This is a genomic window from Evansella sp. AB-rgal1, assembly GCF_041820985.1.
Taxonomy (GTDB): Bacteria; Bacillota; Bacilli; order Bacillales; family Salisediminibacteriaceae; genus Evansella.
This window is the reverse complement of the sequence record NZ_JBGUAU010000020.1, coordinates 1-57,671: the sequence shown is the minus strand read 5'-3', so window position 1 is coordinate 57,671 and position 57,671 is coordinate 1. Positions and strand designations below refer to the sequence as shown.

General features: G+C 37.7%; 53 protein-coding genes, 1 pseudogene and 1 other annotated feature (1 of these 55 running past the window's edge). Of the genes and pseudogenes, 22 read left to right on the top strand and 32 right to left on the bottom strand.

Going from position 1 to position 57,671, the window contains the following annotated elements; all coding sequences use genetic code 11:
* Window positions 1–391 carry the beginning of a CAP domain-containing protein gene (locus tag ACERII_RS17005; protein WP_373643933.1) on the bottom strand. The gene continues 746 nt to the left of window position 1, outside the view, so the window shows 391 of its 1,137 coding nt (coding positions 1–391); the start codon lies at window positions 389–391; its stop codon lies beyond the left edge, outside the window.
* Between the two features lie 256 nt (window positions 392–647).
* On the opposite strand from ACERII_RS17005, the gene ACERII_RS17000 reads away from it, so the two are divergent.
* The gene (locus tag ACERII_RS17000; protein ID WP_373643932.1) at window positions 648–1,631 is read left to right on the top strand and encodes an HD-GYP domain-containing protein; all 984 of its coding nucleotides are present in this window, start codon (window positions 648–650) and stop codon (window positions 1,629–1,631) included.
* A gap of 39 nt (window positions 1,632–1,670) precedes the next feature.
* On the opposite strand, the gene ACERII_RS16995 is transcribed toward ACERII_RS17000, so the two are convergent.
* Entirely contained in the window at window positions 1,671–2,438 is a 768-nt protein-coding gene (locus tag ACERII_RS16995; RefSeq protein WP_373643931.1) for a MerR family transcriptional regulator, read from the bottom strand.
* 385 nt (window positions 2,439–2,823) lie between these two features.
* Between ACERII_RS16995 and ACERII_RS16990 the strand changes: the two genes are divergently transcribed.
* Window positions 2,824–2,940: a YjcZ family sporulation protein gene (locus ACERII_RS16990; RefSeq protein WP_373643930.1), complete on the top strand. Its 117-nt coding sequence runs from the start codon at window positions 2,824–2,826 to the stop codon at window positions 2,938–2,940.
* 129 nt (window positions 2,941–3,069) lie between these two features.
* Here the strand turns inward: ACERII_RS16990 and ACERII_RS16985 are convergent, their stop codons facing one another.
* From ACERII_RS16985 to ACERII_RS16970, 4 genes are all read right to left on the bottom strand, one after another.
* On the bottom strand, window positions 3,070–4,449 hold the full coding sequence (locus ACERII_RS16985; RefSeq protein WP_373643928.1) for a sensor histidine kinase: 1,380 nt from the start codon (window positions 4,447–4,449) through the stop codon (window positions 3,070–3,072).
* Window positions 4,449–5,156 carry a response regulator transcription factor gene (locus ACERII_RS16980; RefSeq protein ID WP_373643927.1) on the bottom strand — a complete coding sequence of 236 codons (708 nt, stop codon included), beginning with the start codon at window positions 5,154–5,156 and terminating at the stop codon, window positions 4,449–4,451. Before ACERII_RS16980 ends, ACERII_RS16985 begins: the two co-directional genes overlap by 1 nt.
* A 121-nt stretch (window positions 5,157–5,277) precedes the next feature.
* Window positions 5,278–6,240 (bottom strand): ABC transporter permease, encoded by a 963-nt coding sequence (locus ACERII_RS16975; RefSeq protein WP_373643926.1) that lies wholly within the window; start codon window positions 6,238–6,240, stop codon window positions 5,278–5,280.
* Entirely contained in the window at window positions 6,209–7,183 is a 975-nt protein-coding gene (locus tag ACERII_RS16970) for an ABC transporter ATP-binding protein (RefSeq protein WP_373643925.1), read from the bottom strand. The genes ACERII_RS16975 and ACERII_RS16970 overlap by 32 nt, the downstream gene beginning before the upstream one ends.
* A gap of 249 nt (window positions 7,184–7,432) precedes the next feature.
* Window positions 7,433–7,644: a binding site (T-box leader), on the top strand.
* Window positions 7,645–7,697: 53 nt separating this feature from the next.
* Here ACERII_RS16970 and argS point away from each other — a divergent pair.
* Complete coding sequence (gene argS / locus ACERII_RS16965; RefSeq protein ID WP_373643924.1) at window positions 7,698–9,389, top strand: arginine--tRNA ligase; 1,692 nt, start codon at window positions 7,698–7,700, stop codon at window positions 9,387–9,389.
* Window positions 9,390–9,868: 479 nt separating this feature from the next.
* Here argS and ACERII_RS16960 read toward each other — a convergent pair whose 3' ends face one another.
* Complete coding sequence (locus ACERII_RS16960) at window positions 9,869–10,438, bottom strand: hypothetical protein (protein WP_373643923.1); 570 nt, start codon at window positions 10,436–10,438, stop codon at window positions 9,869–9,871.
* A 535-nt stretch (window positions 10,439–10,973) separates the two neighbouring features.
* On the opposite strand from ACERII_RS16960, the gene ACERII_RS16955 reads away from it, so the two are divergent.
* Window positions 10,974–11,819 (top strand): aldo/keto reductase, encoded by an 846-nt coding sequence (locus tag ACERII_RS16955; protein WP_373643921.1) that lies wholly within the window; start codon window positions 10,974–10,976, stop codon window positions 11,817–11,819.
* A 163-nt stretch (window positions 11,820–11,982) separates the two neighbouring features.
* Here the strand turns inward: ACERII_RS16955 and ACERII_RS16950 are convergent, their stop codons facing one another.
* Both ACERII_RS16950 and ACERII_RS16945 read right to left on the bottom strand, forming a co-directional pair.
* A complete protein-coding gene (locus ACERII_RS16950) occupies window positions 11,983–12,732 on the bottom strand; it encodes a hypothetical protein (RefSeq protein WP_373643920.1) in 750 nt (249 codons plus the stop codon).
* Between the two features lie 169 nt (window positions 12,733–12,901).
* The gene (locus ACERII_RS16945; RefSeq protein ID WP_373643919.1) at window positions 12,902–13,459 is read right to left on the bottom strand and encodes a CBO0543 family protein; all 558 of its coding nucleotides are present in this window, start codon (window positions 13,457–13,459) and stop codon (window positions 12,902–12,904) included.
* Window positions 13,460–13,986: 527 nt separating this feature from the next.
* Between ACERII_RS16945 and ACERII_RS16940 the strand changes: the two genes are divergently transcribed.
* From ACERII_RS16940 to ACERII_RS16930, 3 genes are all read left to right on the top strand, one after another.
* Complete coding sequence (locus ACERII_RS16940; RefSeq protein ID WP_373643917.1) at window positions 13,987–14,274, top strand: immunoglobulin domain-containing protein; 288 nt, start codon at window positions 13,987–13,989, stop codon at window positions 14,272–14,274.
* 562 nt (window positions 14,275–14,836) lie between these two features.
* Window positions 14,837–16,204 carry a GGDEF domain-containing protein gene (locus ACERII_RS16935; protein WP_373643916.1) on the top strand — a complete coding sequence of 456 codons (1,368 nt, stop codon included), beginning with the start codon at window positions 14,837–14,839 and terminating at the stop codon, window positions 16,202–16,204.
* Window positions 16,201–16,707 (top strand): hypothetical protein, encoded by a 507-nt coding sequence (locus ACERII_RS16930; RefSeq protein WP_373643914.1) that lies wholly within the window; start codon window positions 16,201–16,203, stop codon window positions 16,705–16,707. Before ACERII_RS16935 ends, ACERII_RS16930 begins: the two co-directional genes overlap by 4 nt.
* A 186-nt stretch (window positions 16,708–16,893) precedes the next feature.
* On the opposite strand, the gene ACERII_RS16925 is transcribed toward ACERII_RS16930, so the two are convergent.
* Together ACERII_RS16925 and ACERII_RS16920 are read right to left on the bottom strand one after the other, a co-directional pair.
* Window positions 16,894–21,063 (bottom strand): Ig-like domain-containing protein, encoded by a 4,170-nt coding sequence (locus ACERII_RS16925; RefSeq protein WP_373643913.1) that lies wholly within the window; start codon window positions 21,061–21,063, stop codon window positions 16,894–16,896.
* Window positions 21,064–21,435: 372 nt separating this feature from the next.
* A complete protein-coding gene (locus tag ACERII_RS16920; RefSeq protein WP_373643912.1) occupies window positions 21,436–22,290 on the bottom strand; it encodes an AraC family transcriptional regulator in 855 nt (284 codons plus the stop codon).
* Window positions 22,291–23,050: 760 nt separating this feature from the next.
* On the opposite strand from ACERII_RS16920, the gene ACERII_RS16915 reads away from it, so the two are divergent.
* The 3 genes from ACERII_RS16915 to ACERII_RS16905 all read left to right on the top strand — a co-directional run bounded on the left by ACERII_RS16915 (window position 23,051) and on the right by ACERII_RS16905 (window position 25,652).
* Window positions 23,051–23,863, top strand: coding sequence for an alpha/beta fold hydrolase (locus ACERII_RS16915; RefSeq protein WP_373643911.1), 813 nt, complete (start codon window positions 23,051–23,053; stop codon window positions 23,861–23,863).
* A 110-nt stretch (window positions 23,864–23,973) separates the two neighbouring features.
* A complete protein-coding gene (locus ACERII_RS16910; protein ID WP_373643910.1) occupies window positions 23,974–24,399 on the top strand; it encodes a YciI family protein in 426 nt (141 codons plus the stop codon).
* Window positions 24,396–25,652: an RNA polymerase sigma factor gene (locus ACERII_RS16905; RefSeq protein ID WP_373643909.1), complete on the top strand. Its 1,257-nt coding sequence runs from the start codon at window positions 24,396–24,398 to the stop codon at window positions 25,650–25,652. Before ACERII_RS16910 ends, ACERII_RS16905 begins: the two co-directional genes overlap by 4 nt.
* 22 nt (window positions 25,653–25,674) lie before the next feature.
* On the opposite strand, the pseudogene ACERII_RS16900 reads toward ACERII_RS16905, so the two are convergent.
* The 3 genes and pseudogenes from ACERII_RS16900 to ACERII_RS16890 form a co-directional block, all read right to left on the bottom strand.
* Window positions 25,675–25,992: pseudogene (locus tag ACERII_RS16900) on the bottom strand (MFS transporter); the annotation flags it as partial.
* Window positions 25,993–26,617: 625 nt separating this feature from the next.
* Window positions 26,618–27,376, bottom strand: coding sequence for an MBL fold metallo-hydrolase (locus ACERII_RS16895; protein ID WP_373643908.1), 759 nt, complete (start codon window positions 27,374–27,376; stop codon window positions 26,618–26,620).
* 55 nt (window positions 27,377–27,431) lie between these two features.
* Window positions 27,432–28,271, bottom strand: coding sequence for an alpha/beta fold hydrolase (locus ACERII_RS16890; protein WP_373643906.1), 840 nt, complete (start codon window positions 28,269–28,271; stop codon window positions 27,432–27,434).
* A 166-nt stretch (window positions 28,272–28,437) separates the two neighbouring features.
* Between ACERII_RS16890 and ACERII_RS16885 the strand changes: the two genes are divergently transcribed.
* Entirely contained in the window at window positions 28,438–29,034 is a 597-nt protein-coding gene (locus ACERII_RS16885; protein ID WP_373643905.1) for a TetR/AcrR family transcriptional regulator, read from the top strand.
* 140 nt (window positions 29,035–29,174) lie between these two features.
* Window positions 29,175–29,390 (top strand): DUF4362 domain-containing protein, encoded by a 216-nt coding sequence (locus ACERII_RS16880; protein ID WP_373643904.1) that lies wholly within the window; start codon window positions 29,175–29,177, stop codon window positions 29,388–29,390.
* A 398-nt stretch (window positions 29,391–29,788) separates the two neighbouring features.
* Here ACERII_RS16880 and ACERII_RS16875 read toward each other — a convergent pair whose 3' ends face one another.
* Window positions 29,789–30,823 (bottom strand): aminoglycoside phosphotransferase family protein, encoded by a 1,035-nt coding sequence (locus ACERII_RS16875; RefSeq protein ID WP_373643903.1) that lies wholly within the window; start codon window positions 30,821–30,823, stop codon window positions 29,789–29,791.
* A gap of 191 nt (window positions 30,824–31,014) precedes the next feature.
* Between ACERII_RS16875 and ACERII_RS16870 the strand changes: the two genes are divergently transcribed.
* A complete protein-coding gene (locus tag ACERII_RS16870; RefSeq protein WP_373643902.1) occupies window positions 31,015–31,197 on the top strand; it encodes a hypothetical protein in 183 nt (60 codons plus the stop codon).
* A 208-nt stretch (window positions 31,198–31,405) separates the two neighbouring features.
* On the opposite strand, the gene ACERII_RS16865 is transcribed toward ACERII_RS16870, so the two are convergent.
* Window positions 31,406–31,939 carry a DUF2812 domain-containing protein gene (locus ACERII_RS16865; protein WP_373643901.1) on the bottom strand — a complete coding sequence of 178 codons (534 nt, stop codon included), beginning with the start codon at window positions 31,937–31,939 and terminating at the stop codon, window positions 31,406–31,408.
* A gap of 2 nt (window positions 31,940–31,941) precedes the next feature.
* Complete coding sequence (locus ACERII_RS16860) at window positions 31,942–32,259, bottom strand: PadR family transcriptional regulator (protein WP_373643964.1); 318 nt, start codon at window positions 32,257–32,259, stop codon at window positions 31,942–31,944.
* A 491-nt stretch (window positions 32,260–32,750) separates the two neighbouring features.
* Between ACERII_RS16860 and ACERII_RS16855 the strand changes: the two genes are divergently transcribed.
* Window positions 32,751–33,485, top strand: a complete 735-nt coding sequence (locus ACERII_RS16855; RefSeq protein WP_373643900.1) for a hypothetical protein — start codon at window positions 32,751–32,753, stop codon at window positions 33,483–33,485.
* Window positions 33,486–33,830: 345 nt separating this feature from the next.
* On the opposite strand, the gene ACERII_RS16850 is transcribed toward ACERII_RS16855, so the two are convergent.
* Window positions 33,831–34,271 carry a MarR family winged helix-turn-helix transcriptional regulator gene (locus ACERII_RS16850; protein WP_373643899.1) on the bottom strand — a complete coding sequence of 147 codons (441 nt, stop codon included), beginning with the start codon at window positions 34,269–34,271 and terminating at the stop codon, window positions 33,831–33,833.
* A 132-nt stretch (window positions 34,272–34,403) separates the two neighbouring features.
* On the opposite strand from ACERII_RS16850, the gene ACERII_RS16845 reads away from it, so the two are divergent.
* The 3 genes from ACERII_RS16845 to ACERII_RS16835 all read left to right on the top strand — a co-directional run bounded on the left by ACERII_RS16845 (window position 34,404) and on the right by ACERII_RS16835 (window position 36,855).
* Window positions 34,404–35,369: an ATP-binding cassette domain-containing protein gene (locus tag ACERII_RS16845; RefSeq protein WP_373643898.1), complete on the top strand. Its 966-nt coding sequence runs from the start codon at window positions 34,404–34,406 to the stop codon at window positions 35,367–35,369.
* A 13-nt stretch (window positions 35,370–35,382) separates the two neighbouring features.
* Window positions 35,383–36,204, top strand: a complete 822-nt coding sequence (locus ACERII_RS16840; protein WP_373643897.1) for an ABC transporter permease — start codon at window positions 35,383–35,385, stop codon at window positions 36,202–36,204.
* 186 nt (window positions 36,205–36,390) lie between these two features.
* Window positions 36,391–36,855: a glycine zipper domain-containing protein gene (locus tag ACERII_RS16835; protein ID WP_373643896.1), complete on the top strand. Its 465-nt coding sequence runs from the start codon at window positions 36,391–36,393 to the stop codon at window positions 36,853–36,855.
* Between the two features lie 66 nt (window positions 36,856–36,921).
* Here ACERII_RS16835 and ACERII_RS16830 read toward each other — a convergent pair whose 3' ends face one another.
* The 8 genes from ACERII_RS16830 to ACERII_RS16795 all read right to left on the bottom strand — a co-directional run bounded on the left by ACERII_RS16830 (window position 36,922) and on the right by ACERII_RS16795 (window position 47,448).
* Window positions 36,922–37,833, bottom strand: a complete 912-nt coding sequence (locus tag ACERII_RS16830; protein WP_373643895.1) for an NAD(P)-dependent alcohol dehydrogenase — start codon at window positions 37,831–37,833, stop codon at window positions 36,922–36,924.
* The gene (locus ACERII_RS16825) at window positions 37,830–38,579 is read right to left on the bottom strand and encodes an NAD(P)-dependent oxidoreductase (RefSeq protein ID WP_373643894.1); all 750 of its coding nucleotides are present in this window, start codon (window positions 38,577–38,579) and stop codon (window positions 37,830–37,832) included. Before ACERII_RS16825 ends, ACERII_RS16830 begins: the two co-directional genes overlap by 4 nt.
* Before the next feature lie 185 nt (window positions 38,580–38,764).
* Window positions 38,765–41,470 carry a winged helix-turn-helix domain-containing protein gene (locus tag ACERII_RS16820; RefSeq protein WP_373643893.1) on the bottom strand — a complete coding sequence of 902 codons (2,706 nt, stop codon included), beginning with the start codon at window positions 41,468–41,470 and terminating at the stop codon, window positions 38,765–38,767.
* Between the two features lie 256 nt (window positions 41,471–41,726).
* Entirely contained in the window at window positions 41,727–43,424 is a 1,698-nt protein-coding gene (locus ACERII_RS16815) for a GMC family oxidoreductase N-terminal domain-containing protein (protein WP_373643892.1), read from the bottom strand.
* Window positions 43,425–44,051 carry a hypothetical protein gene (locus ACERII_RS16810; protein ID WP_373643890.1) on the bottom strand — a complete coding sequence of 209 codons (627 nt, stop codon included), beginning with the start codon at window positions 44,049–44,051 and terminating at the stop codon, window positions 43,425–43,427.
* A 358-nt stretch (window positions 44,052–44,409) separates the two neighbouring features.
* Window positions 44,410–44,925: a ClbS/DfsB family four-helix bundle protein gene (locus tag ACERII_RS16805; RefSeq protein ID WP_373643889.1), complete on the bottom strand. Its 516-nt coding sequence runs from the start codon at window positions 44,923–44,925 to the stop codon at window positions 44,410–44,412.
* 186 nt (window positions 44,926–45,111) lie between these two features.
* The gene (locus ACERII_RS16800) at window positions 45,112–46,146 is read right to left on the bottom strand and encodes an aminoglycoside phosphotransferase family protein (RefSeq protein WP_373643888.1); all 1,035 of its coding nucleotides are present in this window, start codon (window positions 46,144–46,146) and stop codon (window positions 45,112–45,114) included.
* A gap of 57 nt (window positions 46,147–46,203) precedes the next feature.
* Window positions 46,204–47,448 (bottom strand): DUF418 domain-containing protein, encoded by a 1,245-nt coding sequence (locus ACERII_RS16795; RefSeq protein WP_373643887.1) that lies wholly within the window; start codon window positions 47,446–47,448, stop codon window positions 46,204–46,206.
* Window positions 47,449–47,737: 289 nt separating this feature from the next.
* Between ACERII_RS16795 and ACERII_RS16790 the strand changes: the two genes are divergently transcribed.
* Window positions 47,738–48,358, top strand: coding sequence for an NAD(P)-dependent oxidoreductase (locus tag ACERII_RS16790; RefSeq protein ID WP_373643886.1), 621 nt, complete (start codon window positions 47,738–47,740; stop codon window positions 48,356–48,358).
* A gap of 279 nt (window positions 48,359–48,637) precedes the next feature.
* Here the strand turns inward: ACERII_RS16790 and ACERII_RS16785 are convergent, their stop codons facing one another.
* On the bottom strand, window positions 48,638–48,919 hold the full coding sequence (locus tag ACERII_RS16785; RefSeq protein WP_373643885.1) for a hypothetical protein: 282 nt from the start codon (window positions 48,917–48,919) through the stop codon (window positions 48,638–48,640).
* A gap of 519 nt (window positions 48,920–49,438) precedes the next feature.
* Here ACERII_RS16785 and ACERII_RS16780 point away from each other — a divergent pair.
* A complete protein-coding gene (locus ACERII_RS16780; RefSeq protein WP_373643884.1) occupies window positions 49,439–51,136 on the top strand; it encodes a M3 family oligoendopeptidase in 1,698 nt (565 codons plus the stop codon).
* A gap of 184 nt (window positions 51,137–51,320) precedes the next feature.
* Window positions 51,321–51,677 carry a hypothetical protein gene (locus ACERII_RS16775; RefSeq protein ID WP_373643883.1) on the top strand — a complete coding sequence of 119 codons (357 nt, stop codon included), beginning with the start codon at window positions 51,321–51,323 and terminating at the stop codon, window positions 51,675–51,677.
* A 232-nt stretch (window positions 51,678–51,909) separates the two neighbouring features.
* Here the strand turns inward: ACERII_RS16775 and ACERII_RS16770 are convergent, their stop codons facing one another.
* The 4 genes from ACERII_RS16770 to ACERII_RS16755 all read right to left on the bottom strand — a co-directional run bounded on the left by ACERII_RS16770 (window position 51,910) and on the right by ACERII_RS16755 (window position 54,666).
* Window positions 51,910–52,203: a phosphoheptose isomerase family protein gene (locus ACERII_RS16770; RefSeq protein WP_373643882.1), complete on the bottom strand. Its 294-nt coding sequence runs from the start codon at window positions 52,201–52,203 to the stop codon at window positions 51,910–51,912.
* Between the two features lie 201 nt (window positions 52,204–52,404).
* The gene (locus tag ACERII_RS16765) at window positions 52,405–52,584 is read right to left on the bottom strand and encodes a hypothetical protein (RefSeq protein WP_013487767.1); all 180 of its coding nucleotides are present in this window, start codon (window positions 52,582–52,584) and stop codon (window positions 52,405–52,407) included.
* A gap of 39 nt (window positions 52,585–52,623) precedes the next feature.
* Entirely contained in the window at window positions 52,624–54,069 is a 1,446-nt protein-coding gene (locus ACERII_RS16760) for a DEAD/DEAH box helicase (protein WP_373643881.1), read from the bottom strand.
* A gap of 150 nt (window positions 54,070–54,219) precedes the next feature.
* Window positions 54,220–54,666 carry a HEAT repeat domain-containing protein gene (locus tag ACERII_RS16755; protein ID WP_373643880.1) on the bottom strand — a complete coding sequence of 149 codons (447 nt, stop codon included), beginning with the start codon at window positions 54,664–54,666 and terminating at the stop codon, window positions 54,220–54,222.
* A gap of 370 nt (window positions 54,667–55,036) precedes the next feature.
* Between ACERII_RS16755 and ACERII_RS16750 the strand changes: the two genes are divergently transcribed.
* A complete protein-coding gene (locus tag ACERII_RS16750) occupies window positions 55,037–55,183 on the top strand; it encodes a hypothetical protein (protein ID WP_373643879.1) in 147 nt (48 codons plus the stop codon).
* Between the two features lie 175 nt (window positions 55,184–55,358).
* Here ACERII_RS16750 and ACERII_RS16745 read toward each other — a convergent pair whose 3' ends face one another.
* Window positions 55,359–56,594 (bottom strand): DUF438 domain-containing protein, encoded by a 1,236-nt coding sequence (locus ACERII_RS16745; protein WP_373643878.1) that lies wholly within the window; start codon window positions 56,592–56,594, stop codon window positions 55,359–55,361.
* Between the two features lie 274 nt (window positions 56,595–56,868).
* Here ACERII_RS16745 and ACERII_RS16740 point away from each other — a divergent pair, with 274 nt between their 5' ends.
* Entirely contained in the window at window positions 56,869–57,525 is a 657-nt protein-coding gene (locus tag ACERII_RS16740) for a vitamin K epoxide reductase family protein (protein WP_373643877.1), read from the top strand.
* Window positions 57,526–57,671: the final 146 nt, after the last annotated feature.

Sequence of the window (57,671 nt, the reverse complement as noted above, 5' to 3'; positions counted from 1 at the left end):
TATCCCAGCTAACACCATATTCATTTACCGTGCTTCGCTTCGGACCTCTGCCAGTAATCTGCTCCACATCCGCTCTTGAACTCCCAAGTTCTATATTATGGATGGAAAACAATTGTTCACTAGGCTCCGCCAATTCGGGTGCTACGATCTCTTCTTCTGTATCATCTGATTCTATCCCTGGACTGTCGGAAGGATCAAGTAAAGTAGAGAGTTTCTGAACTATCTCATCCATCATTGCATGAAACGCTGGATCTTCTTTCACCTGATCCACCTTAGAACGAACCGAATCTATGATAGCCGCAGGATCAAGTTCCTGAACCGGCTCTTCCCAGATCGGCTTTGAAACATAACCAACAAACACAATTAGAATTAATAAAAGAAACCGTTTCACAACCACACCCTCCTTTTTACAATACATATTCTATTTATTGACGGAAATCTACCAATTTAACCATACGTGGGAAGCAGTGGGGACGGTTCTCACTGCTTCCTTCTCTTTTCAAGTTAATGCTTAAATATACATAGTACCAAGACTACAAAAATAACTAAAGAAATCCATCCTCTTTCTCCTATCTATCAACTTTATAATTCTATAAAATTTGCGTTTATGGTACAATTTCACTAAAAAATACTATTAGGAGTACATTATGGAAATTTACCATGAACAATCAGAGTTTAATACAGTACTTAAATTTATTAAAAAGTACAGGTATCTGCTTTTTATTTTTGCTGTCTTTTTTATCATGCTAGAAAGATATGTAAATGAAGGCAGAAATCTAATAATTATTTATACCGTTGTTATAATTATACTTGGTGTTATTTATCAAAGTAAGCTAGTTTTACTTCTTCAAAGCGGTCTTATAACGTTAACCGGTTATTTAATATCGCCATTGAGCATTCCATTTGACATGTTTTTTTTCATCTTATGGTTTGCCTATTTTATGATAGGATTAGCGATATCTCTACTGATATCTAATTACACCATAAAATATAATTCATCCATTGAATTAACGAAAACGCTAGCTAATTTGCTTGATTCACGCGATCCTTATACTGCAACTCATTCAGAAAATGTAGCAAACTATTCAAGAATAATTGCAAAAAAAATGAAGTTAACAAAGAACTTACAAGAAGCTATTTATGTTGGTGGGTTATTACATGACATTGGCAAAATAGTTATTCCCGAGCAAGTGCTAAACAAACCTGATAGACTAACAGATGAGGAATTTTCTATTATTAAACAGCATCCCCAGATTGGTTATAGTACTTTAAAACATATCAAACCATTTCAGCAAAGCGGAATCTTGGATATGGTTTTATACCATCACGAAAGATACGATGGAAAAGGGTATCCTAAAGGGTTAAATGGATCAGAAATTCCTTTAGTAGCAAGAATAATGGCCGTTGCCGATGCGTTTGATGCGATGACGTCCAAACGAGTGTATAGAGAAGCACGAGATATCGAAAAGGTGATTACTGAAATGGAAGAAAAGAAAGGAAGCCAATTTGATCCAGAAATTATTACTATTTTCCTAGAATATATTAATAAAAACAAAGAGATATTTTTAAATAATACACAAGAGAAGTCAATAGCACAGTATGCTGTTACAGAACAGAAAGATACAGTATAAGAAGCAGTGGGAACGGTTCAAACCGCCCCCACTGCTTGCCTAGTTATTCTTCGCAAAGCCTGTATAAATGAAAATCGCATCTCTTAGAAATTCTGTCATCCCGGGCTTCTTCTCATAATATTTCTTAAACCGTTCATCATCTACATACATTTGCGCAAGACCTGCATGGGCATCCTTGTTGTACTCATCCCAGTAATACATAAGCCACACCTTATGCAGTTGTGCTACTTTTTGCGCAATATCACTTGATGGATCGCCAGATTGAAATGCTTCCTCCAGAGTATCCTGAACTTCCACGGCAAGACGGCTCACCTCATCATGGTCTTCTTTTTTCATCTTCTTTAGTTTTTCATTCGACCGATCCACCACTTCATCGCCGTATTTTTCTCGAATTTCCTTACCGTATTTCACCTCGTTGTCATCAATCAGTTGCTGCTTAAAACCTTCAAATTTCTCTTTATCCGTCATTTTCCTTATCCCCTCCATGGTATCAATTGTTCTTCCTATATTGTCAATCAGCACATCGAGCTGCTTCCTTTTTCCAAGAAGTTGTTCCCGATGTTCCTTTAAAACTTTGGTCTCGTCATAAGAAGGAGAGGTAATGATTTTTTTAATCTCCTCCAGACTTACTCCTAACTCTTTGAAAAATAAGATTTGCTGTAACCTATCCACTTCCGTCTGACCATATATTCGATATCCTGACGAGTTCATTCTTGCTGGCTTGAGAATCTCTATTTCATCATAATATCGAAGTGTTCTCGTACTGACTCCTGCCATCTGTGCTAACTTTTGTATGGTATATTCCATTTTCTCACCTCCTGATACTATCACTCTACACCTTAACGCATGCGTGAAGGTCAACTGTTATTTTCATATTTTAATTTCAATTGTAATATAGCCCATTACCACCACTAATTATCGGTATGATTTTCACCTACTTCGGATAGCGACATGCACCTAAACTATTTCAAGAAGGAAGCAGCAAGAACCGTCCCCACTGCTTCCCCGTTGCAGCGAGCCGATGGAATATTCCCTTCTTGAAAAAATGTGTAAGTAATCAGCCTCTTTGTGTGGAAAGAACAGAGAAGATTAGTTTTTCTAGACAGAAACACAATCAACTTCTTTATTACATAATATGATATTGAAGAAAAGGATAACTAATCCTTGAAATTTCCTTTGGAGGTGTATTTATATGACACACGCACACGGTGGATTTGCAGGTGGCTTCGCGTTTATCCTAGTAATCTTCATCCTACTAGTAATTATTGGTGCTACAGTAGTTGGCACTGGTGGATACGGAGCTTACTAATTAATTGTAAAATCAACCCTACAGAGAAACCAAGAGTTTCTCTGTAGGGTTTTTTCATTTCATAGTGCGCTGTCACTACTCAAATTTTGTCTGAATGATCTCGACATATTTCCAGTGGGGCCTAGACACCTAAACCACCGGTAGCTTTATCACAAACGTACTTCCTTTCCCCACTGTGCTTTCTACCCAGATCTCTCCTTCGTGTGCTTCTATGATGGATCGGGCGATGGCGAGGCCAAGTCCTGTTCCACCGTGCTCAAGCGACCTGGATTTTTCTACCCGGTAAAAACGTTCAAACACATTCGGAAGATCTTCCTCTGCGATACCATCCCCATTATCTCTCATATGAATTTCCAAGACCCTCTCCCCATCATAAGGAACAAAGGAGACCTCCACTTCCGTAGCACCATATCGAACTGCATTATCCAATAGGTTGGTCATTACCTGTTCCATTCGTTTCTGGTCAATGTGAAGGACGACATCTGGAATCGGCCTTGTCACGAGTAACTCTCCCTGCTTTTGTTTCACATCCACCTCTGAATCTCGCAATATATTCGTGAAATAGTCCTGACTGCTCACAAGCTGCTTCTCCATCACAAGCTGGTCCAATTCCATTTTTGAAAACTCAAACAGATCATCAATTAACCGATTTAGTTGCTCTGTTTTGGACAAGATCACATTCAAATACCGCTGTTTCATCTCTTCATTTTGCACAATACCATCATTCAACCCTTCCACATACCCCTTGATAGACTGAAGTGGCGTTCTCAAATCGTGCGAAATCGTCGCGATTAATTCCTTTCGATTGTTTTCATAAAGCCGCTGCTTCGCAAAGGATTGCTTCAAATGCTCTCTCATCGTATCAAAACCTTCAATAAATCTCCCTATCTCATCTTTCCGCCGATAGGGAATCTCATAATTCAAGTTTCCTTCCCTCATTTCTTCTGTTGCCGTGTACATTTCCTTCAGAGGATGTAAGATTGTTTTCGAAATGTAGATCGTCCAACCAACAATTAAGATAAGGAGCACAAGAAGCCCACTACTAATACTAATCACAATGACAGAAAGGATCTTATTATAGGTAAGTTCAGAGGATAAATCCAAAGAATCCGACTTGATTTCCAGATTGAGAACCTCCCCGCCGAGCGTCTGCACCTGAGAACGTCGCATCGTAAACAAACTTTGATCACGTTCCTCCCCCTCTACATAATCCGTCGATTGAAATAAGACTTCATCATCCAGCGAGGAGATAATCAGCTCCAAGTGATAAGGCTCTAAGAGCAACTTCATTTCGAGGTAAAACTGCTCCTCATCCCCCTTCTCCAACACATCATAATGACGCAACACCGCTACCGAAATCTCAGAAAGCGCCCGATCAATTCTCTCATTATGTTCACCCTCCAGTTCCTCTAGTTGATAGGAAAAAAAGGACAGCACTCCAAAAAACGATACAATCGGCAGAATAATAATAGACAGAAACGCAAGTATTAATCTAGGTCGCAGCTTCATTACAACGAACTCCCAACAAATTTATATCCAACTCCCCAAACCGTAACTATGAACTTCGGTTGAGAAGGAGTCTCTTCAATCTTCTCTCGTATCTTTCTTATATACACAGTCACCGCATTCATATCTCCATAGCTATCATAACCCCAAATCCGATCAAACAACTGCTCCTTGGAAAACACCTGTCCTTTATTTTTCGCCATAAAATAAAGTAATTGAAATTCCTTTGCCGACAGCTCCACCTTTCTCCCAGACACAGTGACATTGTAGCCCTTTGCATCGATCTTTAAATTCTCCTCCGTTATCATATCTTCTGTTTCCACTGACTTCGACACAGAAAAATCATGAAATCTTCTCAGCTGCGCTTTCATACGAGCTACCAACTCACCAGGACTAAATGGCTTTGCAATATAATCATCCGCACCAATCCCAAGTCCAATAATTTTATCTGTTTCACTCTTCTTCGCACTCATCATAATAATGGGAACATGAGACACTCCCCTGATTTCCCGGCACACATCAATTCCTGACTTTTTCGGAAGCATCACATCTAATACCACCAAGGCCGGCTGCCTATTAGTAAACTCCTGCAATCCCTCTTCCCCATCTTGAGCTAGAACAACTTCATACCCATGAACAAGCAAATAATCTCTGACTAGCTCCCCTATTTCCTTTTCATCTTCTATGATGAGAATCGTATTATTCCTCATTTTTTTCCCCACTTCCTCCTTAAGATCTCCACCTTATTTATCACGAACTTAATCTCTCCTTCTAGTATGCCTCAGGAAAAACAAAGAAGACCTAGCATAACTAGGCTTCTTTATGAATCATTTAGGCTGTTACGTCTCGTTTGTGGAAGATAACCCATGAAATTGCGTGGAAGCAAACAAAGTAAACGAGGAGAACGGTAAGGGAAAACGCCATTGTCATCCCTTCCACTATGGGCACTCCACTAATATATTGATTCAAGTTCGTGTTGGCAAAAAGAATATATTTCACCCAGTCATATTGACTTAATAACATCACGAGCTGCTGTCCCGTAAATAGAAGAAACAGAGATAAACCAATCGCCAAAGAGCTGCTTCGGAAAACGGTGGAAATCATAAAGGCAAAGGTCACCATCATAATCATATCCGCACTATTAAACCCATACAAAGTAAAAATGTGAAGCAACATGTTACGCTCCATCACTTCTCCTCCTTGATAAACGAGATAAGGAAAGTCCATCCCAGAGAAACCAAATAACAACCCTCCTACCACAAACGAAGAAACAAGAATCGTCACTAACATCAGAAGGGCGAAGAGGAATGTGGCAATATACTTGGAAAGCAAGATTTTATAACGTTTTACTGGTCGAATGAGCAAAAGCTTGATCGTACCTGTGGAAAACTCTGTTGCAACGATTCCTGCCGCTATAACAATTACAAAAACAGACGCGATGGCAGTAAAGTCAGGAGAAGAAATCATAAATCCCCAAACAGTCTCCGACTCCACAGGGGGAATATTATTCTCCAGACGATACTCGTTGATGACAACTTGCTCTCGCAGAGGTCTCGTAGCATTACTCCCTACCATTGGCATATTCTCAAATTCACTGATTTGCTCTGCAAGCTGAGCATTCTCTAGTTGAAGCTGTTGCTGCCAGTTGTCTGACGTATCCTGACTTAATAGAAACTTCGAAACCATCCCCCCGATAAGAACAATGAGAATAATCACCCCTATCATAATCCACGTTCCTACCCGTTTATATATTTTCATATTCTCATTCTGAATGAGCCGAATCATTTGATACATGCAGTTCCCCTCCTGTGATCTCCAGAAATTTATCTTCCAGTGTCTTTTGTTCCCCACTAATCCCTGTGATCGTGAAATCATGATTTACAAACAACTTCGTATATTGTGTAATCTTCTCTTCCTTTGTCGTAATCACTAGACTATGACCTTTTATCGTTGCCTGTACGTTTGGATAGTTTTCTCTGAAAAATAGGAGTGCTTTTTCTAACGGCGCTACCTTAAACTCGACCAACATCTGCTGATTTTTATCCACAAGATTATTCACCTTGTCCACACTAACAAGCTTCCCATGATGAATAATGCCAATTCGATCACACATCAACTGCATTTCGGACAAAAGATGACTAGAAACAAATACAGCAATGTTTTCTTCCGCAGCAATCTTTCGAAGATACATCCGAATCTCCCGAATTCCAGCAGGATCCAGCCCATTCGTCGGTTCATCCAGGATCAATAATGTTGGCGAGTGAAGCAGCGCTTGGGCCAATCCCAACCGTTGTCGCATTCCAAGCGAATACGTCTTCACCTTTTCATGAATTCTATCTTTCAAACCAACTAATTGAACAATTTCATCTATCCGTCCTTTTGGAATCACCGGAACCATGCGCGCATAATGAATCAAGTTATCATACCCAGACATAAACTTGTACATTTCAGGATTCTCAATAATTCCACCAATATTAGCAATTGCCTTCTCAAAATTCTTTCTCACAGAATGCCCATTGATGATCACTTCGCCTTCCGTGATACTCATGAGACCAACCATCATTCGAATCGTCGTCGTTTTCCCCGCTCCATTCGGCCCAAGAAACCCAAACACCTCCCCAGCATACAAGTCCAAGGAAATTCCGTGAATAATTGTCGTCCTACCAATCGTTTTTTTTAGATCCCTTATTTGTAAAACAAGGTTCTTCTCACTTCTCTTTGGCGTCCGTTTCTCCATAACACCGTACCCCCTCGTTATTTCTACTCTTAGTATGACCTCCATTACATAAAAACAAATTATAAAGATATTAAAAAAGTATTAAAAGAGGATGTTCAAAAAGTCCGGTAATGCATTAAAGTTTTAACGTACTGGTGGCACCTTAAGGTTAGAAGTAAACAGAAGTATCTCATCTTTCAGGACACCATAATGAGAAAATATCTTCTTGCTTTTTCCATCAAACTTATTTATAATTCCAATAATATAAAATCAAATTCTGCGAAAAAGAGAGTAGTTATGATAATTGTCTGAAGCGAGTTAGGGATGGTGAAAGCCTAATAGACAACACATAATGAAGCGCACTTTGGAGAAACATCCTGAAATCATAGTAGGGAATAGTCGGGTAATGCCCGTTATCAATTTTCAAGAAGGTTTATTTTTTGAACAATAAGAGTGGTACCGCGGGTAATCTCGTCTCTAGCTTAGAGACGGGATTTTTTTGTTTTCAAAAAAAAAAGAAAGGTAAGTGGAAGAAATGGAACTCACGAAGGATTACGCGAAAGAAATTGCTTTTCATTTAGATGGAAAACTAGATTGGAATGAAGTGCTACAATTCATCGAAAAACCGAAATATGAGGAACAAGGAGATCTGGCTTTCCCTTGTTTTGTCCTTGCTAAGACGTTAAAAAAATCGCCAAACAGTATAGCATCCGATTTAGCAGAAAAGCTAGATCATCCACTTTTTGAAAAGGTAGTAGCCGATGGACCTTATGTGAATTGCTTTCTCAACAAAAAATACGTTAGTAAAAAATTTATAAAGTCCATCCTTCAAGCTGGGGAGAGCTATGGCTCACTTGATATGGGGAATGGCCAAAATATCGTGGTAGACTTTTCCTCACCGAATATTGCCAAACCTTTTTCAATGGGGCATCTTAGGTCCACTGTCATAGGGAATTCCCTAGCCAATATTGTGGAAAAGTGTGGATATAAAGCCCTTAGAATCAACCATCTTGGCGATTGGGGCACTCAATTTGGCAAGCTAATCGTGGCCTATAAACGTTGGGGGAACGAGGATAGTGTTAGACAGAATACTATCAAGGAATTATTAGATCTTTATGTGAAATTCCATGTAGAAGCTGAAACCCATCCCATTTTAGAGGATGATGCAAGGCTCTGGTTTAAAAAACTAGAAGATGGTGATAAAGAAGCTTATGACCTTTGGAAATGGTTTCGAGACGAATCACTCAAGGAGTTCTCGAAAATATACGAGTTGTTAGATGTACACTTTGATTCCTTTCAGGGCGAAGCATTTTATAACGACAAAATGGGGGAGACAATGGACACCATACAAAAACTTGAATTGCTCACCCAATCAGATGGTGCAAATGTGGTTGATTTAAAGGAATTTGATGTACCTCCTTGTTTAATACAAAAATCGGATGGCGCTACCCTCTATGCAACAAGAGATCTGACCGCCGCAATCTATCGACATAATCAATATAACTTTGAGAAAACTTTGTACATCGTTGGACACGAGCAGAGCTTGCACTTCAAACAGGTTTTTCTGGTTCTTGAAAAAATGGGCTACGAATGGGCAAAAGGACTGGTTCATATTCCTTTTGGCTTCATCTTAAAAGATGGGAAAAAGATGTCCACAAGAAAAGGAAAAGTTGTTTTACTAGAAGAAGTGATAAAGGAAGCAATGGAGCTAGCGCAAAGTAATATTGATATGAAAAACCCTGACCTCGAAAAGAAAGAAGAAGTTGCAAAGATGGTAGGAGTAGGAGCGATTATTTTCCACGACCTGAAAAACGAAAGACAAAACAATGTAGAATTCTCGCTAGAAGAGATGCTACGTTTCGAGGGAACGACAGGACCATACGTCCAATATACACACGCAAGAGGATGTTCCATCCTTAGAAAAGCGAGTGTTGATGTTAGCTCGTTGAAAATCAGCGGATTAGATGACCAATATAGCTGGCCGGTGATCAAATCACTGATGGAGTTCCCCAATGTCGTGAAAAAAAGCTTCACTCAAACTGAACCATCGCACATTGCGAAATATCTAATCGGTCTAAGCCAAGACTTCAACAAATACTACACTAACGTAAAAATCCTATCTCCAGACGAGCAACAGGAAAGCAGATTAGCTTTGGTGAAAACTGTTACCTTCGTTTTAAAAGAAGGCTTACGACTTCTCGGAATAAAAGCACCGGATAAGATGTAGGAAACGGTATTCCCACTTGGTCCATAAAAGCTTTATTATCCGTGTTAAAAAGACCCAACACAGTAATAGGAAGAATAAAAAGAGGGCGTTCAAAAGATTCTTTATCCTTTTTGAGCCCCTCATTCATAGTTTTTCCTGATTACTCCAACAACTTGATTATCTAACTCTAGCTCTATTACTAAGTAATCATCATCTTTTCGAGTGGTGCTAGGCACCTAAACCTAGAATTTTCACTGATGCTTCTATTTTTCAATCTCTAGAAAACTAAACCCCTCCCGCATTCGTCAGGGAGGGGGAAAAGCTTAGCTATTCAAAAGTATTTAAACCTATTCCAGTTATCACCTATCTAGTAATCTTGATAGTTAATAATATACTCTAGTTTTTTTATCAAGCATTTCACCGTAGTTTAATATCCTATAATAAAAGAGATTAGTTGAGATATAACGATTACGCTACTCCTTTACTAGTATAAAAGTCTACTAAATTAGAGGACTTGTAATTTCCTTTAAGTCGTCTTGAAGGAAAGTTAAACCTGGTATTGTAAACGTTCCTGCATTAATAGCGAAGTGATTAATAATTAAATCAGGGTCACCTGGATGATCAACTCTTAATTCATAATGGAAGGGAGCTACATTAGTAGTAAAGATTCTAAGTGTATTTGGTGGAACGGTTACAGTCTGGTCACTTAATACAGTAGGAACTGCAGTGTTGTTCCAGTCAATGATCTGAAATCTAAGAGTTTTAGTATCTGAGCTAAGGTTAACTACTTCCATGTGAGCTGCCGTTTGGTCAACAGCTGTGTTTAAAACTCCTGTTGATAATATTTTGGGCTCTACTTTACCGTTGCCAGGTTTACCCTTTCTATCTTTTTTATCTAATATCGAAGACAGATTTACATTAACAACAGGATTTCCTACATTAGATATATTATCAAGATCCGTAAGTGATTGTGTTTGTTGTTGTTCTTGCCGCTGTTGTTGTTGTTTGATTCTTGATACATTCAATTCTATTAGACTCTGCAATAAAGAATTAAAATCATTATTAGCCATATTTGGCTCACTCCCTTTACTAGTTTTGTTAATTCTCTTTATACTATTCAATTATTCTATGCGAGTCTGTATGGTTGTCCGGTGTAAATTGCACATTTTTTACAAGCTAGAGTTAATAGAGAAAATGACTATTCAAATTATGTGAAAGTCTTATGTGTCACTCCGAATTCTTTAGTAGTAACCCCATTATCTAAACTTTTCTAAACACATAGTTTATACATAATGTCATATAAAGTTTTTCCACATTTCTCCTCCACCATTATTTTATTGTCATTAATATTCATAATGAATCCTACCTAACTCGCCCTTAATCTTTCACCTGTCACGATTATTTCTTAAAAATAACAGGACATAGCCTTAGTAGTAAGGTAAAAATATAGTAGTAAATATACATCTTCTTTTTTATTTAATTCCTAAAATAAGCTGCTGTTCCCAGCACAGTAAGCATTTGGGGACTTGTGTTCAGGCAGCTAGTAGATAGCACTTCCTCCCGACTTATGATAGTCTCAATTTATTACCGAAAGGGGAGTTACCTATGAGCATATCCGTTCCAGAAAGAACACTTCACGATGGTTTGACATTGCCGGTAATTGGTTTAGGTACATACGCACTGAAGGGAAATCAAGGGGTTAGTGCGATACAACACGCAATTGATTCTGTGGGGTATCGTCTATTAGATTCTGCTTATAACTACGAAAACGAAGGAACAGTGGGAGAAGCTGTTCGACGTTGCTCTGTAACAAGAGACGAATTGATCATCACTTCCAAATTACCTGGCCGTTATCACAACTATAATCTTGCTATCAGCACCATCGAAGAATCTTTGTACCGGGCGAACCTAGATTATTATGATCTCTACCTCATCCACTGGCCCAACCCTAATCAGGATCTATATGTAGAGGCTTGGCAAGCACTTATTGATGCGAAAAAACAAGGACTTATCCACTCCATCGGTGTTTGTAATTTCTTACCTCAACATATAGAGCGCCTTGTTCACGAAACAAGTGTGAAGCCAAGCATCAATCAAATAGAGTTGCATCCCTATTTTAATCAAGCATCCCAAAGAGAATGGCATGAACAACATCAAGTGGCAACCCAATCTTGGAGCCCATTAGTACGAGGAAACGACGTGTTACAACATAACGAACTTCTGCAGATCGGGAGTTCTCATAACAAAACCGTTTCCCAAGTAATCTTACGATGGCATTATCAACTAGGGGCTATTTCTATTCCGAAGTCCGCTACTCCCGAAAGACAACTGGAAAACATCTCGATCTTTGACTTTTCCCTTTCTCCATCGGAAATGAACAGTATCTCCGCGTTAACAAAGCCAGATGGAAGGATTCATAATCAAGACCCTGCGGTTTATGAGGAGTTTTAACTATTTCCGCATGAAATTAGGGGCCTTTTTGGAGAAGATTGGTTGATGACTCAGTTACAATAAAAAGGTGCCTGCCCCCAAATCGTTATAGTTTTAACGCACTGTGGGGGGCAGGCACAACAATTATAAGTTGCTATTAACCTAATAACGTGTGAATACTTTATTAATGTTCTCTTATATACTTTAATACATCAATTAAGTGATAAACTTCTAACCCTTCATCCTTGTATTGTTGATAGGAGTCATGGAGAAGTCCACCGTATATGATAATACTTTTGATTGATTTAGCTTTGCTTCTGTACAACCTTCCACCTCTACTTTCAATAAAATCTTTAACCTCTTGTGACAATTCATTAATTCGTTTTTCGCATATTTGCTGTTGAATAAACTCTTTTTCTTCATTTTTAAAATATAAGTTACCAAGTCCATAGCATGTCATCTTGTAAATATAGGTTTTTAGTAATGCATCTATTGAAATCTTATCAAATTTCTTTTGCTCAATCCCAAAGTATTCCTGATCTATCCTTGTGACTTCAACTTGTGGAGTGGTCATATACTCATAGTCAACTGGTGTTCCAAACACACCAGATGTATTAGGAGTGTTGATGTTTGTTAGAACATGACCATCCGATTCACGTCTAGCGAATAACTCTTCTTCTAAAACCAATGCTTCATACTCTGTTAATCCCTTTTCGACAAAACGCACATCACAATCAAATGCCTGTTTCACATCCATAAAAAAGCTGTTCTTATCTTGCTTATAACGATTGTTTTTTCCTTTACCTATATAAAAAACTCTACCATCTTCTTTAATATACCATTCATAAACATAATACACCCTTTCATCGCTAAGTCCTTCTTTGTCAGGAACATTCGTCATTCGTATTCCACTAGAACTAATTTCAATTCTCATCCTTACCACCCCTCTTCTACATTATCTAACACCTTTTTCATACACCAATAAATAGTCCAATAAAATGTTAAACTTTTGTAGTTCATATAAAATAACAGGAGAGCCCTCTCGTTTGTTAGGTGAACAAAAGGACTCTCTTTTAGTGAAGTTTTCGAGAGGATGAACCAAATTATTCTATTCTATATCTGCTAAGGAGTTGAGTTAGGAAATAGGCTAGAACTCCGATAACAATATCACTCATAAAAAGATGCAATTGTCTCAGTCCATCTCTTAATTCAAGGAATTCCATCCTTATTTCTATACTTGCAAAGCCGAATGCAAAGAAAGCAGATAAGACTAATAAATAAAGAAAGAAATTTTTCTGATGATTGGTGCAGTATTGGTACAATAATAAAAAACTCACTGGGAGTACAGATGCAGTCATATTTAAACTAGTGGGAAGTATTGGTGTTGAATAATAGTTATAAGCAAAATAACCGAGATTGGATAAGGCCAGTGCTGAATACGTCCATAACACATGCACCACGAATCCAAAAAATAACACTTCAAAAATCCTTTTTCTATCTACAGCAAAGACAAGAACAATTAGAGGAGTAATTAATAGTGAGGTAACCATCCAAAATTGCCACGTACCCATATGGGAGTATTGACTCCAATAAGAATGGATTGTCGTACTTAACTCCTCTTGCTTTTGGAATATTTGATCTATATATTGATTTCGATCCATAATACCTCAACTCCTGTAATTGGTTAATACTATAAGTTTTTGGAATTATTGCTTTAATTATTCATTGTTGTGAATAATGGTTCAAGAATTTGTATCTTTGTTTAAAGAAATCAAATAGGCGCATCTCATGGCGAATATCACCACAAGAAGCACCCCTACCCGAAATACCTGCATAACCAAACAGCAGAAATATCCTAGAGAAAATCACAACATCTTGCAAAAAAAATGAATGACTCATGCCGCTGCAAACCCTCTCGTTTCATATATCGCTCTACACAATAACCATCAAGAAGTCCGCTCAAAACTACACCAATAACACCACTCGTAATAGTGAGCACTCCCACATTATTATTGAATGGCGTTTTTTTAGCTATAAGACCTCCCCACGATTTTTCCCCAAGTGGTAGTACTTAAGTATTCAATTAAATAATAATTTTGAAATCAATGTATTAATTTAAGTAAGTTCCGTTTACAATATAAAAGAACGTGTGTTCTTATTTTTATATTAGTAAATTGAGGGTGATCATATGGAACTTGGAACATGTAATATTTGTAGAAGAACAGGAAGAAAAGTCAATTTAAAACCAATTGCTGGCAACCAGCTTTGCCCAGACTGTTACAAAAATATCAATTTAGGTTATATGTACTGGTATCGAAGAGGAACGTATAGAGTTGTTAAATTAATGGACTTTACAAACGGTGCGATTGTAGATATTCCAGAGGATAAAATGAACGAAGTTGAAGCTTATAGATTATTTATCGAACAGAACAAAGACAAAGTCTTTAGTCCTGCATATGAATATAAAAACAAATGATAAACTTTTTGTAAGTTACTTTATAAGCTACGCTGTTTCCGAGTATGGCAAACGGGAAACGGTTCTCATAATAAAAAAGTAATGAAATAATGTTCCAAACTAATAATTCCTGACTCTCAGTCCTAGTACTGGGAAGCAGGGAACTTCTTTCGAACCAGCATCGGTGTTAAACGTATAGTATATAACCATGAAAAAGAGCCTCGGTTCATTTATCGGAGAATGTCCGTAGACAAACTAAAACAAACTCTGGTCACAACAACTTTTACTACTTGGAGGCATCAGAACCATCCCTCACTCCCTTTCTATGATAAGATAGAACTAGGAAATATGTCTTATAGATGTTGATTTCCATCGTAGAGAATCTGATGTTTTTTAATAGGGGGTGGTGCAACTGGTTATAATCCTCAGCCTTATCAATTTGTTTCTATTATGTCTATTAAATTTAATCCGGTTCCACTTTTCAAAGCATGTGAACCGAGGAATTTTAATTTTTAGCACGATACTTTTTACACTTGTGAACGGTTACATTTACGGTGAATTCCATTTGCTATGGATGGCCTTATTGATACTACTTGCATCTTCCGTTAGCTATTCCTTTCTAGGAGCGTTTATTGCCACCGGATTGTCGATCATTCTTTTCTATTTTTACGGCATTCTTCTAGATGGATTGGAAGCGATTATTATCGCTAGTTATCTCCTCTTTTCAATAGTAGTAGCTAGTATTTTTCGCTACCTTGCTAAGAGTAGAAATCGATTCTATGATTGGCAGAAGCAATTTTATTTGCAATCTAAGAACCTCCACGTACTTCGTGAGGTTTCCCTTGCGCTACAAAGCACACTAAATATCGAGAAATTACTTCATATCTTTCTTACATCCATTACAGCAGGATATGGGCTAGGCTTTAACCGTGCTATGCTATTTTTACAGAACCAAGATGGCACGTTTACCGGAAAACTAGGCATCGGTCCGTTAACAGTGGAACAGGGGCATACTATCTGGGAAGATGTGGTCATTAATAAGTTCACCTTAAAAGACTTTATCCAGTTACAAGAAAAAGCAATCATTAACGACCATAAACTCAATCAAAAGATTCGTTCCTTCTCCTTTAACGTCAGTATAGAGAGTCCTTTATTACAGCAGATTGTAAAAAGGAAGGAAGCGTTTATTGTTGAAGAAAACAACGGAAGTGAAGATGCTATCATTTTGAGACTAAGAGAAACTTTCAAAGTTCGTCAACTTGCGATGATTCCTTTATTGAGTCGAGGTAAAACGATTGGAATATTAATGATAGATAACATCGTTAATCAAAAACCAATACACTATGAAGACGTAGATAACATTGTTCCACTAGCAACCCAAACAGCAATGGCCATAGAAAACGCAACCCTTTACGAGAAAACAGAAAACATGGCCATTACCGATGGTTTGACAGGTCTTCATAATAAACGGTTCATGGACCGGATGCTCCCTCACCTTTATGAGTCTGCTAAATCCAATCACGAAACCTTATCCGTCCTTGTGCTAGACTTGGATAGTTTCAAGGTATATAACGATACCCACGGGCATTTGTTGGGAAATGAAGTGTTAATCCAGTTAAGTAGCATCCTAAAAAAAGTGGTAGGAGCCGAGGATTTTGTATGCCGTTTTGGTGGCGAAGAATTTGTCATTTTGTTACCGAAAAAAACGTTACCTTCTGCCATGGATGTCGGAGAAGAAATTCGATTAGCCGTAAGAAATCATGCCTTCCCGAAGGCTGATAGCCAGCCTAAAGGCAGAATTACGGTAAGTATTGGCGTAGCTTGCTCAACGGATGACACCCCTTCGTCAATAGATTCCTTGCTTGACCGAGCAGATAAAGCATTATATAAAGCGAAAGAATTTGGAAAAGATCGAGTCTTCGCCCATGAAGAAGGGGTTGATGGAGAATGATTAATTTTATGATTAGTACTGCGGTTATCTTGTTCCTTCTCGCCATCGGAATACTATTCTCTAGTAGGCCTTTCATGTATGGAATATTGAGGTGGAAAACAGAAAGGAAGTTAAAAAAATTTCACGCCAATTTGAAGGACGTCCATTTTTCCTTCGAAGAAATTACGTATTTTGTTCCATTGCCTAACCGCACACCTTTGCTAGCGGAGGCAAGTATGGAGAATATTGTAACGGAACCTGATTTTGCCTCCTTTATCTTTCCTGAGATTAAAGGATTAAAGATTTATGTGCGGAAAAATAAGTTAGAGCAACTTATCGCTTATATCTCCATCGACCATTTCCGCTTACCATATATTGATAAATTACTGTATGAAAAAAAAATTAATGAACAAGAATACCTTGAAATGAGTGGATACATCCTCCTCCACCCTAATACAAAGAAAGCATTTATTGAAGAAATCTATCGGCAGATGAGAGTAAACACTGGGAACGATTCACAATGATTAGATAAACTTTGCTTATCGCCAAGTCCTTAATGGCGAAAGGCTTAGTTTTTCATATACTTTCCCTCGTACTTCACCTACTTCCTTCGTTTAACGACATAGCTGAAAAAAGTGCCTGACCTCTCGGCAGTAATGAATTACTGCACTGAGTGTCAGGCACTTTCTACATCAAAGTATATTTTTTCCTTACTTCCTATTTCCTCGAATCCAGACTACATCATAACCAACAAATTCCGTGCCGTCCTTTAGCTGTCCAGTGAGTTCTACCACAACAACATCATCATTCTTTACAGAGCCAATAGCTGTTACAAGCTCCTGTCTACTGAATTTGAGAACGAGATCATTTATTCCATCTGGACCATCCTCTGTGCCGTCCATACGATTTGGGGGATTGGAAATACCGCCTGTATATGGAGTTGCTACATCCTCAATAGCTCCACGTAACGGTTTGACCCCTTCCAAACGTAAAGTATCCATATTTATATCTGCCACATCAAAATCACTTACTCCCACGATGGCTACTGGCAGGACGCCATTGCTACGAACATTCAATGGATTTGGTACGGATCCAGGCAACACATCAATATAAGCAGGCACCACTGGTTCTTCCTCTTCTTGTAAAACTTCCATTCTAATACTATCGATAACAATAACTGAATTTCCTTCGGTTCGTAATTGAATAAAGGATTCTTCTGTTCCAACTTCCGATTCTATGATTATCTTACCTGGAGCTATCGTTGAAACCGTTTGTTGAAATATCTTCGATTCTGCCCCATGGATTGAAAAGTTATCATTAGATGTACCATTATCCACAAATACTTGGAACCGTCTTCCTGCGTTATTCGGATCTAATTCCGTATCTGCTACATTTATGATCATACGATATGGCTTACTTAGATCAAACACACCACCTGGAGTAAAGTCTTCTGTCGTATCAACAGCTTCTCTTGCTCCGATTGTAACTCTACCACCTCTAACAGTGAACTTGTCATCCTCTGCAGTGATAGTCCCTGCTCTTCTAAGGTACATTGCTGTTGTAGGGTCGTCTGGTAAAGATCTGTACTCAGGTGTAGTGATAGTACTTGGTGTAGCTCCTTGAAAATCATCTTCATAAATTACTTCATACTCCACTGGCACCTCTGGCTCTACTTCCCCATCAGGAGGTAACATTGTTGTACTTACATCGGAGAAAACAGCTGTATTATAATTATTTATGTTACTCGAATCTTTTGCAGCATCAACCGCCATACCAACATACACAACTTCTCCAAGGGCAATTGTTCTACTTCCTACAAATGTCCAATCTTCCCCGTCTGGAGATGCATAACCTGAAATCTGATTACCATTTCTAGTTAGTTTTAACCAATACGGTATATCCGTAGATAATAAGCTTGGTAATGTTAAATCAGGGTAATTTGCTTCGTTTAATGTAGCAATCGTTTGTCCGTCGCTTAATCGTGAAGATAGATTGATAGAATATGGAGTTCTAGACTCGATTCTATCCGATTTTATGACCGATGTACTCAACACTGCAGTTGCTGCATCAGGCTCTAGACTATTTCGAATCATAATACCCGAAATAGCATTATTATCTACTGGAGTAATAGAATTTATTTTTGCTACAAATTCTCCATCTCCCTTTAGCTCTTGGTAAGCAAAGTGGAAAGAGTCATTTCTTCCAGTAATTCTCCCAGCGCCTTTCACAGTGATAAAGTCATTTTCATCCACACTAGTGCTCCCTTGAATGCCTACATCCCCTACATCCGTAGACGTCCAAACATCACTATTTAGTGGACTATTCACATGAATAGGTGCTGATGTTGATTGTGTTTGGTTCCCATTCTTATCAGTCACCTTTATACTAATAAAATGTGTTCCATCAGGAGCATTTTCCCAAGTAAAGTGAAATGGTTCAGTTGTAGTCTCACCTATTTTTACATCTCCGTTAAAAATCTCAACCTTCTCTATTCCATTAGCACTTGATGCAACTCCTTGAATTTCTATATCTTGCCCCACTTCATGCAATGAATTTAACGTTGGACTCGCTATTTCTGCTACTGGATTATCAGCTAAGTGATCCATATCTACTAGTGAGTTCAGGTAAATTTCAAGATTAGAATAACCACTTTCCGTAATTGTTTTACCGTCTACTGGATCAAATGGATCTAATCCATTTGCTATTTCCCATTCATCTGGTATTCCATCCCCATCCGAATCTAATGCTGCAGGTAATGATTGTAACTCAGGATAGCCTCCAACCTCATATTCATCATTGATAAAACGACCAGTTCCATTGATAATGTCATAGATAACTCTAGCATCTACTGCATCTCTTCTTGGTAGAGTTGCCCCTGCTTTTTGAAGTACATTATGATAAGCCTCTTCCGCTGGTTTTGGTTCCATTAATCTTCTTACTGGGAAAGGAATTGGCTCTGTCCTTATCGTAGCATCTGCTGCAATTTTTAATACACCTTTCGAATTATCAGCAGTAACATCTGGCGCACCATGCATATAATTCCCATCTACATACCAAGAGCTAGGACTTCCAAATACTCCTGGATTAACAATTGTTCTTCTTAAATCTGCTTTCGTTGCAGGACCTGGTTTCATATAGTTATTGATGATGTTTACATCAGAAAAGTTCCCACCGTAAATGGAGAAGAATCCCCAATTGTAAATAACATTATTGTTCATATCAACAGAAGTCTGACCAGGGGTAGAACCCCCTACTCTTGGGTTTCTACTAGTGTGAGTAGCAATGATATTATTATGGTACGTTGCGTTTTTTCCGCCCCATATACCACCATAACCATGTCTCCCTTTTTCATGCCCAGACATTGTTAAGCTTTCACTTATAATACTCCATTGAACGGTGATATTTTCACTTCGATAAATCGATAATGTTTCATCCGTTGCCCAGCTAGTGGAAACATGGTCAAGAATAATATCCTTCATGTCCACTCCATCAATTGCATCTGGCTCGTCATCCTTATATGTAATACCAGGTCGGAATCTCATATATCGGATGATTACGTTCTCAGATCCACTAATATTGAGGCCATGATGCGCTACAGTTATTCCATCTCCTGGTGCCGTCTGTCCAGCGATGGTAACATTTTTCACTCTAGCTCGAAGTTCATCCTTTAAGAAGATATTGCCTGAAACAGCAAATACAATCGTACGATTATCACCACTTAATGCATGCCTTAAAGAACCTTCAATTGGGGCTTCTCCTGGGCCGTAATCCTCCAATGTCGTGACAGTGTACACATCATGTCCTCTACCACCAGAAGTAAACTTGCCTCCACCTTCTGCTCCTGGAAAGGCTGGTATTTTATCAGGATATTCTTCCACATAGATAGACACCACGTCAGAAATTGTACTACCTTTTGCATTATTAGATTCAACTACGAAGTAATACATCCCATCTCTTACTACATCGACTCTAGCGTATCGTAAAACAAGCTCTGTTGCTCCAACAATAGGTTCAAAAGGACCGTTTGGATCTGTTGCCATCTTTACTGTATAAGAAGCAGCTGCATCTGCTGCGTCCCAGTCTAGAAAAATCGATAAATCATCCGTACTAATTGAAACATTCTCTACCTTTCCTGGTGGGGTATCAGGATTAACTAACGGGTCATCTATCCCCTCATAGACTTTTAAATTGTCAAAGTAACTTGATATTGCTGGAGTAGCTGGTGCCATTGTAAGAACTCGATCTACTCCAGTTGCATTAAGAAATCTCCAATTATACGTCGGTTTTAAAACATTGTTTATAATAGGAGTAGCTTGTTGATTTTCTGGATCTACTAATAACCTTATGTTATACCAGGTGTTTAATTGAAAATCATCAACAAGAATTTCGTGCCCACCTGGTATAGAGTATCCAAGAATATTTTTCCCATCAATGGTCCTTAATTCAATTTCAGCTGCTACCGTACTACCATCCAGAAGCCTCATAACCTTTGTAGCATGTCCAAAACGCTCTGCCATAAAGTCTAGCTCAACAGTGAAGGGCTCTGTTTGTCTAGGAATATCCTTCATTACCGCTACCGCAGAATCCCCTAGATCTTCAACGAAGATAACGTTATCGTGTTCTCCTAATGGGTCTTCCATTACCCTAGGTACACTTTTTATTGTTTCATCTCTATTCCAAGCATTTAGTACACTATAGTTATCAGATTGTGGAAAATCCTCCACTGCTGTACCTGGAACCTTATCTTCAAAGTCATCGTTTACTATGTAAACACGTTCTTGATCTTGATCTAAATTTTCAACAACAGCGAGAACTGATAGATTCATAGTCGATAGAAACATGAGTATGGATAAAAATATAATAGATAGCTTCTTTTTCATAATTCCCTCCTATTTTTACAGTGAATTTTGGATACGCTTACAAAAATACGGATACCATTTGGATCTACTAGTAACCTCCTTATCTAGTTATTAGGAAAATTCAAGTTGAATCCTACCTAATGAACTTCTTATTAAAACTTAATATCTAAAGTTTAAAGAATCTTCCGATGGAAATCCTTATAGTTTTATGCTCTCTTCTTGTTAAATTTGCTTTTCTTGACATATATTTATTTGCTTTCTATATTAGATAAACTTGGCTTATCACCAAGTCCTTAATGGCGAAAGCCTTAGTTTATTTTATACTTTAGTCCTTGAGCAAAGTTAAACTTAAAGTACGAATAAATCCCGTGAAATTACTCACGGGATTTTGATTCATATAGTTTTTGAAGTATTTCTAAATCTTTGTGGAGAAGTTCCGGTTACTTTTTTAAAGGTTTTATTAAAGTGAGCTATTTGAGAAAAACCAACCGTTGCAGCAATTTCAATTATTTTATCATTAGTATCCTGTAATAGCTTTTGTGATTCTCTTATTCTTACAAGTTGTATATATTCACTAATATTTAATCCAGTAACCTTCTTGAACGTTCTACTTAAATACCCTTGACTTATATAATATTCACTTGAAAGTTTACTGAGAGTTAAATTGTCATGGTAATTACTTGATATATAGGTAGCAATATCTAACATTTTTTGCTCTATTGGATTACCTACATATTCTTTCTCCATTCTTTCATTTTGATTATGTCTCAGAATCCTTATTAAAAGCATGAATAGTAACGATTTAATATATAGTTTACAATTCGCTTGCTTTTCCTCACATTCCTTAAGTATTTCTTTTAGAATCATTTCGATCTGAATTTGCTCTTTTATCGTGAAAGAAACTTTAGTCGGGATCATTTTCATCTTTGCTAAATCAAAGTTCTCTTGCTTTGAAAGTTCTTCTATAAAATCTTGTTTGAAATGGAGAAGAATTCGTTCAGCTTCCATATTTTCCACACTAGAAGTTTTATGAACATCAAACGGATTAATAATTACCATATCTCCTTTTCCAGCACTAAACAGCTTATTGTTTACAAAAAAAAGCTTTTCTCCTCTTAACAAATAGTAGATTTCGAAAGCATTATGAAAGTGCGTTTTTTTCATTTCAAAATATCTCTTTTCATTCACATACCGGATTCTAAACCTTTCATTTTCTAAATCATACTTTTTAAGTGTAAGTTGATTCATGGACACTAGCTCCTTATTTTTGCAGATAAGTCTAGAGAAAAATTTAGAAATCTAAAAGTATCTTTTAAAATATAATACCGTCGCCTTTTTCTACGCTATAAATAAGAGTAGGTTATTTAACGTTTCATGCATTAGAGGAACCTACTAAATGGTCCTTTTTGAAACTTAACTTATTGAAATTATACCAGACGTTTCTCTTAAAATAAGCGCTTTCATATAGGGTTTTCCTTGTTATCGCTAAAATAGGTGGTTATCCCTATTAATAATTAGTACATTCTATTCACCCTACCTCCATCGATGTTCTATCACCATTTTAAATACGGACTAATGACCTAAACCCTCATTGGAGACAAAAATCTCCCTACTCCCCCTAGTTTAAGGTTCGCATTGTTTTCCTTAAAGCTTACTCTGTAAGTGTCGTGAAGGTAGGATTTACCATAGTGATATATCCATGAGCAAAAAGACATAGGGTTAGGTTCACTGTTCCTATTAACAAAAACACAGGGACACATTGCCGGTTCCCTTGTTCCTCGAAAATTTAATAATCTCAACTTTATAAAGGATATTAATACACAAATGGAGTATATAAGATGCAAAGTAACCATACTGAATTAGTTTATTGAAATATATTTAGCTAATTTTTTTAAATATGTCGATTTTGGATATAGTGTTTCGTCGTCCTAGTAGAAGCAGCGATAATATGTGAATATTGGATGCTATCTAACTTTAAAATTAATGCTAAGACAAAGGAGGAAAAATGATGTATTCAGTTACATCGAAAGACGGATCAAAAATAGCTTATGACAAAGTCGGCAATGGGCCTAGCCTCATATTGATCGGAGGTGCATTTAGTTACAGGAAATTCCCACAGCAAGTTGAGTTGGCATCCCTGTTGTCGGAGTACTTTACGGTTTACAACTATGACAGACGCGGCCGAGGAGATAGTGGAGATACTCCACCATATGACGTCGCAAGGGAAATAGAAGATCTTCAAGCATTGATTGATGAAGCAGGTGGGTCTGCTTATGTATGGGGATTGTCCTCGGGAGCTGCTCTAGCACTAAGGGCAGTAGAGAAGGGAGCAAACATTACTAAACTAGCTCTACACGAACCACCTTTCGTGGTAAAGGAAGAAGATCGTAAGCCACCAAAGGACTTTATGGAACATACTACTAACTTGATTTTTCATAATGAACGGAGCGCAGCCATAAAGTTCTTCATGACAAAAGGGATGGGAGCTCCTTCCTTTGTTGTTAGCATGATGAGGTTCATGCCAGGAGTATGGTCTAATCTGATGGAAGTTGCGCATACACTTCCCTATGATGCTGCATTGTTGGATGGATATATGGAAGGAAAGATGTTGCCTGCTGAATGGAAAAACAGTGTCAAGGTTCCAACACTCGTGATAGAAGGAACAGAGAGCCCTGCTTCCTTACGCAATAGTGCTCGTGCCCTAGCAGAGGTTCTACCTAATGCTCTACTGTTGAGTAAAAAGGGTCTCGGTCACACAAAGAAATTGGATACGAAAAGAATATCACCGGAGCTTACATCCTTCTTTTTGACGAATCACTAAAAATATCATTCGTATTACCATCACTATAATCAACACGTACTCGTTAAATAAATAGAAGCTTACTTACTACTATAAGGGAAGCTTCACCACAAAATGGGAGGTAGTTATTTATGAGATTTATGATGATAGTCAAAGCGTCAACGGATTCAGAGGCTGGAAAAATGCCTAGCTCGGAGCTGATTGAAGCGATGCAGAAGTATAACGAAGAGTTGGTAAAAGCAGGTGTTCTACTAGCTGGTGATGGACTTCAGCCTACCAAGACTGGTATAAGGATTTCCTATCCAGAACCGGGTGGTAAACCTAACATTGTGGACGGTCCATTTACGGAGACAAAAGAAATAATTGCAGGGTATACATTGATTGAGGTTTCCTCTAGAGAAGAAGCCATTGAATGGGCATTACGTATGCCAGATCCACATGGATTTGGAGAGGGGCAGATTGAGCTTCGCCAAGTATTTGAGGCGGAGGACTTGACAGATAACCCAGAATTACTGGAAAAAGAAGCTGCACTTCGAGAGGAGCTTAAGAAGGCGTGAGTTTCCCCATAACACATCGAGCAATGGAAGCGATTTGGAGAATCGAGTCTCCAAAGCTCATCGCAAGACTAACTCGAATGGTTAGAGATGTGAGTCTTGCGGAGGACCTTGCACAAGATGCATTAGTGATCGCTCTTGAAAAATGGGAACAAGTTGGGGTACCAGAGAACCCTGGTGCATGGCTGATGACGACCGCTAAACGTCGTGCCATTGACCTGTTACGCAGAAACAAGGTACAAGATCAAAAATATGGAGATATTGCGAGAAATGCGGATTTATTTACGATGGAAGATATAGAGGTTCTAAATGAGGAGATCGATGACGATCTCCTTCGTCTGATTTTCATGACATGCCATCCAGTATTATCACACGATGCAAGAGTTTCCTTAACTCTGCGACTAGTGTGCGGACTTACTACGGAGGAAATTGCGCGTGCTTTTCTCGTCGCGGAATCCACGATTGCTCAACGAATTGTTCGTGCGAAAAAAACATTAAACGAAAAAAAAGTACCTTTTGAGGTTCCTGATGGAGAGGAACTTACGAATCGTTTATCTACAGTTCTTGAAGTGATTTACCTTATGTTTAATGAAGGCTATACTGCAACCTCTGGTAACCAATGGATCCGTCCTTTTCTTTGCCGAGAAGCACTAAGGTTAGGTCGTGTTCTAGCCGAAATAGCATCGAACGAACCGGAAGTACATGGACTTGTATCCCTAATGGAAATTCAGTTTTCAAGGTTTCAAACACGAGTTACTTCAAATGGAGAACCTGTGCTTCTTTTAGACCAAAAAAGGGGGCAGTGGGATCAATTATTGATTAGACGTGGCTTAGCCGCATTAGAGCGTAGCAAAAAGCTTGGTCGTTCTCTTGGCCCCTATGCATTGCAGGCATCCATCTCCGCTTGCCATGCTCAGGCACCGACTGCAGAAGAGACAGATTGGCCACGAATTGCTGCTCTTTACGAAGCTCTTTCAAGAGTAATGCCTTCTCCCATCGTGGAATTAAACAAAGCAGTAGCTATTTCTATGGCATTTGGCCCCGATTTTGGTATCCAAGTTGTCGATGCACTATCTTCTGATCCGACTTTAAAAAGATATCATCTTTTGCCAAGTTTCCGCGGGGATCTTCTAGTGAAGCTAGGCAGGTATGATGAGGCTCGCAATGAGTTTGAACGCGCTGCTTCACTAACCAAAAATGAACGTGAAAGGACCCTTTTGCAAAATCGAGCATTGAAATGCGATTTATCTAGATAAAGGCAAAAATAAGTGCCTAAAAAAAAGCCTGCCCCCCCAATGCGGTAAAGAGCCCACCTATAATTAAATCAAGAAACGTAGTTGCTTGGCTGACATAGTAGACTGGGAGTAGTAACGCAAGAAAGCATACTAAGAAGATTAGCCTTGCACCATATCGGTTGGCCCAGTATCCTAACGGAATACGTAGAAGGGAACCGAGAATAATGGGCACCGCAGAAACCCAAGCGATTTGATTGTTCGTCAGAGGAATGTCTTGCCTTATGTACGGCATGAGCGAAGAAAGAAGAACCCATACCATAAAACCAGCTATTAAACTAAGAGTTTGAAGAGGTAATTGTATTTATTTCGTGTTCATAGTACCCTCCTTCTACACACCTAATATACAAAAAAACACACATAAATGGTGTGATATATCTCACGATGGAAGCAGTGGGAACGGTTCTCCTGCTTCCTTCGGTGGGCGAAATAAATGAAGGGCGACTGAAAAATAGTGTCTGCTCCCCGATGTGTTTAAACTTTACAGCATCGGGGGCTGATACTTATCTTTATTTTCTATTGAATAGTATGGTTGTACTGCGTAATAATGAGCACTCCACAACCTTACACTAAAAATGAGAAAGAGTATGTCTGGGTCTGTAATATATGTTTTCCGACCCCACATTGTAGAGGGTAGAGCATTTCTACATATCCAAGAAATTAAAAATTGTCATTTTATAAAGTAATCACGCGATTTTCATTGTATAATTTCTAATAAATATGACTAATATGTTATTCCCTTTATTTTATTAAATTACGAATGTCTCAGTCTGGAAGAACCTCGTTTGGTTAAGAATCCAAGTGCCAGATCATCAATTAATTCTTTTTTTATTTCCGGCATGACTCTTGCCATTCCACATCAGTAATTCAACACAGATTATTTGTGAGACCACAGTTAAATACCTCTATAATATCACTCCATACAAATATTAAAAATGGATCAGTTCTCCATCTTTAGGGATAATCACTGATTCTAACACGTTATGTGCCACTAGATACTGAGATAAATCTTTTCTTGTTAACGTACAGTGGCTTATTGCATCCATATGCACAGCTACAATTTTGGATGAGGGTGATACGCGTAAGACTTTAATGATATCTTTAGGGCTCATCGTGATAATCGAACCGAGCAGTAATTGTGCTCTTGGTGTATTTACTATACATACTTGCGGTTGATATTGCTTAAAAGCTTCATTGAGTTGGTCTGTGAAAATGCAATCCCCTACTATATAGAGGGATTCTACGTCTGAAGTACTCAAAATAAATCCTGATACTGGTCCTAGCAGTTTAGCTACTATTCCCTTTGCATGCTGGCCACTAATTCTTTTAAAATTAATTCCACACCATTGACTGGTATCGTCTACTGGATATACGTTGTTGAAACCACAAGATTTAATATGCTTTTGATCAGCTGGTTGACAAAATACAGGGACCTGTTTGTTTAGAACTGTCTTTGCAGTTTTATCAAAGTGGTCAAAGTGGAGATGTGTTAGTAATATTGCATCAATATTTTCAAAAGTATCTAATGTAACAGGCAGAGGCACAATTGGATTTCTCCTTAAAGACCTTGTAAAAGGTACAGGGGGCAGTTCACCTACGTCACTTAGCATCGGATCGACGAGAATCTTTTTACCATTTATTGAAATAAGCGACGTTGCATTACGTATATGTTGAATGAATAAAGTCATGGTCAACCATCTCCTAATTATTTTTTTGTGGAAAAGGGTGATGGAGAATAATCATTCACCACTCTCGGAAACCTGAAATTTGGTTAAGATGTTGTGTAAGTAGAGATCCATATTCTTTTGGTGCTTCCAAGGGAGTGAAATGACCTACTTCTGGAATGATGTGAAAGGAAGCATGCGGCAGCTCTTCTTTTTTTAACTTAAGCCCAAATTCTGGGTGAATGTAGGTATCGTGCTCTCCAAAAATGATGGTTACAGGCAAAGACAGAAACTCCGCCAAGTGTCCACGGTACATTTCGAGCTTCTGCATTTCTCCAGAGCGGTATAAATCTAACGTTACTTCTTCATTGAGTGGATCAGAAAACAGTTTATAAAAATCCTCTACAATTGCTTGTGACATATTTGGTATTGATTTTTTCATAAAACCATCAAATACAGGTTTGTTTTGCAGAAAGGCAACCCATTGCTCTCCTTCGCCGGGCGAACGGATTATCTGAGCATCTTTATGCCAAACATAATCAGGACTAAAGGTAGCATCTGAAATGACCAAACTTCGCAACTGCAAAGAATGGGTACAAGCCCACCTGGTACCTATCAGGACTCCCCAGTCATGAGTGACCAAATGAAATTGCTCAATAGAGAGTTCAGCAACAAAATCACTTAAAAACTCCATATATCGCTCCCACGTAGAAGGCTCATCAAATGCTACACTTTGTCCGAAACCCGGAAGATCTGGAGCAATTGCTCGATATCCAGCCTTCTGAACGACCAAGGCAACTTCATTCCATAACAATGATGATTCAGGAAATCCATGCAAAAACAATACCGCTGGAGCATCAGAACTGCCGTAATCCAAATAGTGTGTTTCTTTCCCGCGAACTTTCATGATTTTCTTCACTTATAACTCCTCCTTAAATTTAAAACCGACCGGTCTCTTTTTTAATTTAGCATAGCGTTTTTTTTTCTGCAAGAGGTTTATTGCTTAAAAGTTCTTTACTTGTATATTCATTTAAAAGAAGTATAATAATTTAAAACCAGTCGGTACTTTTTTAGGAGGGATTTTAATGCGTAAAGGGCAAATAACCAAAGAACATATAATTCGCGAATCTGCTGCTTTATTTAATACCAAGGGATATACAGGCGCTTCCCTATCTGAAATTATTGATCGTAGTGGTGTTCGCAAAGGAGGCATTTACAATCATTTTGAAAATAAAGATGAAATCGCACTTGCAGCTTTTGACTATTCTGTTTCGCGAATTCTGGATTTCCTTTCAAAAGCACTTGAGAACACAACCAGCTCAAAAGAGAGGTTATTGGCAATCTGCGATGTTTATGTAGATATCATTGAAAGCCATACTTTAGAAGGTGGATGTCCAATATTAAATACAGCTATTGAAAGCGATGATGGGCACCCCTTGCTTAAAGAACGAGCTCAACAGGCGATGAAAGTTTTCATTGGAAGATTAAAAGTAATCGTAGACAGTGGAATTAATAATAAAGAATTTAGAAATAATATAAATTCTGAACAGGTATGTACCTATATTATTGCGGTAATAGAGGGGGGCGTTATGCTCAGTAAATTATTTGATGATAGCAAGTACATTCGACATTGCGTGAGTACTGTACAACAGTATATCGATGGGCAAATGTTGAACGTGTAATTTATGTCGTCATAGCAATTTAGTTGGAACATTAGTGTCAGGTACCTGTACGATAAAATGTTAAAATTTTGATAAATCTTTATTTCCAGTCTCCTTGTTTGAATAAGACTATAATTATATTTCTATCAAGGAGTGATGTAATGAGAAAAAAATATACTTTTATCTTTTTATTACTTTCTCTACTTTCAGCTTGTGGTGAATATTCGCCTTCAAGACATGATGTGGTCAATTCCCATGGAGAAACAGAAAATCTTGGATTGCTTGAAATGTTTATAGAAGATGTTTCATTGAATAAGGATAGTAAGGTCCGAGTAGTAAATTACACTGAAGAAAGCTATCCAATTATCCACTTTTAAATTAGACATTTATTTTAGAATAGGCTGGCATGCCTGATGAAACAACGGCTTCAGCCTTTCAAGACCAATCATGCCACAAAGGCTCCAAGTCAAGCCCTTACACGCTTATCTACGGTTACATCTAAACAAAGATAAAAGGTGCACCATAGCAATGTTTTGAAACTAATACTGTATAAAAACCCGTTACTTTAAGTAAAATGTTTCACAAAGTCAGTTACATTTTAACATAAATACCCATTCGTAACTCATCTAGCTATTACAAAGCTCACTTAATTTGCTGCACAGTAATAGTCTACTGTTCATTAGTCTCCCAAAGCAAAAATCCAAAACGATCACTCGTTTCAGACTTTGATTTGAATTAATATATTGAACTCCAATAAGTGCCGGCTATTTATCAATCATTGTTCATTCCGTATCTCATAGATTTTTTGCAGGGTATGGATGTGGAGCGTTCTTTTATCTTCCGCTTCTTGAAGATTGTTTTCATCCCCTGCTTCGTCCATATACCACTCTATAAGTCTGTACCCGAACATAAGCAAAATCATTTCATAAACACAGTTATCTGTTATGTGTGAAATATCCGCATATTCGGAAAAGCCCTTGTAATACGCTGGGATACATCTATGATAGTATTCCACCATATGTTCCATATCGGCTTCATCCGCGATAAGGCTTGCCAAATCTTCACCTATATAGCCCCACCCAGCGGTATCCCAGTCGATGAGAATGGTTTTACCGTCTGAATGGAATATGTTTTCCACCCAAAAATCCCTGTGGCACAATACGATGGGTAGCTTTTCGATACGGTTGAATATTTCTTCTGCACTTTCATCAATATCAATAAGCATGTTACAGATGTGTTTCGGGATTTCGCAATCGTCAGAGCGAATATAATCGTACACTCTACTCCATGACCGATAACGGAGATAAAAGTTCTTCATATAATTCACTTTGCTAAGGTTGGTCATATCCTGTAAAAAAGTTGGTTGTTCGGCAAATAACTTACCTTGGAACCGCCCTAATTCCTTGGCTGCACGTTCATACATATCGCCAGTCAAGTCTAAACCCGATATACCGTCGATATATTCCATCCATATCTGAGTTTCGTTTCCTTCTTCGTTCATTTCCACGTGATAACATTCAGGCCAACGGAATGTTTCAGAAAACAGAGCGCTGAAATTTGATTTGTAAAAATCATATTCCCTACGCCATGAGGAAGGATCGTTGTAACGTTCCCATTTCTTTTGCGTCTTTAACACGATTTTATAGGGTAACTTCTCGCCGTCGTTGTTCTCGGCATTGCCCATTACAAGGTGTACATCACCCACTGTACCGCCATGTAATTGTTTAGAATGGAAATCTACGCCTATTATTTTTGCACTTAGTATTTTGCTTAAAACCTGTGTTAAAGTTTCGGTTTTTATTTCTCTCATTATGAAGTCCCCCCCCTCGATTATTTTCAGGATAATTTTACCATAATTAGATATGGGAAGAAGGAGGAAATAAGTCATTTATATGACGGAATAGTACTGTAAAGGCTTAACACACGGGGCATAAATATATAAGGTTATCTTGTCTTGAAAAAGTGTATATTCATTATATAAAGCAGCAAAGGAGTGAGAAGATGTTACGCTTTCTTTTGAACTTTTCGGCCCTAGTTTTTGTTATCTTTATCAATTCCTTATATAACGCATTACCATTTAACGGACAAACCACTTCAGAGATTGCTAATCGATTAAACGTCTTATTTACATATTTACACCAGCTTGATATGAAGAGACTGATCCTCCATGCGGTAAAGTTTTAACGCAATGGGGGCAAGCTCTTGTCTCTGATCTGACGTAATAAGCGTTGCAAGTGTTTAAAAAATATCAAAAAATGATTTGATCATAATAAAAAGGGCCAGCCCTTCCAATGTGGTAAAGTTTTCATACACTGGGGGCAGGCACCTTTTAGTTAAAGCGAAGATATAGAGTTGTTTAGGAAAATAGGGTACCTAAAAGTGGCACAGTATATTACTCTTTAATCCTATTTTTCTTTAATTTCTTATTAGATCTTTTTATCTGAAAAAAAATAACAATATACGTTGTTATTAAAACTGAATAAATCCAGAATAATTGATTGATAAAAACGTGATTACTTCTAAAAAACACTAAAAATAGAAAGATAAAAATTAAAAAGGAAAACATAGGCTTTAACATGCCTATTAATCTATTATTCCTTTCAATTAAAGAGTTGTAATCTGTATAGATTGAGGGTCGTTCTTTTTCATACTCTTTTTTCCATATATACCATCCAATTTCATTACTCCAAATAAGTTCCCAGGTATCGTCAGCAAATATTGTGATGTATTGAGCATCAATATTCGGTTGAAAATCTACACAGTATCTAACTGTCCTTCTCTTATCCTTTTTAAACTTAAACCTGTTAGCCAACATATCCACTTGATATAAGTTCCAACCTTTTGACTCCATAAGCTCCAACCAGTTTTCAACCTTCTCTGGATTCCATCCCCACCACAAATACCAGGATTTTTTTAAAGTGTTCACTACTAACCCTCCATTTCCTCTTTACCATTATTTAAAAGCTCCAATAATCTCTCCATTTCTAGTTCTAAGACTGTCCTTCCTTTCTCACTAAGTCGATATATTTTTTTTCTATCTTCCTCCGCTTCATGAATAATAAGGGCATCTTTTTCCAACTTGGACAGCGTACCATAAATGGTTCCTGGACCAAGCTTTATTCTGCTATTTGTAATTTCCTCTACATGTTGCATAATTCCATAACCGTGTCTAGATTTAGTGAGACATAATAAAATGTAATAGGCTGTCTCCGTCATGGGTAGATATTTTTTTTTAAGTAGTTCCATTTTTCGTTCCATAAACAGCCTCCTATATCGCCAAGTGTTATATCGAGGTTTGATATAGATAAAATATATCACAGCTTGATATATCGAATCAAGATATAAAGGGATTATGACACTTCAGTAAAAAACAGAATTTCAATCTTTTCTCCACTATATTCCTTTAGGAAAAAGCGCCCGACCACCAGTTAAGTTTTCACGCATCAGGGGTCGGGCACTTTTCATTAATCAGAGTGTAAGATAATGGATTATATTTCTTATGTTTATCTTAAAGAGGATGTTCAAAAAGTCCGGTAAAAATGACACATCGAATTTCTTCGTTGGCTTGTATTTGTGTTCCTCACGAATTAACAGCAAACGTTCCAGACTCAAAGCTACGCGCCTCGAAGCAGGTACCTCTTTTTAACAGATATCAGCCCCTTTTATTATTCCCCAAGGAACATCCCACTTCTCGCATACATATTATATTTGCATGTTTTAAAACGAGGAGGAAATAAATGAAACAGGGAATTGCTGCTGTTTTTATGATGATTGTGATGGGATTGGTCTTGTTGTTGGGATGCTCCACAAGTAATTCAGAAGAAGCAACAGAAGAATATACAAATGAAACTGGAGAACATGATACCAATGTAGACGTAGATATTTCTGAAGAAAAAAACGAAGCATCCGGGTCGGAAAATGAGAATAATCAAGACATAGAACATGATGTTGGCGAAGATCAGACTACTGAGGATGCAGTTGACAATCCTTCTGAAGAAACAACCAACAACGATGAAGTCGTGGAGGAAGGAAATGGGGAGGATATTTCAGACCAGAATAGCCAAGATGTCTTAGTTGATGATGCGGAGAAAGAATTAATTCTTGAAATGACAGAAGCATTTTACACCTACCTACAAGATGGTCAATTCGAAGAGTCAATTAAATTTATGAACCCTGATTATCTGGAATACTTAGGTATGACAGAGCGAGATTATATTAATCTATATAAAGACAATCAAACACTTTATGATTGGAAAGTTGATGAGTTCTCTATTCGTACCGTGGATAAAGTGAGTTTGGATGTCCACGTTCCCGAAGTAATTGAACCGCTTATCCACTCTAGTGAAACGTATATTGTCATTGTTGATCTAAGAGTCAGCTTCTATGGTGAAAGCAGTGGAGCGGTTGAATATGTTGTTCATTCCGTTACCGAAGACGATGAGTGGAAGATATTCGGCATAGTATCTTACTAACCCAAACTATACTTTTGGGTCAGAGGAACTACATTGTCCATAAGTACCACTCTCCCCACATATGTATGGTATTCCTTATGATCTAGGTAAAAAGTAAAACGCGTAAATTTGATATTTCATAGTCAAATATATGATACGATGGTATCGAGCCATATCAATAAACCTTTTTTTCTGCCTCTCTTGATGTAGATAGTTTGGTCACTTTCTATCATAAGAGAGGGTAGTGAAATTGGAAATTGGGTGGCTCATTTTTATGTGATCAAACTCTTATAATGTGGCTCAAATCTAATTTATCAAATACAAAAATAGGTTTGGTTACCTTTTCCTCTTTGCTGCACTTGCTAATCATAGCTTTTTCATCACTTCGTTAATGGTCTTTATGGCATCATATAGTTTATTAATGTCATCTTCATCTAAATCCTCCAGTCGTTTTTCCACGTCTTTATGTAGAGCGTTTATTTCACTCTTCAAAAATTGTCTTCCATGGTCTGTTAACTGAATATACATGATCCTGCGGTCGTGATCGGCCGCTTCCCTTTCCACTAAATCCTTTGCAATTAACTTATTAATCAGTGGTGTAAGATTAGATTTTAAGATTAACAATCTTTTTCCTATCTCTGTCGTGGGAAGCTTTCCTGCCTCCTCCAGTAACATCAAGATGGCAAAGTGCGTTGGAGATATTTCCTTTTTATGAAGATTGTCCACCGGTGGAAAGATTTTCTTCTTTATCACTGGAAAAAAAGAAAGAAAAAAACTGGCGATATTTTCAATTTTTCTGTTCCTCATACTACTGCCTCCGATTTTTTAGTAAAACTAATTATATCAAAACGTTCATTGACTGAACACAAATAGTTATAATATAATAACTATATTGTTATGAACTAATAACTATTTTAACCGAAATGTAGGTGAGCTAACATGATTCAAGTGAAAAACCTTAAAAAATCATTTAAGGATTTCCAAGCGGTAAAAGGCATTTCCTTTGACGTAACAAAAGGAGAAATTTTTGGTTTCTTAGGGCCTAACGGGGCTGGGAAGAGTACGACTATTAATATGCTTTGTACCATGTTGTCTTCCAGTGGTGGGGAAATCATCATCAATGATTTCGATGTAATAAAACAAAAAGACGAAGTTCGTAAGAGCATAGGTATTATTTTTCAGGAAAACACATTGGACGAAAAGTTGACAGCAAAAGAGAATTTAATGCTTCACTGCAAATTTTACAAGGTACCTAAAAAGCTTCGAGAAGAACGTATACAAGAAGTATTAGAGATTGTGGACCTTGTGGATAAAAAACAAATACTTGTTGAAAAATTCTCAGGAGGTATGAAGCGGAGACTGGAAATTGCAAGGGGGCTGTTACATTATCCTAAAGTTCTGTTTTTGGATGAACCCACGGTTGGACTGGATCCACAAACTCGCGCTCATATTTGGGAATATATTTTAAAACTGAAGGAAAAAGAAGGCATCACGATGTTTTTAACTACACATTATCTTGACGAAGCAGAAATCAGCGATCGAATTGCCATTATGGATCACGGCGAAATCATTGCGATAGATACACCTAACCAATTGAAAGCTCAAGTTGGCGGGGACATTATTGAAATCACAACAAAAGATAATACCATTGCACTAAAGGAAATAGAAGAGAAAGTGGAGTGTCTGGAGGTTTCCGTGAAAGATAAGATTATCCGCTTAAAGGTTGCCAATAGTGATGAATTTATTTCTGACTTTATTAAAAAATTGGATACTCCCATTACAAGCTTGAATATTCGCAAGCCTACTTTAAACGATGTATTCCTGACTTTTACAGGAAGAGATATTCGAGAAGAAGAGGCTTCTAAGGCTGATCAATTTAAACAACAAATGAAACGGATGTCGTAGGGAGGGATGTACAATGGAAGGAATTATTGCAATTTGGCAGCGTGATATCATTAAGTTTTTCCGTGATCGAGCAAGATTATTTGGCTCCTTTTCCATGCCAATTTTATTTTTAATTATTTTTGGAGGCGGAATGGGTGGTTCGATGGAAGCACTCTTGGCAGGGCCAGGCGGAGATCCAAACTTTAATTACATTGAGTTTATTTTTCCAGGGATTGTTTCCATGACATTACTCATGACATCTATTTTTTCTTCCTTATCCGTTATTCAGGATAAGGAGTTCGGTTATATGCGGGAGATTCTCGTATCGCCTATCTCAAGGGTAAACATTGCCATCGGAAATGTCCTTGGATCTTCGACAGTTGCACTTATGCAGGGGCTGTTAATGTTTGTGTTAGTTCCTTTTATTGGGGTGAGGGTGGACTTTATTTCCATTCTTCAACTAATACCAGTAATGTTTTTAATGGCATGTGCTTTCTCTTCTCTAGGCTTATTGATTGCTAGTGTTTTGAAATCCTCACAAGGGTTCCAACTATTAGTACAAGTGCTTGTCATGCCTATGATTTTCCTATCAGGAGCATTATTTCCAATCAATAATATGCCCGATTGGATGGATTTCCTTGTAAAAATTAATCCCGTAACATATGGCGTGGATTTAATGAAAAAAATTATGGTGGATGTAGATCAACTTTCACCTATGATCGTGGAAGCCATGGGACTAAATTTGGAGGTATTTGGTCGCTCCGTTATCATGTTTGAACAAATTTTGTTTCTGGTCGTCTTCATGATCGTACTTGTCATATTGGCAACAATTAGCTTCAGCCGCGCAAATGCATAATCTAGGTAAACGGTGTCGGTTCTTGATATTTAAGGTACCTCTCCCCAATGCGATAAAGTTTTTACGCACTGGCGGGTAGGCACTATTATTCATTACCAGAGTCACTTAGAAGTGGTCTGTCCCTTTTTGAAACTTATCATAGCCCCTTTCCGTATTTCATATAAGTATTATTCTGGAGGAATTTATATGGATAAAAAGCGATTGGAAGTATTACTCGAGATTATTGAGGAAATGGATGATCGACTAGATAAGATAACCAGCAAGAAACTTCAGTTGAAAAAATGGGGTCTTACCGGTGAAAAACTATTTTCTTTTGGTGAGGAATGCGAGGAATGCCAGCAACAATTTACCAATCTGGAGAATCATGTAATGAAGCTGAATAGCATTGGATCCGTCATAGACGAATCGGATGTAAAGGTGCATAGAAGCATCTTAAAGAATGCACTGTCTCACCTGGAGAAGAAACACAAAGTCGTAGCAGAGGGTTATTACTTAAGTATCTATATGTCCATTGGGATGAGTTTGGGTGTTGTTTTTGGTTTGACAGTATTTGATAATATTGCACTAGGTATACCATTAGGGTTATCCATTGGTTTAGCGATAGGTGCCGGATTGGATGCGGACGCAAAGAAAAAGGGGCTAGTGATTTGACCTAGCATAGCTTAGAAAAAGAGGCTACCCATTGTGGTACAGTTTTAACTCCCATGGGGCAACTTTCTAGTTATGTTCAACCGTGATGACAACATTGCCCTTTTTGTGCCCTTTCTCTACATATCTGTGAGCATCTCCAACCTGTTCTAATGTATACTCCCTATCAATAATCGGTTTTATTTTGCCTGCTTGAACCAACTCTTTAAGGAATAACAAGTCTTCTAATTTTTCCTTTGTGGACGATTTTACAGATATATAAGTTCCATTCTTCACTAAGATATTTTTACATCGTGACTTCGATATCTTACCTACAGCATCAAATATAATATCATACTCAGTTCCTCTCTTTGGAAATACTTCCTTCGTATAATCTATTATTTCATCAGCTCCCATTGATCTTACTAAATCTATATTATTTGTACTACATACAGCGGTTACTTTAGCTGCATGAAACTTAGCAAGTTGAACTGCATAGGAACCTACCGATCCTGATGCTCCATAGATAAGAACATTCTGATCTTTTTTTATCTTTCCTTTTCGTAATAGATACAATGCTGTCATGCCTCCAACTGGAATGACAGTGGCATCAGAATAAGTTATGTTCTCAGGCTTTGTTGTAACAACTCCTGTTTTTGATTTTTCTGGAACACATACATATTGAGCATTACCTCCAAATCTTAATCCAGTTGTAGTTCCAAATACTTGATCTCCCTTTTTAAAATCATTAACATTTTCTCCAATATCTTCAACCTCGCCAGCGAACTCAACTCCAGGTACCTGCATGGCTTTAAATCCAAACATTAATCCAATAGGGAATAGAATAAAGCGCGGTATCTTACGTAATATTACATCTCCTCTTGTAACAGAGGAGGCATACACTTTCACACATAGTTCCTTTGGTTTTGCTTTATGTTTCTTGATTTCTACCAATTTCAGTACATCTGGTGAACCCGCTTTTTTGCATAGAATTGCTTTCATGTATTTCCTCCCCCTTCTTCTGGATCATCATTATAAATAACAGGCATTTGCCCTTTCCATTTCTCCCACAATTTTTTTTTGCTAATTAATTCTGACATAAAATGAGCCACATTCATCCTACTCGTTTTTCCTGGATTAAAAATAGCACTTCTGATAGGGGAAGGAAATATAGAATACTTCGTTACTTCATTTACATTTATTAAACTATCAGGTCTAACTGCGATCCATTCTATATCTTGATTATCTTGGCCAATTTCACTTCGCAAATATTCAGCTGCTTTTTCATTGTCTCTTTGTGGCGGTACTAGTAATCTAATAATCCCCAGAACAAATTTTTCGACCAAGGATACTGTTTCTCTAAGATTTTTATTACTATTCCCTGTTGAGTTCATAAGAATATACTTCATTGTTCTTTGTGGCTTATTTTCTTTAATAGCATGACAAATGAGTTTAGTTACATCCGTTACAAGTGTAAAAGGAGGTCCAAAGATTCCTTTAAAAGTTAGGTTATGACCAAGACAGGAGATTACAGCATCACAATCTTTCACATATTCTCTCATTTCTCGCTCGCTTAGTTGTAAAATATTCGTAACAGTTATGACAGATATGTTTTTATGAGATAACGTTGTTTCTGATAATTTTTCTGGAAAACGGACAATTACTCTTACTTCCTCTCCACAATCTAGTAATTGTTTGACGACTAATTGACCCGTTGCACCAGTTGCTCCCACTACAAGAATTGTCATAGTGTGCCCCCTTTTTGTATAGTTTCCTTTATCATCATATATAAAGTGACATCATTTTTTTTAGATACTTTAGTACTAAGAAAGGTACTTTTCATTCAAATCCTATTCATAGAAATATATGAAATTCCCCTATGTACTAAAACAAGGTACCTCAAAAAAGAGGTACCAAAATTAGCAACTAATAATTATAATAATCGCAACTCACGAGCTCTCCCAACAGCTTCCGTTCTTCTTTTAACTTGGAGTTTCCCAAATATATTCTGATTATACCCCTTCACTGTACTTAATGCTAAAAACAGTCTTTCACCAATTTCTTGATTGGAGAGGCCTTCAGCAATTAGCTTTAATACCTCTAGTTCACGTTCACTTAATGGTTCCATCAATCCATGGGGCAACTTAGAAGAAGATGCTTCTATTGCCAATCGTAGTCTACTTGCAAAATCTGGATTCGATTCATAGACTATGTGTTCCGATAATAACTTGTAAATAGGTAGCCCTTCATCCACAAAAACCTGAAAGTACCCCTCAGGCTCTGCCATAATAATTGCTTTTTTAAGGCATATCTTTGCTGACTCAATATCATCCATAGCCTCATAAACAATAACTTGTAAAATATGAATTTCCACTATACTTCCTAATCTATTATCTCTATTAGCTTCTAGCAGTAATGCTTCTAGCAATTTAACTGCTTCCAATAAGGATTTTCTATGTCCATGTTGTCTAAAGGACGCAATTTTAATTCTGACCAATGTAAAACACGTAAACTCTTGAAGATAACATGGTTCTTTTTCAAAAGCTTGATAATGCTTCCTTATGCATTCCTCTGCCTGGTATATGTTACCCTTTTTTAATAGCGTCTTAACCTTTAATGCATTTAGTGGTTGTATATCAGGTAGAGGTCCCATAATATAATACTTTTCAGCTTCGTTAAAATTATCAAGAGCTTTTTCCCATTCACCACGACTCTCCATTAACCTCCCCTGTTGAAGGTACCAATGATACCGCCAATTTGGTAAGGCTCTTTTTTCACCCTCCTCTAGGCTCTGTTGAAGATAACTTTCAGCTTCATCTAAATTACCCATCATAAGCTTCAATTTACTTAGACCTAAGTAATGACTTGCGGTAGTAATATTCATTATTCCCTTGCCCTTAATAGAAGTCTGTAACCCTTTCTCATATAACCTCATTGCCTCATAAAGCTTGCCTTGTTCCACCCTTATATCTGCTAAAACAACTGCCAACGTCGAATGAGACATAGAGCTATTTGTGATAGTAGTATATGCAGCCTCCAATTCACCCTTAGCCCATCTTGCTAAGCCTAACAATACCTTAGCGATACCTTTCCTATCACTATTTTTGGGAATGAAATCTAATGCTTCTTGTGCATACATTATTGTTGCTTCCATATCACCCTGAACTACCGCATAGTATGTACGTGCTGTTGCAATTGTAGCAGGTAGAATACTAAACTCTTCATGATCAAAAACAACAATATCCTGTAGGTTCTCTTCACCCTCTTTTTGATCATATGATAATCTTTCCAAGCACTTTTCAGCATCTTGAAGTCTTTGTTCTGATTCCTCCATTTCACCGGTGTCAAGAAGAGCCCATGCATATCCGACACTAAGAACTGGTCTATTTTTAATCATTTCATCCGGTAGCATTTTCACCCAACTAAGCCAGGTAGCTGCCTGTAGGCTTTTGTCCATACCTGACCATGATAACTCTATTAAGCTAGAAGCTCTTTCATAATCCTTTGCAGCCAATGCATGGTAAATAGCTTCACTTGTCAGACCGTTCCTTTCAAACCACTGACTAGCACGAATATGGAGTGCAGCAACAGCTCCACCTTCTTTAAACGTATTATTGGAGTAATCATTTAATAATCTTTTTCTAAGCAAATCAACGAACAGATGATGATAACGATACCATCCCTGTTCATCATCCAGAGGAATAATAAATAAATTTACCTTTTGAAGATATTCTAGATTTTTCTGTCCAGAAGCATTCGTGTCTAAGACAATCGAATCACATAGTGAACCACATAAACGATTAAGTATAGAGGTTTGCAATAAAAATGATTGTATATTCGGATCAAGTTGTTTCAGAACTTCCTCTAATAGATATTCGGATATAAAATTGTGGTTTCCGGTAAAGGATTCAATGAATCCTGCAATATCCTTGCGACCTGTCATTGAAATAGCGGCCAACTGTAACCCTGCAATCCACCCTTCCGTACGAGCCTCCAATATAGAAATATACTTATCGGTCAAGTTCAGACTCATTACCCCATTAAGAAACTCTGATGCTTCTAAATTCGTAAATTTTAAATCATTTGCACGTACCTCATTTACTAGATTTCTGGCCCTAAGATTTGCGATCGGCAAAGATGGTTCTTCTCGGGTTGTTATCACTAAATGCATATTGGCTGGCATATGTTGGAGTAAATAAATAATAGATTCATTCACCAATGTATTTTGAATGACATGATAATCGTCCAATATAAGTATAAAATTTTCGGGGAAAGTCTCCATCTCATTAATGATTATTGTTAAAACTGCTTCTATTCCCAGAGTGTTCAGGTTTTGAATTGCTTCTGAATATTCTTCCAGTAATTCATCGTTAAGTGTTCTTAATGATGCAACTAAATAGGTTATAAATTGTGTTATGTCATTATCCTTTTCATCTAAAGATAACCACGCTACAGAAACACTACTATGCTTTATCCATTCTGATACAAGAGTTGTTTTACCAAAACCAGCAGGTGCAGATATAAGGGAAACTTTTCCACCCAACCCCTCATCCATTACCTCTATCAATCTAGGACGCTGAACTAGTTTGGTTGGATTGTGTGGCATATGAAGCTTAGTATTTAGAATAGGAGTAGACATTTCCTTTCCTCTTTTCAAACTATATTATCCCACTGGATATTTGTTAATATGAACCACTATTCTTTATTCTCCACTAACAATCCTGCATAACTCCAGATTTTTCGCAATTTCCGATGTTTTATGTTTTATATGGGTAAGTTGCAGTTTTTTACTCTACTACATGTTCTGAGCAAATCGTTATAGTAAATCTATTACAACTATCACAAAAAACGATAGGGAACCATCCCCGTTATCCCTCGTTATCCCTATCCCTATTTCAGGTGAAATATTTGTCCACAATTTTTTCCGAGGTGCGAGTTGCAAGAGCTTGTGTTGTTAATGTAGGGTTCGCTCCTCCAATACCGTTATAATGAACACTATTGTCTACGATAAAAAGTCGTTTTACTTGATATGCTTCACAATCTGCATCAACAACGAATCCCATCCGCATGGTGCTTTCTATATGAATACTAGTAGCAGGCCAATCTGACCAAATTATTTTTCTAGCCCCCGACTGTTTTAAAATATCGATTGCTATTTCTACTAGTTTCTTTCGGTTCTTCCTTGCTTTGCTCGTAGGGGTATAGTTAACAACAGGTATAGGACCATTCTCATCCTTAATGTAAGGGTCGACTGTAATTCCATTTTTGTGATCGACTTCATCATCTGCAATAATAAGAATGCTTAGGGTTTTGCGATAATTAGCCATAGCCTCTTTTAAATCAGGACCGACAATCCGTCCTTGTGTATCCCAACGATCAGAAGGGTCATTGAAGAAGTTATATCCCGATTCACTGAATCCATAAGTGAAGGTTGCCGTCAAACCGGGGCTAAATCCTGCTACCTGAATACATCCAATACCTGGATAGTCAAGCCTAGCACCTGAATTATGGCCAACGAAAGGGTTTGTTTCAGGGCTTCCTAGTACGTTCATTAATTGACGTTCATCAAATATTCCAGAAACCCAATCAAAATAATGATTGACCATTCCTCTCCCTACCCATGAATTTTGAGGGAGCTTGGAATTTAACCAGAGACGAGGGGTTTCTACACAACCTGCAGCCATAATGATCGTTTTAGCAAAAAGCTCCTCCGTTTCCCCTGACCATGTATCTTTTACTCTTATCCCAATTGCTCGAATCCCTTCTACTGGGTGATCTTCTGTTAAAATTTTTATTGTAAATGTGTTCGGTCTAACACTTACATTACCTGTCTTAAGAGCCAAAGGAATATAACTAACATGTGTCGAACGTTTCGCTACTTTTTCTATAGTTGGGCCATGAGGACAGCCGTTTACACAATGACCACAAATAGTACAGCCTTCCATCCAAGATAACTGTTCTAGTGAAAAATTCGAATTTGCAAGATTTTCATTTGGCGGAAGAATCGCGTTTGGTTGTGGTCGATAACCAGGTGAATGAACATCTAAGCTAGGAATCAGATTCCACCCAGCTCTTTTTGCCCCATAGTAAAACAGCTCTTCCTTTGATGTGATAGGTGCAAAGTTTACTGGAAGTGTAGCTTCTACCTTTTGATAATAAGGGATTAACTCTCTATAAGAGACAGGCCATACATTGTCTATTGAATCAGGATAAGCTCTTGGACAGTTTCCCCAATAATGCAAGGTTGTTCCTCCAACACCAGCGTTTTGCCAAATAATGCTACGGTGTGCCATGTTACGAAGCCAAGGTGGTTTCTTGCGGTTAGCTGGACCCCAACGAAGCTTTCCTGTATTTAAATCGTTCATATTGTATTCCAATTTATCGAACTGTCTTCGATATAAATGAATGTCTAAATCTTCCGTTGTATCACTGTACTTTTCACCCTGCTCTTTATTTGGCAATGGCCATTTTTTGTTTCCGTACCAAGGTCCTGCTTCCACCAATAAAACCTTTAATCCCATTTCCCCAAGTTCCTTTGCTGCAATTGCACCACCGCCGCCTGCTCCGATAATAATAACATCCTGTATTGTCATTTATTTGATCCCCCCCATATAATCCATTTCCAAAAGAAAGCCACGAAAATCGCGATATCCCAATGCCGGTCCAGGATAACCTGTTTGAATCCACCCAGGAGGGATGCAGAACAATCGACTGTTTTCGGATGGAGAAAAGCGGCTATTCCCATACCCGAACCACTCTGAATAGAATCCAAATATTGTTGATAGATTTATAATATTCATCAAGTTCATTGTAAATCCAGGATTGTTTTTGTAAGGAAATGGTAAGGTAGTTAAATCCACGTCAAGTTTTTCTATAAACATAATTACTCTTAGACGATCTATTCTAGAAAGGGTAGTAAATAATCCACCGTAAGGAAAAATATAGTCATTGTGGTATGGAGTATTTGTGTTCGAATGTAGAAACTGCATAGAGGCAATATCAAGTGTTTGTGCAGTAACTGTAGATAAAATAAAATAAGAATCGTCTATATTTAAACGTGGGGATAATTGTACATCAAGGTTCCACATAATGTATTCATCAATCGAGAAGTCTACACCACCTGGGATTATTTGAAATTGATTCTTCTTGAAATCATAAGTCCGTGGAAGAATAGTGTCTACCAATGATTGGAAAGTGGCTTTCGTGTAAAGAGAATGCATAGGCTCCCCCCATAAAAGTAATTATGTTGGTACATAAATATTCATGCAAACGGTTATTATTCTATAAATATGTGGAAGCAGTGGGGACGGTTCTCCTGCTTCCTTCGGTGGGCGAAATAAATGAAGGGCGACTGAAAAAAGTGCCTGTTCCCCAATGTGTGAAACTTTACAGCATCGGGGGCAGATACTTGTCTTTAGTTTACTATATGAGTAAGTTTCGTTGTAATAGGAGCCAAGCAGATCGGTTATTTTCTTATCTTACTTATTCAGCAATTTTGCTTTACTTGTTTAAACTGAAAACTTATTTCAGTATCAGCATTCATGTTTTGATATTTTGATAATGTTGATAAATTAATAATTATATTCCTCTAATTTTTTTCCACTTCCTAACTTTAGCTCTAAACGTTTTAAATGGTGCTACTGTATTTATATGAATCCATTTCCAAATTGGCCAACTGGAAGGGGTTGAAGTAGCCCATTGTCTACCACCTTGTTCAAATAATTCTTTATCATTATAGCTTTCTACTAATTGAATTATTTCATTAACATCATGGTTAAAAATCTCAATCATCGTTTCAAGCGAATACTCCGCATACTTGTCATAAAAACTCTGATAAAGTTCACCAAGATTATTCCATTTATAATTTGGCGTTGGTGTTATTACATTTTTTCCATGTTTATTATCTTGTTCCCATGATAATATTAAATTTATCCATCCTAATTGGTAAGCAACCATTTGGGATGGCGTTTTATTAACTTCATCTACAAAAACATCTTTATCCAAATTATCAATAGAACGGAATTCATCAATAAATAACTTTGCTCTCTTGGTAATTTCATCAATCAAGGCTTGTTTATTAGCATATTCTTGCACTCGCAAGCACCCTTTCCTAATAATTATTATAGTTTGGTCACACCATCTTAAGATAAAATTTTATTACGCAGTTTTATCGTCTACTATCCATTAGTCTCCCAAAGCAAAAATCCAAAACGATCACTCGTTTCGGACTTTAATTTGATTTAATATATTTAACTCCAATAATTGCCGGCTATTTATCAATCATTGTTCCTTCCGTATCTCATAGATTTTTTGCAGGGTATGGATGTGGAGCGTTCTTTTATCTTCCGCTTCTTGAAGATTGTTTTCATCCCCTGCTTCGTCCATATACCACTCTATAAGTCTGTACCCGAACATAAGCAAAATCATTTCATAAACACAGTTATCTGTTATGTGTGAAATATCCGCATATTCAGAAAAGCCCTTGTAATACGCCGGGATACATCTATGATAGTATTCCACCATATGTTCCATATCGGCTTCATCCGCGATAAGGCTTGCCAAATCTTCACCTATATAGCCCCACCCAGCAGTATCCCAGTCGATGAGAATGATTTTACTGTCTAAATGGAATATGTTTTCCACCCAAAAATCCCTGTGACACAATACGATGGGTAGCTTTTCAATACGGTTAAATATTTCTTCTGCACTTTCATCAATATCAATAAGCATGTTACAGATGTGTTTCGGGATTTCGCAATCGTCAGAGCGAATATAATCGTACACTCTACTCCATGACCGATAACGGAGATAAAAGTTCTTCATATAATTTACTTTGCTAAGGTTGGTCATATCCTGTAAAAAAGTTGGTTGTTCGGCAAATAACTTACCTTGGAACCGCCCTAATTCCTTGGCTGCACGTTCATACATATCGCCAGTCAAGTCTAAACCCGATATACCGTCGATATATTCCATCCATATGTGCGTTTCGTTCTCTTCTTCGTTCATTTCGACGTGATAACATTCAGGCCAACGGAATGTTTCAGAAAACAGAGCGCCGAAATTGGATTTATAAAAGTCATATTCCCTGCGCCATGAGGAAGGATCGTCGTGGCGCTCCCATTTCTTCTGCGTTTTTAAAACTATTTTGTAGGGTAATTTCTCGCCGCCAGTGGTCTTGGCATTGCCCATTACAAGGTGTACATCACCCACTGTACCGCCATGTAATTGTTTGGAATGGAGATCTACGCTGGCTATTTTTGCACCTAGCATTTTACTTAAAACCTGTGTCAGAGTTTCGGTTTTTATTTCGCTCATTTTGAAATCCTCCCATCTTTTTTACGACCAGGCAGCTGTCATTACAGCGCAAGCATGCTATTGCGCTTTCTTCAGGCGTTGGACTTTCACTGCATTTTTCCCATAGGTCAGTCTTCTCCATAGCCACTCCATCGTCCCAAATTGGAACCGCTTCATCCAAAAATAACTGTAGACAATTTGCAGGGAGTAAATACCTACTGTTATTAAAATGCCTCCGAAAGGTCCAATACTTCCGAATAAGCCCAGGCCGTAGCTGTAGAAAATAGTCGTGCAAAGGAGTGTTTGCATGAGATAGTTCGTCAGAGCCATCTTACCTACTGGCTGTAAAAATGTCGTTGCTTTTGCCAAGCGGTCCTTGTTTTGGAGCAGTAACAATATACTCATGACATAGAAGATACTAATGGAAGGTCCACTGAGGAAAAGCCCTCCATACTGGACGAAATACCATGGAGAATTAGCACCATCAATGAAAAGCTTTCCTAAGCTTGCAAGGATTAAGCCCAGTACACCTACTAATAACATTGTTTTTGCAATTCGACGGATTCTGTCCAGATTTTCTGCCGTGTTCGTGAAAATACCAGTTTTCCAAAAATACATTCCGAAGAAAAACATGGTTAGAATAACTCCGAAAAGAAAAATATTACCGAAAGCAATGATGGAAATGTCATTCATTCGTTGCTGTAGAATTTCAACGAACGTACCTTGACTATATACCTCAACTACTCTATTAACCTCGTTTTTCATCAGTACCTGTTGCGCTGGCGCGGTCTCTATTTGAGCAAAGTACATAAAAGAAGCCATAAGAAAAAAGAAAGTGACTATAATACTCCAAGTAATGATAGCCGCCCTTTTTAAAGAACGGGGCTGTTTCCCCTTCATTAAGAGCAAAAGAAAGCCAAGCAGGGCATAGAACGTCAATATATCTCCGTACCAGAAAAAGAAAATATGGATAAGACCAAACAGGAGTAGGACGAGAAGTCGCCGCTTAAAAAACTTCTTTACGTGAATCCCCTTTTCTTCTCCCCGTTCCATAAACAAAAGAAATCCAATACCGAATAACATGGAAAACATAGAAACGAATTTAATTTCTGCAAAAATAAAGATAAACCATGTACTTACAATGTCGAACAAATTACCACTAGAAGAGCTACCGATACTATCAACTTGAATGGCAGGTGTGGAGAAAAATCTCATGTTGACAAGTAAAATGCCAAAAAGTGCGAAAGCCCTAATAATATCAAGCACGACAATTCGCTCATTTGCTGCCGTAGGAACAAAATGATGCTGCTTTGATTGCTGCATATTGTTTCCCCCCTCGATTATAATCAGGATAATTTTACCATAATTAGATATAGGAAAAACGAGGAAATAAGTCATTTATATGACAGAATAGGAAGCAGTGGGGACGGTTCTCCTGCTTCTTTCGGTGGGCGAAATAGATGGATTGTTGCAGGCACTTGTTTTTAGTAGTTTCGATCAACTGTACAGTAAACGACTCTATGCTTTCACCTATATCATTCGGGGTATACATCGCTGAATATGACTATAATATAGTTTTAAAGTAGAATATTCATAAAGGAGGCTCATTCTGATGAATATTTTACTTTTAGGTGCAACTGGACGAGTAGGAAGTCATATAGTAACTCGTGCTCTTGAAGACGGACATCATGTGACTGTATTAGTTCGTACTCCAGAGAAGGTTCAAATAAATAATGAAAATTTAACCATTATTCAAGGGAATGTTTTACATAAAGGGGATATAGTACGTGCAATGCATGGGAGTGATATTGTTATCAGCGCACTAAATACGGATGGTACCACCACTTTATCAGAAAGTATGCCACTTATTATCGAAGCAATGGAAAATGAGAGTATCAAACGAATAATAACTATTGGAACTGCAGGTATCCTGCAAAGTAGAACCAAGCCTCATTCTCTTCGTTATCAATCAAGTGAGTCAAAGCGTAAGTCAACTCGTGCAGCCGAAGAACATCATAAAGTTTACGATATGCTTAAACAATCAACACTCGAATGGACGATTGTCTGTCCTACCTACTTGCCAGACGGTGAAAGGATAGGCGAATATCGTATAGAACGAGATTTTTTGCCAGAGGATGGAGTTAAAATATCCGTACCAGATACAGCTGAATTTGCATTTAAACAGATGAAAACTAGCGAATATATACATTCACGTGTAGGTATCGCCTACTAATAATACTCATATACTACTTTCGTATTGAAATTAAACAAGTAGCCTGGTTCCCAGTGCGGTGAAGATTAACGCACTGGTGACCAAGAAAGCAATGGGGACGGTTCTCCTGCTTCCTTCGACAAACGAAATAAATAGCGATCGACAGAAAAACAGTGCCTGTTCCCAGATGCATTAAAACTTTAACCCATCAGGGGCTGGCACTTGTCCTTATATTACCTTTAAATAATAGTTCCTAGGCCCAGTGAGGTAACGTTTTAACACATCGGGGTTCAGGAACTATTATTTCAGTAGAGAACTTACTTCATGTATCCCTATAGCCAATCTTGCTGAAAAATATCCAAATGTTACAAAAGATGCTGCAGCACCTATAATACAAAGTACCGATGCAATAATTGCATATGTGAGGTTTGAGCCTTTACACTTCTGTATCAGTACAAGTCCTGCTATCCCTATAAGAATGCCAGCAAAACTTAAAGTCTTTTGAAAAAAAGGCTGTAGATAAGGAAGGTAAGACAACAAATAGGAAAATACACCTAAACTAAGTGGAACTTTTATTCCCAATAAGACCATCTCCTCATTAATAGATAGATTGCTAATTTGATATATATGATTAATTATTAAAAAGATGTCCAGTTATATCCTACTAGCCAAGTACAATGGTATTGCTTTTTTGCTGACTTGTTGGATTTCCTTTAGGGCGAATGGTAACGGTTCTCAGTTTCTATTTTTTTGTAATAATATGTAATGTAAAAAGGATTGGTTCCAGTTTTCAATATGCTACACATTCCAGCACTAGGGGGCTGGCACTTATCCTTTCAAATTTTCTTGTTTCACAGTTTGTTCCACTATTCTACTTCTAAAATCCCCCTGAAAAAAGTACTTGCCCCGCTGATACATTAATGCGTACTGTTCTTCTGGGTCAGCCCTTTCCTACTAAATCCGCCAAACATGGTACAACCATTAGATCTAAGAAGCCCTCTTACGATCACAAAAAGGTTCCCCGCTAAAAAACTAGATTTACGAGCGAAGATTCTATAAAATTATATTGAGATAAATAAAAATGGGGAAGGAAGTTTTATCATGACACAAGATTTAAGTCAGAATTACTATAAAGAATTAATTGATTTACAAGATGTAGCAGCAGTAGAAGCTCAAATTCAAAGTTTACTCGATGTTCCGATCGAATCCGTTTCTGACCTAGAAGATTGGTTAAAAGAGGAAAAGATTGTAATGGATAAAATCACGGAAGCGATGACAGGTCACCAGGTCGATTTTTACCGAAACACAGAGGATCCAGACATCAAGTCGACTTACCTTCACGATCAGCAAATGATTCAACCACTTTTAATGAAGTATAAAGCAAAACTGAATGAGAAATGCTGTGAGTCTCCTTATTTTAACCAATTAGATGAAAAGCGTTACGGCTTAATGCGACGCGTTCGTGAGTCCAAAGTGAAACTTTTCAGAGAAGAAAACATCCCTTTAATGGTAAAAGAAGAAGAGCTCAGTACGAAATATAGTGAAATAATGGGAGGCTTAACCGTTACATGGGAGGGCGAAGAGAAACCTTTTCCGTTTATCCAATCCCTGCTAGATCATCTGGATAGAGACGTGCGAGAAAAAGCTTACTACGCAATGATGTCTGCCTATAAACAGATTAAGTCTGATATAGATGCTATCATGGACGAACTCGTTCAACTACGCCATCAAATCGCCCTAAATGCTGGCTTTGATAACTATCGTGATTATATGTTTGTTGCGAAAAATCGTGAGTATAGCGTCCAAGATTGTTATGATTTTCATGAAAATGTAGAGAAACATATCATCCCAGCTTGGAATCGTCTCGCAGAAGTTTTCAAGTCTAAGCTTGGTGTTGATACCTATCGCCCTTGGGATAACACTGCTAAACTGATGAAAAATCCACCATACTCCGAAGTGTCTACTCTTATGGATGGTGTTTCTGATATGTTAACGAACACCGACGCCTATTTTGGAGACCGTTTCGATTATATGAGAGAACATGGGTTACTTGATCTAGGAGATCGGAAAGGAAAAAGTCCAGGTGGTTTCTGTACTTCCTTACCTGTTTCCGGAGAAACCTTTGTTTTTGCGAACTTTAGTCCATCCTTTTTCTCTCTAATCGCATTGATCCATGAAATGGGGCATGCGGTGAATGGGTATCTCGAGTTTTCCGAGCATGGTCCTATGGAAGACTACCAACAACGCATGGAAGTTGCGGAACTATATTCTCATGGGATGGAGTTACTTTTATTGGATAAGTTGGATCGTTTTTATCCAGAAACAGAAGATTTTAAGAGTGCACAGCGTGAAGAGCTAAGACGAGCATTTACGATGTTATTCGGCCCGTTGTCAGGGGATCTCTTCCAGCATTGGATGTACACGAATCCTAATCATACTGCAAAAGAACGTGATGAAAAGTTTTATGAAATCTCCAAACGTTTTGGCTTAAACCCTGTGGAAACTTCTGGTCTTGAAGAGGAAATTGGGATGAGTTGGGCAGGAACTCTTCATTATTTCCAGGTTCCTTTCTATAATATTGAGTACTCCATCTCGATGCTTGGGGCTCTACAATTACTTGAGAATTATCGTGAAAACCCAGATCAAGCTATCGAATCCTTTAAAAAGGGAGCAAGTGCGGACTACAATCAATCCATCGCAGCTATTTATGAGGAAACTGGAGTAAGTTTTGATTTTTCAGAGCCAGCCGTTAAGCGAATGGGTGAATTCCTCGAAAAAGTGATCCAAGATATTCATTAATATAGTAGAGGGAAGCAGGGGACAGTTCGGTTCTCCTGCTTCCTTCGTTCCAATAAACTGCAATATTCGCAAATCCATTACTTTTCTCTAAAAATATTTTTCATACTGAAAAATTAGGTATTTAGTCTGTATGGAAAATGAAGGAAGTTAGGTATCATGTTCTAAAAAAGATGGTGGGGATAAAATGAACATTGTTAAACGAAACATTTTATTGGGCAGTGTTATTGTTTTTGGGTTACTAGTTGTTATATTAATAGTAACTATTGATGCAAACAGTATTTCGAAAGAGAAAGCAATAACTATTTCGCAGTCTTATTTAGAAACTGAAACCCCTTCATTTTTATTAGACCATGCATATTTAATTGATACAGAAAAGGAGAAGATTACTGATATTGAAAATTCAAATGGAAAAGTGTGGTTTGTTAGGTTGCTACAGGGAGTAGAAACAACAGCAATTTTTTATCTGAACAGTGAGGATGGTTCCTTAATTGAAGGATATATTATCAATCGAAGTGGAGAAAGAATAAAAGAGTTTCATTAATAGTTCACTAGATAGAAATAAAATTTGAATGGTATTCACTACGCCATCTGTACCCCATTAATTCGAAGAGACTCCACCAATTTACATATTATAGAAGTGTTGTTTTCCCATAATCATATAAAAAAGGGAGACCTTGCTGCACAGTAAGAAAAGATCTGACAAGCACATATTAAAAGCAGTCGTTTTTTTGATAGAAATACGACTGCTTTTTTCCATTGGTAGAGGAAGATCTTCAACATTCAGTGGTTAAAATAATGTATGTATCAATTAATATCCTAGCGATGATATTTAATGGAAGTCTGGACCTCACTTCATACTTAGGTAAAAACGTGTGACTGTCCTTATAACCTAGCAAAGTTAGTTCTGATAACTTCCCTAAACTGGAGTCACCTTTTGTAGTTAATGTAATGGTAGGTACCTGTTTAATACTTAAATTTTTGCATGCTTCCACAAGCTCTCTTGTTTCTCCGTTCAATGAAACCTTTTCGTTCCCCCATAGTGTTCCGTCAATGATTTCATTCCCCACCTGAAGTTTCCCAAAGAGTATTACTACTATTTTATAATACTAGGGTAGATAGATTTGTAGTTTTGGAGGTAGAGGATGAAGAAAGTAATCATCGGTTTGCTGGGTGTAATAGATTTTTGTTTAATCGGGTAAAAGTGCTGACCCCCAAATGCGGTAAAGTTTTAACACATTGGGGGCAGGCTCTTTATAAGGCCAAACCATCTAATCGAGAGCTCGGTAATCTTTCTGGTATTTGCCTCCGTCTGCAACCTCAGCATGATACAACGCTTTAACGGCATAAATTTTCTCCAGATCGTGCTCAGCCATTAACGCCTTTAACTTTTGTTGCAATTCTTTATTATTTTGAATCAGTTTGTTCATTTGCGGTTGTGAATACCTCATAGGTAGGTAGCTCCTTTTTAACGCCTTAGACTAGTTCCATTATTTAATCGCTAAACTAACCTTCAGTTTCTTTCCTTTGATCGTTGTATTTTCCATTGCTTCTAACACTAACGAACCTTTTCCATTATGAATATCAACGTACGTCAACATATCTTGGACAGTGATAATCCCAATATCCTCTGCAGTCACCCCAGGAATATTAGCAATCGTTCCAACAAAATCGACTGGTCGAAGCTTCTTCTTTTTCCCACCATTGAAATGAAGCTTCATAATATCTTTACTTACCCGTGCCGTTTTATTATTACGAACGACTCGACGGCCACTAATTTTTTCCTCAAAAGCAGCTTTTCCTCTATAAACATCCTTCTCACTAGGTGCCTCCATGTCAGGTATGGAAAAACCAATATACTTCTCTATTGCTTTAAGGAACTTCCCATCGTTTGGTGTGGCAAACGTAATGGCTTTTCCTTTATTACCAGATCGACCCGTTCTTCCTGTTCGGTGAACATATCCTTCTTTTTCCATGGGTACGTCATAGTTAATGACTAACGTTACATTATCTACATCAATTCCCCTAGCTGCAACATCTGTCGCCACAAGATAACGGAAATTCCCCCTCTTAAAACCATCCATGACGGAAAACCGGTCTTCTTGCTCTAATCCACCATGAAGTTTTTCACAAGAATAATTAGCTCGTTCTAGTTCGGAAAACACCGTATCCACATGCTCTTTCGTATTGCAGAAAATAATACAACTGTCTGGATTCTCTACTACAGTTATATCTTTAAGGAGCGCTAACTTCCCTTTTGGGTTCACCTCCATCAAATGATGTTCAATGGAAGTAGTTGTAATCCCTGTAGACTCTATCTCAATATGCTTTGGATTTTTCATATATTTATGACAAAGATTTTCCACATCTTCCGGCAACGTTGCAGAAAACACCATCGTCACTCTGTTAGCAGGAAGTGCTTTCATTATCGTTTCCATATCGTTGATAAAACCCATATTCAGCATCTCATCTGCTTCATCAATAATGAGATACTTTATTTCATCCAACGCTAAAGTTTCTCTTTCTATATGGTCCATTATCCGACCAGGCGTGCCAACAACAACATGATTCCTTTGTTTCAATTCTTCTTTTTGTTTCGCAAATGGCTCTTTTCCATAAACAGCCAAGGCTTTGATCCGCTTAAACCTACCAATATTCGCAATATCCTCGCGAACTTGAACGGCAAGCTCCCTTGTTGGTGTGAGAATTAACGCTTGGGGCTTTCGCTCCTCCCATTCCATCATTTCACAAATAGGGATTCCAAAGGCTGCCGTCTTTCCGCTACCCGTTTGAGATTTGACTACTAGATCTTCCTTTTTCATAGCTAGAGGAATTACTTCCCCTTGAACCTCTGTTGGCACTTCATATTTCATTAACGAAAGTGCGCGATTTAGTTCCTCACTTAACTGATACTTATCAAAACTTCGTTCACTCATACCATAACCCCATTTTTATTATTTCTATTACTGCTTTGTTTCTTGTAAAAAAATGATTTCCGCTTAGGAAACTCGTTTGTGAGGTGGATTCCATGCAGTTTGGACTGCACTAAAGTAATCTGCGTAATGACGCTAGCTACTCAAGCTTTCCTATTGTCTCGTCCGTAATTCAGACCACAACTGCTCAAGCCACTTATCAAAATCAGGACCCTTATCTCCTTCATATGTATCATACACATCAATTCTCATCTTTTTCAATTTTTCTTTGAATTCTTCATAAGAGTGATCCTTAGGCAGGCTCTTTTTTATGCGAACAAGGATTTTTTTCGTGTCTTTTACAGCATCCCCTTCTTTTCGTTCCGGCTTCGTCACCTGTTCTCCTAAGGCTTGAAGTTGACGATAAGCTGCTTCCTGAACTTTATAGACAGAATCACCTGACATGCTATGCTTTAATAATTCAATCGTCTCTCTCGCTTTCCACTTCCCTAACTCTTCCACCGCATCCATTCGTTCCCGCCAATTAGCATTTCTATTGATCGATTTCTTTAATTCATCGAAATTCTCAGGTAAATCTGTTCTTGCTTCGTTATTACTCATATTATCCAACTCCTCATTTGCTATTTATCGACAAAACCCCTAACAGTTAGTTTACCATTAATTGCATGTCAACATACACTTTAATAAGATGACTGTCACCATTCGAATTACTGCTAGAACCCATTGTGACGATATTTTATATTGTTTTCACTCGCTCCCTCGCATTTTTATTGGCTGAAATTAGACCCCTAACATGACCTACATCACTTCCTCACTCCTGTCTATCAATTATAATTGTAGATAAGTAAGTATGGAATGGTTGAAGAAACGCGATATCAAACAATCCTGCAATACACTAAACGCTGAGTGATAGCGAGGTATAGATCACTGATCAGTAACACAACAAAAACTAGGAGCAAGGAGTGACAACATGAATAAACGTTTTGAAACTTGTAAATGTTTCGATGGAAAAGTGGAAGAAGAAAAGCATGAACAATACGATGGATATAGGGAGAGTATTCACAGCAATAGATTTAACGGAAAAGTGCAGGAAGATATTATTTTAGAAAAAAAGTAATGCATCCTTAGAATCTGGTAGCTGTTAGAGGGGAACTATGTCCAGTTGTTTGTAGACTGGGTAATCCCCTTTCCTTATTTTAAGACTCCTTCACTATTCCTAACACACAAATACAAAATAACCTGACCCACAAGTGCGCTATAACATAACGGCACTGTGGTCAGGCAATTCCTAACTATAATGATAATATCCGCTTTTCGCCTTCAATTGCTTGAATTGGGTCAATATTTTGCGTGAACTCTAAGGTACCTACATAGTTATTCTTCTCATCCCGAACTGCAAAATATCGTATATACACGTATTTATCTTTGAATTTAATATAAAAATCTTCACTATCTTTTTTACCTGATTTGAAATCGTCTAGTAAGGCTTCTACTATATGTGCACTTTTTGGTGGATGGCAATTTTGAACCGTGCGACCAATTACAGCCTTCGTTCGTGCAAATATTCTTTCCTTTCCATGTGAAAAATAACGAACAATATCATTCTCGTCGATAAAGGTCATATCAACTGGTAAATGGTTTAGCATTAGCTCCAACTGTTTTAGTGAAAGTACACCGGTTTCTAGCTTGATATATCCTTCTGTCATTGCACTAGCATCGACATTACGTCTTTCTGGCTTCCATACTGCAGCTGGTTCAGTGAGACAATATCCTATTTCATCACTTTCATTGGCTATTTTTATCCACTCATCCTCAGTTAAATTACTTAAGGACATTGGAAAGAGAATATTCTCCTCTCTGTAAATCATCGCAGTTACTTGTTCAACGATAGAATCCAACACACTGTGAACACTTTCTTTTTCCCCAGCATAGTTCTTCAATAGCTTTTTCGCTTCCTTTATGGCATCACGTATATAGTCATTAAGCCTCCACATATTTACGGAAGGACCATTAATCCCATATTTTTCAAGGTACGGGAACAATAGTTGCTCTTTCCTTATAAAATGCTTGTCAATATCATATAAGAGGTTGCAGTCATCAATTAGTTGATAAATATTTGCTGGCGAATCTTCTTTTTCAAACTCCTCTTTATGAGGTATCAGTTTCGTTTGTAGTAAATTCTCTATTTCTCTGTTCTCTCTTTGAAAGGTATGAATAGGGTGTCCTGGTATATCTTGAGGATGTTGAACTTCTATTATCTTCCCTTCCAAAACCTTTAAATGATCTGCTGATATTCTTTGAACTTCATTTTTGGGCAAATCTTTTTCTTCTAACATTTCTCGTTGATACTGAGAGAGCTGGGCAACTTCTTCTACTGTCACTTTCCCCAATTTTTCATCAACAAAAGCTCTTATTTCCTCTACATTTCCCCTATTATAGATATCCCAAAATATCGCTTTTAGTAATTCTACGCGCTCCACATTTTGATCCAACCCCGTCTGTTCACGGTTGTTTATGATTTCACTCATTTTATCGCTCCCTTTATCTTTAGACACCGTTTCAAATGATAACCTTTCTCAATATATGGAGTATAGCACTTCTGATCATGGAACTAAGTGACCCTAATCACAACTAGAGCTTTTCAGTTTTGAAAAACTTTTCCGACCACCAATTGCGTTAAAGTTTTTACGCACTGGATATAAGGAATTTTCTTCATAAAAGCAGACACTTGACATACCCCCCACCCTATAATATAATTTCCATATACCCCACAGGGTATTAAATTTGAGTGGAGGGATTATTTTGAAGGAAATAGTACATGAAAGAACAATAAATTTAGATAGAAACGTAAATCAAGAAACAACAATTGGTGCCGCGCATTCATATGGGGGTGCTGTACCAATATTATTTGCAATCTTTACGGCGATTGCCGCAATTGGTTGGGCTGTGAGTATTTTCTTAACAGGAGTTCATTTCTGGGTACTCCCACTACCGGCAAGCTTTGATGTAACTGGAACACCTTGGGCGGTTATGACGAGTGAGTGGGCGTATGTAATGGGGATTCCACTAGCTTTAATGGGAGGATTCTATTACCTTACAACTCTTGTACTTTCTGGTTTGTGGTTTCACACACGTCATCCTTTCGTGCTTAAAGTATTAACACCGATCACAATCATTGGTGTGATGTCTTCTGCATTCTTCGTGTATTTACAATTATTTGTCATAGAAGCGATTTGTCCTTTCTGTCTCGTATCTGCGGTCGCTACTGTGCTACTTTTAGTGCTTGAAATTGTGATGTTACGCATGAGTAAATTACCACCACTTAGTGAACTTGTTCGTGATGCTAGTTCTGCATTTGACCGTAAAGGCTTAACATGGATGTTTCTTCTGTTTATCATAGCCTTCCTTCCTGTAATTAGCTTCTGGTTGGCAACAATCATCCCAGCACCAGGTTCATAATAATAAATGGATACTTTTTTGGCGACCGAATTAGGTTGCCTTTCTTTATTTTCAAGATACAAATAACATTAAAGTATAAAATAAGGGGAGAATTTTCCTTTAAACTGACGAATATTGCTTAGTTAGTGATAAATAAGGGGAAGTTT

Bases quoted from the DNA above. Each gene is read 5' to 3' on its own strand.
- ACERII_RS17000 (WP_373643932.1), top strand. From the start codon at position 648: ATGGAAATTTACCATGAACAATCAGAGTTTAATACAGTACTTAAATTT.
- ACERII_RS16995 (WP_373643931.1), bottom strand. From the start codon at position 2,438: ATGGAATATACCATACAAAAGTTAGCACAGATGGCAGGAGTCAGTACG.
- ACERII_RS16990 (WP_373643930.1), top strand. From the start codon at position 2,824: ATGACACACGCACACGGTGGATTTGCAGGTGGCTTCGCGTTTATCCTA.
- ACERII_RS16985 (WP_373643928.1), bottom strand. From the start codon at position 4,449: ATGAAGCTGCGACCTAGATTAATACTTGCGTTTCTGTCTATTATTATT.
- ACERII_RS16980 (WP_373643927.1), bottom strand. From the start codon at position 5,156: ATGAGGAATAATACGATTCTCATCATAGAAGATGAAAAGGAAATAGGG.
- ACERII_RS16975 (WP_373643926.1), bottom strand. From the start codon at position 6,240: ATGTATCAAATGATTCGGCTCATTCAGAATGAGAATATGAAAATATAT.
- ACERII_RS16970 (WP_373643925.1), bottom strand. From the start codon at position 7,183: ATGGAGAAACGGACGCCAAAGAGAAGTGAGAAGAACCTTGTTTTACAA.
- argS (WP_373643924.1), top strand. From the start codon at position 7,698: ATGGAACTCACGAAGGATTACGCGAAAGAAATTGCTTTTCATTTAGAT.
- ACERII_RS16960 (WP_373643923.1), bottom strand. From the start codon at position 10,438: ATGGCTAATAATGATTTTAATTCTTTATTGCAGAGTCTAATAGAATTG.
- ACERII_RS16955 (WP_373643921.1), top strand. From the start codon at position 10,974: ATGAGCATATCCGTTCCAGAAAGAACACTTCACGATGGTTTGACATTG.
- ACERII_RS16950 (WP_373643920.1), bottom strand. From the start codon at position 12,732: ATGAGAATTGAAATTAGTTCTAGTGGAATACGAATGACGAATGTTCCT.
- ACERII_RS16945 (WP_373643919.1), bottom strand. From the start codon at position 13,459: ATGGATCGAAATCAATATATAGATCAAATATTCCAAAAGCAAGAGGAG.
- ACERII_RS16940 (WP_373643917.1), top strand. From the start codon at position 13,987: ATGGAACTTGGAACATGTAATATTTGTAGAAGAACAGGAAGAAAAGTC.
- ACERII_RS16930 (WP_373643914.1), top strand. From the start codon at position 16,201: ATGATTAATTTTATGATTAGTACTGCGGTTATCTTGTTCCTTCTCGCC.
- ACERII_RS16925 (WP_373643913.1), bottom strand. From the start codon at position 21,063: ATGAAAAAGAAGCTATCTATTATATTTTTATCCATACTCATGTTTCTA.
- ACERII_RS16920 (WP_373643912.1), bottom strand. From the start codon at position 22,290: ATGAATCAACTTACACTTAAAAAGTATGATTTAGAAAATGAAAGGTTT.
- ACERII_RS16915 (WP_373643911.1), top strand. From the start codon at position 23,051: ATGTATTCAGTTACATCGAAAGACGGATCAAAAATAGCTTATGACAAA.
- ACERII_RS16910 (WP_373643910.1), top strand. From the start codon at position 23,974: ATGAGATTTATGATGATAGTCAAAGCGTCAACGGATTCAGAGGCTGGA.
- ACERII_RS16895 (WP_373643908.1), bottom strand. From the start codon at position 27,376: ATGACTTTATTCATTCAACATATACGTAATGCAACGTCGCTTATTTCA.
- ACERII_RS16885 (WP_373643905.1), top strand. From the start codon at position 28,438: ATGCGTAAAGGGCAAATAACCAAAGAACATATAATTCGCGAATCTGCT.
- ACERII_RS16880 (WP_373643904.1), top strand. From the start codon at position 29,175: ATGAGAAAAAAATATACTTTTATCTTTTTATTACTTTCTCTACTTTCA.
- ACERII_RS16875 (WP_373643903.1), bottom strand. From the start codon at position 30,823: ATGAGAGAAATAAAAACCGAAACTTTAACACAGGTTTTAAGCAAAATA.
- ACERII_RS16870 (WP_373643902.1), top strand. From the start codon at position 31,015: ATGTTACGCTTTCTTTTGAACTTTTCGGCCCTAGTTTTTGTTATCTTT.
- ACERII_RS16860 (WP_373643964.1), bottom strand. From the start codon at position 32,259: ATGGAACTACTTAAAAAAAAATATCTACCCATGACGGAGACAGCCTAT.
- ACERII_RS16855 (WP_373643900.1), top strand. From the start codon at position 32,751: ATGAAACAGGGAATTGCTGCTGTTTTTATGATGATTGTGATGGGATTG.
- ACERII_RS16850 (WP_373643899.1), bottom strand. From the start codon at position 34,271: ATGAGGAACAGAAAAATTGAAAATATCGCCAGTTTTTTTCTTTCTTTT.
- ACERII_RS16845 (WP_373643898.1), top strand. From the start codon at position 34,404: ATGATTCAAGTGAAAAACCTTAAAAAATCATTTAAGGATTTCCAAGCG.
- ACERII_RS16840 (WP_373643897.1), top strand. From the start codon at position 35,383: ATGGAAGGAATTATTGCAATTTGGCAGCGTGATATCATTAAGTTTTTC.
- ACERII_RS16835 (WP_373643896.1), top strand. From the start codon at position 36,391: ATGGATAAAAAGCGATTGGAAGTATTACTCGAGATTATTGAGGAAATG.
- ACERII_RS16830 (WP_373643895.1), bottom strand. From the start codon at position 37,833: ATGAAAGCAATTCTATGCAAAAAAGCGGGTTCACCAGATGTACTGAAA.
- ACERII_RS16825 (WP_373643894.1), bottom strand. From the start codon at position 38,579: ATGACAATTCTTGTAGTGGGAGCAACTGGTGCAACGGGTCAATTAGTC.
- ACERII_RS16820 (WP_373643893.1), bottom strand. From the start codon at position 41,470: ATGTCTACTCCTATTCTAAATACTAAGCTTCATATGCCACACAATCCA.
- ACERII_RS16815 (WP_373643892.1), bottom strand. From the start codon at position 43,424: ATGACAATACAGGATGTTATTATTATCGGAGCAGGCGGCGGTGGTGCA.
- ACERII_RS16810 (WP_373643890.1), bottom strand. From the start codon at position 44,051: ATGCATTCTCTTTACACGAAAGCCACTTTCCAATCATTGGTAGACACT.
- ACERII_RS16800 (WP_373643888.1), bottom strand. From the start codon at position 46,146: ATGAGCGAAATAAAAACCGAAACTCTGACACAGGTTTTAAGTAAAATG.
- ACERII_RS16795 (WP_373643887.1), bottom strand. From the start codon at position 47,448: ATGCAGCAATCAAAGCAGCATCATTTTGTTCCTACGGCAGCAAATGAG.
- ACERII_RS16790 (WP_373643886.1), top strand. From the start codon at position 47,738: ATGAATATTTTACTTTTAGGTGCAACTGGACGAGTAGGAAGTCATATA.
- ACERII_RS16780 (WP_373643884.1), top strand. From the start codon at position 49,439: ATGACACAAGATTTAAGTCAGAATTACTATAAAGAATTAATTGATTTA.
- ACERII_RS16775 (WP_373643883.1), top strand. From the start codon at position 51,321: ATGAACATTGTTAAACGAAACATTTTATTGGGCAGTGTTATTGTTTTT.
- ACERII_RS16765 (WP_013487767.1), bottom strand. From the start codon at position 52,584: ATGAGGTATTCACAACCGCAAATGAACAAACTGATTCAAAATAATAAA.
- ACERII_RS16760 (WP_373643881.1), bottom strand. From the start codon at position 54,069: ATGAGTGAACGAAGTTTTGATAAGTATCAGTTAAGTGAGGAACTAAAT.
- ACERII_RS16755 (WP_373643880.1), bottom strand. From the start codon at position 54,666: ATGAGTAATAACGAAGCAAGAACAGATTTACCTGAGAATTTCGATGAA.
- ACERII_RS16750 (WP_373643879.1), top strand. From the start codon at position 55,037: ATGAATAAACGTTTTGAAACTTGTAAATGTTTCGATGGAAAAGTGGAA.
- ACERII_RS16745 (WP_373643878.1), bottom strand. From the start codon at position 56,594: ATGAGTGAAATCATAAACAACCGTGAACAGACGGGGTTGGATCAAAAT.